This window comes from Burkholderia sp. BCC1640, from assembly GCF_902833125.1.
Lineage (GTDB): Bacteria > Pseudomonadota > Gammaproteobacteria > Burkholderiales > Burkholderiaceae > Burkholderia > Burkholderia diffusa.
Window position 1 is genome coordinate 1 of sequence record NZ_CADFEF010000014.1, and the last position, 57,523, is coordinate 57,523.

Consider the following 57,523-nt stretch of genomic DNA (forward strand, 5'->3'; position numbering starts at 1 on the left):
ATCACCAGCCACCCACCAGGCCCGGTGACAACACCCCCCGGATCATGACTGCGACTGGGGGCGAGAATCATGCCGGGCCTGGCTGGCCAAAGCCCCGATTATCGGGGCACGAAGATAGTAACGGGGGTGGCGCTGGCGGCGTGATATCGATCGACACGCAGGCGGTCGGCCGGACGTTCGGCCTATTGGAGGGACGGGGCGAATGTCGTGACAATGGAGGATCACTCAATGGAGGCCCTCATGCAAGTTGCCACTGTCCCCGAAGCCACGCTCGACCTTCAGCGGCTTCTCGATGCCGCGATCGCCGGCGAACGCGTCGTGATCATGCAGAACGGCAAGCAGTCGGTCCGACTTGTGCCGCTCAAGCCGATTCATCATTACGGGCTTCTCAAGGGGCAGATATGGATCGCGGACGACTTTGACGCACCGCTTCCCGACGATTTGCTGGATGCGTTCGAAGGAAAGTGATGCGGTTGCTGTTCGATACGCACATCTTTCTCTGGATGTGGGCCAACGATCCGAAACTGAGCGCTCGCGCGCGCAATCTGATCGCCGAAGCCGACGAAGTGTTCATCAGCAGCGCGAGCATCTGGGAAGTCGCGATCAAGGCCGGGACGGGGAAGCTGGATGTGGATGTGGATCGGATGGTCGAGGCGATTGCAATGAGCCGGTATCGGGAGCTGCCGGTTCGGGCCGCGCACGGCGCAGCCGTGCACTATCTGCCCCATTACCATCGCGACCCGTTCGATCGTTTGCTGGTCGCGCAGGCGTCGTCCGAACCGATGCTGCTCATAACGGCTGACAGCCGTCTTTCGCAGTACGGCTCGTCGAGAGTCTTGACGGTCTGAAACAGTTTCGGAGCGAAATCCTACGCTGCCGCGACAACCTGCGCTGACGTCTCGAGCGCCGCACACAGCTTGCCCAGCCTCTCCCGCAACCCCTCGCTCGCCGGCACGAACGGCAACCTCAGCCCGTCCTCGCACCACCCCTGCGCAGCCAGCACCGCCTTCACCGGCGCCGGATTCGGCTCCGCGAACAGGGCCGCAACGAGCGGCTGCAGCGCGACCGACAGCCGTCGCGCGTCGGCGAGCCGACCGTCGCGCAGCAGCGTATGAATGCGCACATGCCATTCGGGCAGCACGTGCGCGCTGCTGGCGATCGCGCCGTGCGCGCCGGCACATAGCGCGGCGAAGTTCTGGTTGTCGTCGCCGGAGAGGATCGCGAGCGGCGTGTCGTGCACGAGCCGGCTCATCCGGTCGAGCGTCCCGCCGCACTCCTTGATGCCGGCGACGCGCGGATCGCGCGCGAGTGCCTGCAGCGTTTCCAGTTCGACGTTCACGCCGGTGCGGTACGGGATGTTGTAGACGAGGACCGGCAGATCGGCCGCATCGACGATCGTTTCGACGTGGCGGCGGATTCCGTCCTGCGTCGGCCGAACGTAGACGGGCGGCGTGACGAGCAGCCCGTCGGGTCGCAGCGCGGCGAGTTCGCGTGCGCGGGCGGCCGCGAAGTGCGTCGCGCTCGCGGTGAGCCCGACGACGATCGGCAGGCCGGGCACGGCATCGCGCAGCGTCGCGAACACGGCGTCCTGTTCGCGCGCGTCGAGCAGCACGCCTTCACCGGTCGTCGCGCCCGCGACGAAACCCGCGATTCCCGCCGCCGCATAGTGACGCGCGAGCCGCGCGAGCGCACCGTGGTCGACCTCGCCGTCGTGGAACGGCGTGATGATCGGCAGCCAGATACCTTCGAAACGTGTGTGCATGAAAAGCCTCAAGGTGGAAACGGAGTGGGAAGGAACCGTTCCGCCGGCGGTGTGCCGGAGCGAGGCATTCGAGCAAGGAGAAAGAAACGACCTGCGTGCATCCCGTCCGGCATTCGCCTGACGGGACGCGACGTCCCCGTCAGTCGAGGAGTCGTTTTTTCAGTTTCAGCCCGGCCGCGCGCGCACCGGCCGCGATGGCGGCAAGGATCGAGGGCGAGCGCAGGGCAGCGGACATGGATGAACCGTGAAATGGGCTGAGCGGCGATCTTAACATCGGATCCGGCGCGTACGCGAGCGACGCGCCCGTTTAGCAGAATTCGAGATTTGCTTTGCACGACAGATTGGAAAGCGCGCGGCGCCCGGCCGCTAGAATGCCCGCTTACGTTTCGATGACAGCGCATACGCGTGCCGTCACGCACATTCACCACCACTGAAAACGGGGCATATCACGATGGCAAGCATCAACGGGATCGGCCGCTGGCTGCACACGGGCGCCGCGGCGGCGCTGGTCGTGGCGGCAACGGCCGCGCACGCGGACACGTCGATCCTGAACGTGTCGTACGACGTGACGCGCGAGCTGTACAAGGACATCAACACGAGCTTCGCCGCTGCGTACAAGCAGCAGACAGGCGAAACCGCGACGATCAAGCAGTCGCACGGCGCGTCGAGCGCGCAGGCGCTGTCGGTGCTGCAGGGGCTGCAGGCCGACGTCGTGACGATGAACCAGCCGAACGACATCGACCTGCTCGCCGAGCGCGGCCAGCTGCTGCCGAAGGACTGGCGCGCGCGCTTCCCCGACGCCAGCTCGCCGTACTCGACGACGATGGTGTTCCTCGTGCGCAAGGGTAATCCGAAGGCGATCAAGGACTGGAGCGATCTCGCGAAGCCGGGCGTGCAGGTGATCATCGCGAACCCGAAGACGTCGGGCAACGGCCGCTACGCGTATCTCGCCGCGTGGGGCTACCAGAAGCAGAAGGGCGCGACCGACCAGCAGGCGCTCGACTTCGAGAAGGCGGTGTTCCGCAACGTCCCGGTGCTGGACTCGGGCGGCCGCGGCGCGACGACGACCTTCACGCAGCGCGGCATCGGCGACGTGCTCGTCACGTTCGAGAACGAGGTCGCGCTGATGGACACGGGCGCGTCGGGGGCGGAATTCGACGCCGTGTACCCGTCGGCGAGCATTCTCGCGGAGCCGCCCGTCGCCGTCGTCGACAAGGTCGTCGACAAGAAGGGCACGCGCAAGGTCGCGCAAGCCTATCTCGACTACCTGTACACGCCGCAGGCGCAGGAGATCATCGCGCGGCACCATCTGCGTCCGCGCGACGCGAACGTGCTGAAGAAGCATGCGGCCGAGTTCAAGCCGCTGAAGACGTTCAGCGTCGAGCAGGTTTTCGGCAGCTGGGCGAACGCGCAGAAGACCCACTTCGCCGACGGTGGTACGTTCGACCGCGTGATCGTCGACCGCAAGTAAGCACGCCGCACGCCGCGCGCGTGCCGGCGGGACGACCACGAAACCGGCCGCTCATGCGGCCGTTTTTTTGCGCCTCGCGCGGAAAGCCCGCTCCGCATCCCCGGCCGCCGCCTTCGCGTGCTACGCTCATCGCCTCCCTGCTTCAGGCCTCGCGCGATGAACGTCGATCCGTCCTCCCCAGCTTCCCGCGGCCGTGGCCGCAAGATCTGGTCGGGCACCCGCCCCGTGATTGCATACGGGATGCCGCCGCTCGGCTGGCGCGACCTCTATCACCGTGCGCTGACGGTGAGCTGGCCCGTATTCTTCCTGTCGCTCGCGGTGCTGTTCCTGCTGCTCAACGGCGGCTTCGCGACGCTTTACCTGCTCGGCCACGCGCCGATCGCGAACCAGTCGCCGCCCGGGTTCGTCGGTGCGTTCTTCTTCAGCGTCGAGACGCTCGCGACGGTCGGCTACGGCGACATGCATCCGCAGACCGTCTACGCGCACCTCGTCTCGACCTTCGAGATCTTCATCGGGATGTCGGGCATCGCGCTGGCGACCGGCCTCGTGTTCGCGCGCTTCTCGCGGCCGCAGGCGAAGATCCTGTTCGCGCGTTACGCGATCGTGCGCCCGCTGAACGGGCAGATGACGCTGATGGTGCGGGCCGCGAATGCGCGCCAGAACGTGATCGCCGAAGCGCAGGCAAAACTGCGGCTGATGCGCCTGGAAGGCACGCACGAGGGTTATACGCTGCGCAAGATCCACGACCTGCCGCTCGTGCGCAGCGAGCATCCGATCTTCCTGCTCGGCTGGAACCTGATGCACGTGATCGACGAAACGAGCCCGCTTTTCGGTGAAACCGCCGAGTCGCTCGCTGCGCACGACGCGTCGCTGCTGATCACCATCGAAGGTTCCGACGAGACGACCGCGCAAGTCATGCAGGCGCGCTACTCATGGGCGCATGCGGAGATCCGCTGGCGTCACCGTTATGTCGACCTGATGCACGACGAAGGCGGTATCACGCACATCGACTACACGCATTTTCACGAAATCGTGCCGGTCGACGCCGATACGGACGAGCGCGGCTCGCCGGGCGTGGTGGTCGGGGCCGAGGCGGCGACGCAGGCGCCCGGGCCGGCTGCATGACACTGGCGAGCGGCGCGAACCGGCGCCGGCATTCGGTCGCGGCAGCCGCGATCGAGTGCCGTGCCGTTCATGCATCACGCATGCAGCAGACGCGCCGCTTCCCGCTGTTCGACCGCGACCGCGCGGCGATGGCCGTCGCGATCCTCGGCGCGCGCGACATAGTCGCCGAGCACGCCTTCGTGCGGCAGGAGGTGCGCGTCGAACGCGATCTTCAGCGTGCTGGCGAGCAGCAGGTCGGCCGCGGTGAAGTGATCGCCGACGAGCCAGCGGCTGTGGGCGAGCGTTTGCGCGAGCGCACGCTGCACGCGCGTGATGTTGCCCCAGCCGAAGGCGACGGGATTGCCCGACGCACCGGTGAATTTCTCGGCCATCGCGGGTTCGAGGCAGGTGGGCGTGAAGAACATCCATTGCAGGAAGCGGCCGCGCAGCGGATCGTCCGGCGCGATGCCGAGCCCGGCGCCCGGGCAGCGATCGGCGAGATAGAGCAGCACGGCGCCGGATTCGGCGAACGGTTCGCCGCCGTCGTCGAGCGCGGGCAGCTTGGCCATCGGATTGACCTGGACGAACGCGTCGCTGCCCTGTTCGTGCGAATGCAGGTCGATCGGCACGAGTTCGTAGACGGCGCCGATTTCCTCCAGCATCCACAGCGCCCGGAATGCCCGGGTCTTCGGCCAGTAGTAGAGCTTCATCGCGCCTCCGCGTCTCGGTATGCGTGTCGGTTCGGTGGATGCTCAAGCGTACCCGAGCGGGAGAGGTTCGGACAGGGGCGAAAGGCGGAAGCGGGTAACGAATTTCCCGCAAAGCCCGGCGCTGCCAAAGTTCATGAAATAACTAGTTATTGATTCACTAGTTATGAATTGATGCGTGGGCGCCCGGCCGATGCGGCAGCATCGGTGACGGGGCGCGCGAGCCCGGACGACGTTCGTCGACCGCGCGCGAAACACGAAAACCGGGTCACCCCGCGCGGGGCGACCGAGGGATTGAAGTCAGGCCAGGCGGTCGCATTCGGCGAGTCAGGTGCTGCGTGATGCGCAGCGTGCCGGTGCGATCGCGCACGGAGAACAGCAACGAATGGCGAACGACGATCGCACCACGATCATTCCGCGACGCACGCCGGAATCGGCCGCGATGCGCGCGGAGCTCAAGCGGACGATGGCGATCACCGCGCGGCTCAACCGTCTGACCTTCGACGATGCGGACGAAGTCCGGGCATTGTTCGGAGAACTGATCGGCAAGCCGTTGGACGACGGCTTCCTGCTGATCCCGCCGTTCTACGCGACGGGTGGCGCCGATACGCGGATCGGCCGCAACGTGTTCGTCAACCAGAACTGCACGTTCTACGACCTCGGTGGCCTCGATATCGGCGACGACGTGATGATCGGCCCGAACGTCAGTCTCATCACGTCGGGCCATCCGATCGAGCCGTCCCGCCGACGCGACGCCGTCGTCGCCCGGCCGATCGCGATCGGCCGCAACGTATGGATCGGCGCGGGCGCGACGATCATCGGCGGCGTGACGGTTGGCGAGAACGCGGTCGTCGGCGCGGGTTCCGTCGTGACGCGCGACGTTCCGCCGAATACGCTGGTCGGCGGAAACCCGGCGCGGATCATCCGTTCGATTGCCGAATGACGGCGCTTGCGGGTGCGGCCCGCTGCGCAGCGAATGTGGACAACCGGCCGCGCCGTTCACTCGAAATGCTGTGGATTCGACCGGTGAGCGTGCACCCGGAGGTCGAATTTGCGAGGCTTTCCGGCATGTGACGCCGATCGCTGGCAGGGGCAGGAGCCGACGTTGCCGATGCGCCGGCGGAAAATGTCCGCGCCGGGCCGCTTGTGGATATCCCGGCCTCGAAACCACTCGGCATGCTGTGCATTTCACCGGTGAGTGCGACGTCGTGCGACCGGATGCGCGGGGCAGGGTGTGGACAACCGGGCTCCCGACGACGAAAAAAGCTGTGCCATCGAACGGTGAGTACCGTCGACCGATTGCGCGTGAGGCTTGCCGGGTGCGGACTTCCGGGCGTCGCGCGAAATCCGGAACGCCGCGCATTCTAGCGGCGCGTGCGGATCGGCGATAGCTCCGCGCGCGTATCGCGGTGTGGATATCCTGCCGTGCCGTTCACTCGAAGCGCTGTGTATTTCAATGGTGAGCGTCGCGCCCGGTCGAACCGGGTGTTGGCTTGCGCGCCCGTTCGCGATCGTCGATCGCGGCTTCGAGGGTCGCGCATTCTACCCGCACTCGCGATCGCGCGTTTCATTCGAGTATGTGCCGCGATGTGGATATCCGGTCGCCGAAACCAGTCGACGTGCTGTGTATTTCAGCGGTGAGCGCGGGCGCGTGCGGCTCGGCCATGTCGGTGCGAGTCCCGACCGACGGGCCTCGGCGGGGTTGCGGCCACCGCTGTTCATGCCTGAATCGGCGACTGCATTCGACACCGTGCCGACGCTCACCGTTGAATTTCACAGCGTTTCGAGTGGTCGTAGGGTGGGCTATCCACACCCGGGTCGGTGTCCTCTTTCGATCGCCGTGCCGCCGCTCACCATCGGAATTCACAGCGTTTCGAGTCGTCGTGGATCGCGCTATCCACACCGGGATCGGCGCGCTCTTTCGATCGAGTGCCGTCGCTCACCGTCGAATTTCACAGCGTTTCGATTCGTCGCGGGTTGGGATTTCCGCACCTGAGTAGGCATTTTCGTTCGGTCGCGTGCCGGCGCTCACCATCGAAATTCACAGGGTTTTTAGTGTCTGGCGGCGACGATATCCACACGCGGATCTGCGTCGCGTTCAGTTGCGCGACGGCATGTTCAGATGAACGCCAAAGCCGCGCCAGTGCTCGCGCGGGGACGCCCATCCGCGCAGAAACTGGCACCCGACGCGAGCCCGCCGCACACATGCCTGCATTGCCGTGACGACCGGATCGCCGCTCCGGAGCGACGCAAGGGCGGACAGCGGTGTGGATATCGCACCGCCGAATCGACTCGCAAATCTGTGCATCCGACAGGTGAGAGCGAACGTCGCAGTGGCCGGGCGGGAATCCGGCGGTGTGGATATCTCCCGCCGGCATCGACTCGTCGCGCTGTGAATCTCAACGGTGAGCGTCGGCATCCGCTCGAACCGCGGAGCGATCGAGGTGTGGACATCCGGCCTTCGACGCGAGTCGAAACTCTGTGCGATCGACTGGTGAACACGCCCAACCGCTTCGCCCGCAGCCCGCGGCCCCCGGCATTGTGGACATCCCGCATCCGCGACCAATCCGAACGCTGTGCATCCGACGGGTGAGGACGCGCCCGTTCCGCCGCGCGAACCCTTGCCGCACGGCCCGCGAGCGCCCACCGCCGGGCCCGCGGGCCGTCTCCCGCATGTCCCCGCGTTTTCGAGGCAACCGCTTCGGCCACGCCGATATGCCTCCAGAAGCCGTCCGCCACCCCGCGCGAAAACTCACTCAATTCCCGGCCAAAACCTGCGCAGTTTTTCTCACTCCGGCGCCGCCCGAGCAAGATGAGAAAAAACTTTCTCGCCTTCCCGCGAAAAAATAGAGCCATCCAGTTGCTCCCCGGCCGGCGTCGCCCGACGCCCCGGTGCACGGCATAGAACACACAATCAGGAGACATCCCCATGACCGCCCGACTGCCTGTCGACGGCACGCCCGCTCTATCCGACTACCGCCTGACCGACAACCTGACCGCCACGCGCGGCCGGATCTTCCTGACCGGCACGCAGGCGCTGGTGCGCCTGTTGCTGATGCAGCGCGCGTCCGACACCGCGCAGGGCCTGAACACGGCCGGCTTCGTCAGCGGCTACCGCGGCTCGCCGCTCGGGATGGTCGACCAGCAACTGTGGAAGGCGAAGAAACTGCTCGACGGCGGCGGCGTGCGCTTCCTGCCCGCGATCAACGAGGAACTCGGCGGCACCGCGGTGCTCGGCACGCAGCGCGTCGAGGCCGACCCGGAGCGCACCGTCGATGGCGTGTATGCGATGTGGTACGGCAAGGGCCCCGGCGTCGACCGCGCCGGCGATGCGCTGAAGCACGGCAACGCATACGGCTCGTCGCCGCACGGCGGCGTGCTGGTGGTGGCGGGCGACGACCACGGCTGCGTGTCGTCGTCGATGCCGCACCAGAGCGACTTCGCGATGATCGCGTGGCATATGCCGGTCGTGAACCCGTCGAACATCGCCGACATGCTCGAGTTCGGCCTGTACGGCTGGGCGCTGTCGCGCTTCTCGGGGGCGTGGGTCGGCTTCAAGGCGATCTCGGAGACCGTCGAGTCGGGCTCGACCGTCGATCTCGACGCGCTGCAGACGCAATGGCCGGCGCCGGCGGGCTTCACGCCGCCGGCGGGCGGCCTGCACAACCGCTGGCCCGACCTGCCGAGCCTCACGATCGAGGCGCGTCTCGCGGCGAAGCTCGACGCGGTGCGCCATTTCGCGCGCACCAACAGCATCGACAAGTGGATCGCGCCGAGCGCGCACGCGAACGTCGGCATCGTCACGTGCGGCAAGGCGCATCTCGACCTGATGGAAGCGCTGCGCCGGCTCGACCTCACCGTCGCCGACCTGGAAGCGGCCGGCGTGCGGATCTACAAGGTCGGCCTGTCGTATCCGCTCGAGATGACGCGAATCGAAACCTTCGTCGACGGCCTGTCGGAAGTGCTCGTCATCGAAGAGAAGGGCCCGGTGATCGAGCAGCAGATCAAGGATTACCTGTACAACCGCGCGGACGGTGCGCGCCCGCGCGTGCTCGGCAAGCACGATGCCGAAGGCGCGTGCCTGCTGTCCGAGCTGGGCGAACTGCGCCCGTCGCGCATTCTGCCGGTGTTCGCCACGTGGCTCGCGCGCCACAAGCCGGCGCTCGATCGCCGCGAGCGCGTCGTCGATCTCGTCGCGCCGCAGATCCTGTCGAACGAGGCGGACGCGGTGAAGCGCACGCCGTACTTCTGCTCGGGCTGCCCGCACAACACGTCGACGAAGGTGCCGGAAGGCTCGATCGCGCAGGCCGGCATCGGCTGCCACTTCATGGCGTCATGGATGGAGCGCGACACGACGGGCCTGATCCAGATGGGCGGCGAGGGCGTCGACTGGGCCGCGCACGCGATGTTCACCAACACGAAGCACGTGTTCCAGAACCTCGGCGACGGCACCTATTTCCATTCGGGCATTCTCGCGATCCGCCAGGCGGTCGCCGCGAAAGCGAACATCACGTACAAGATCCTCTACAACGATGCGGTCGCGATGACGGGCGGCCAGCCGGTCGACGGCAGCATCTCGGTGCCGCAGATCGCGCGGCAGGTCGAGGCGGAAGGCGTGTCGCGCTTCGTCGTGGTGTCCGACGAACCGGAGAAGTACGACGGCCATCACGGCTTGTTCCCGAAGGGCACGACGTTCCATCACCGCAGCGAGCTCGACGCGGTGCAGCGCGAGCTGCGCGAGACGCCGGGCGTCACCGTGCTGATCTACGACCAGACCTGCGCGGCCGAGAAGCGCCGCCGCCGCAAGAAGGGCGAGTTCCCCGACCCGGACAAGCGCCTGTTCATCAACGACGCGGTGTGCGAAGGCTGCGGCGACTGCGGCGTGCAGTCGAACTGCCTGTCCGTCGAGCCGCTCGAGACGCCGCTCGGCCGCAAGCGCCGCATCGACCAGTCGTCATGCAACAAGGATTACTCGTGCGTGAACGGCTTTTGCCCGAGCTTCGTGACGGTCGAAGGCGCGGCGCTGAAGAAGGCCGCGGGCGCGGCGTTCGACGAGGCGGCGCTCGCCGTGCGCGTCGACGCGCTGCCCGTGCCCGCGACGCATCTCGACGCGGCGCCGTACGACATGCTCGTCACCGGCGTGGGCGGCACGGGCGTCGTGACGGTCGGCGCGCTGATCAGCATGGCCGCGCACCTCGAAGGCAAGAGCGCGTCGGTGCTCGACTTCATGGGTTTCGCGCAGAAGGGCGGCTCGGTGCTGTCGTTCGTTCGGATCGCGTCGAGCGACCGGTGGCTGAACCAGGTGCGCATCGACACGCAGCAGGCCGACGTGCTGCTCGCGTGCGACATGGTCGTCGGCGCGAGCGCCGAGGCGCTGCAGACGGTGCGCCATGAGCGCACGCGGATCGTCGTCAACACGCACCGGATTCCGAACGCGTCGTTCGTGCAGAACCCCGACGCAAACCTGCACGCGGATGCGCTGCTCGAAAAAATGCACCATGCGGCCGGTGAAGGCTACCTGTCGAGCTGCGACGCGCAGGCGCTCGCCGCGAAGTTCCTCGGCGATTCGATCGGCGCGAACATCCTGATGCTCGGCTACGCATGGCAGCTCGGCCTCGTGCCGGTGTCGCTCGCTGCGATGATGCGCGCGATCGAGCTGAACAACGTCGCGGTGCCGATGAACAAGCTCGCGTTCGCGATCGGCCGGATGGCGGCCGGCGACGCGGCGGGCCTCGATGCATTGTGGAACGCGCGTCACGCGGTGGCCGCGGCGGTTGCGCCCGAAACGCTCGCCGAACTGATCGCCGATCGCGAAGCGCGCCTCGACGCATACGGCGGCGCGCGATACGTTGAGCGCTACCGCGCGCTGGTGAGCGCGGCGCGCGCGAAGGGCGACGATGCGCTGACGCGTGCCGTCGCGACGACGTTCTACCGGCTGCTCGCGGTGAAGGACGAATACGAAGTCGCGCGGCTGTATGCGGACGGTGCGTTCCGCACGGCGCTCGAAGCGCAGTTCGAAGGCGTGCCGGGGCAGGACTATCGCGTGAAGTTCAACCTGGCGCCGCCGACGGTCGCGAAGGCCGGGCGCGACGGCAGCGCGCCGAAGAAGCGCGTGTTCGGCCAGTGGATGTGGCCGGTGCTCGGCACGCTCGCGCGCGTGCGCGGCCTGCGCGGCACGTGGCTCGATCCGTTCGGCCGCACCGCCGAGCGCAGGATGGAGCGCGCGCTCGCGGACGACTACGAGACGACGCTCACGCGCGCGCTCGCCGCGACGACCGCCGGCAACGCGGCACAGGTCGCGCAGCTTGCGGATCTTCACGCCCGCGTGCGCGGCTTCGGTCACGTGAAGGTGCGCAACCTCGCGGGCGTGAAGCGCGCGGAGCGCGAGCTCGCGCTGCAACTCGGCATCGACGCGGCGACGAGCGCGGCCGTGCAGCACGCGCTCGACGAGATGAAGGGTGCGGGAATGCTGAAGGGAATCCCGGTCGTGATCGCGAAGTAACGCGAACACATGCGGATGTGAAAACGGCGACGCCTGCGCGTCGCCGTTTTTTTATCGGCAAGCCGAGCAATCGCGCCGCGGCGCAGCCGCTCAGATGATCCCTTTCTTGCGCGTCGACAGCGCCGTTTCCGACAGATCGATCTCGCGGATCAGCTTCGTCAGCGTTTCGTCGGAAATCTTGCTTTCGCTGCGCAGCCGGTACAACACCGAACGTTCCGCGCGCACCGCCGCGATCCGCATCTGCAGCTCCATCGTTTCGGTCTGCTTGGCTTCCGCGCGCGGCGTCAGGCCGTCCTCGGCGAGCGCGGCCAGGCGGCGGCGATACTGGTCCATCACGCGCGCGGAGATGTCCGCGCAGCGCGCGGCGCCCGATTCGTCGAGATCGGCCGAGATCGCGTCGTGCGACGAGTCGATCGCGCGAATCGCGGCCTGCGCGGCGGCCGCGCGCGCGGTGCGCTCCTCGTCGGCGAGCGGATTGCGCGTCGAGCGCACGCCGCGCAGCAGCAACGGCAGGCCGATCACCGCGACGACCAGCGAACCGAGGATCACCGCCGACGCGACGAAGATCGCGGTGTCGCGCCCGGGCAGCGGCGCGCCGTCGGACAGCGCGACGGGGATCGACAGCACGCCCGCGAGCGTGACCGCGCCGCGCACGCCGCCGACCGTCATCACCGCGATCGTGCGGACGCCGGCCATCGTGCCCGCGAGGCCGTGGCGGGCGGCGCGGCGGCTCGCGATCCAGCGCAGCAGCCAGACCCACAGGAAGCGGATCGCGTACAGCGCGAGCATCATCGCGCATACATTGAAGATCATCCGGCCGACGAGCGCGTCGCTCGTGTGATGCGCGTCGACGAGCGCGCGGCCGATGATGTGCGGCAGCTGCAGCCCGAGCATGATGAACACCATGCCGTTGAACACGAACTCGATCATCGCCCACGTGCTCTCGGCGCGCACGCGCGACGCGACCGTGCTTTTGCGGGAGAAGCTCGTGTAGTTCATCATCATCCCGGCCGACACGGCCGCGAGCACGCCCGACAGCTCCAGGTGCTCGGCGAACAGATAGGCGGCGAACGGCACGAGCAGCGTCATCACGATGCCGGGGGCCGGGTCGCCTTCCTGCTCGGCGTTCAGGAACCGCGTCGACAGCGCGCTGAACACCCACGACACGATCGCGCCCGTCGCGAGCCCGCCGGCGGCGACGATCACGAACGTGATCGACGCATCGCGCAGCGAGAACACGCCGGTGAGCGCGGCCGCGACCGCGAACTTCAGCGCGACCAGGCCCGACGCGTCGTTCATCAGCGCCTCGCCTTCGAGGATGTGCATCAGTTGCGGCGGAATCCGCCCCTTGCCGGCGATGCCCGACAGCGCGACCGCGTCGGTGGGCGACAGCACGGCCGCGAGCGCGAACGCGATCGGCAGCGGCAACTCGGGTATCAGCCAGTGCGCGAAGTAGCCGACTGCGAGTACCGTCATGAACACGAGCCCGAACGCGAGCATCAGGATCGCGCGGCGCTGCAGGTACAGCTCGCGTTTCGGAATCCGCCAGCCGTCCGCGAACAGCAGCGGCGGAATGAACAGCAGCATGAAGATTTCGGGATCGAACGTGACGTGCAGGTTCAGCTTCGGCCATGCGAGCATCGCGCCGAACGCGATCTGCATCAGCGGCAGCGGCAATTGCAGTGGCAGGATGCGCGTGACCGCGCCGGACAGCGCGACGGTCAGCAGCAGGATCAGGACTGTGAAGACGATTTCCATCGATACGGCGATTGTGGAGAATGAAACGACCGTACGGAGTTTAGCGTGGCGACGTGACGGGTGCGTTCGAGTGCGCCGGTGCGCATGCACGCGAACGGTGCATCCGGCCTGCGCCACGCTGGTGCGGCGCCGCCGCACGCAGGCGCGGCGCGGGTGATCGGCCCTTGCACGGACCTTGCTTGATGCTTGCCTACCGTCCGGCACCGGCCGGACAACCGAGGATTCCACCATGACATTGCGCGCGCCGTTTCAAGCACTCGCCGCGTTCGGCTGCATCGCCAGGAGGGCGCCATGACGATCGTGCAACAGGAGCGTCCGGCCACCGCTTCGCCGTATCGTTTCGAGCGGGAGATGAGCTCCGGCCTCGAACGCCTCGCGACGCAGCATCGCGACCTGACGCTCACGACCGTGTTCCAGCCGATCTTCAGCCTGTCGCACCAGCGTGCGGTGGGCTACGAGGCGCTATTGCGCGCCCACGACGCGCTCGACCGGGCGGTGTCGCCGCTCGACGTGTTCGGCGAGGCCGCGCGCCAGGGCGAACTGCTGCAGCTCGACCGGCTCGCGCAGGCGCTGCATCTCGAGAACTTCGCGCTGCTCGGCGCCGAGCGCGAGTGGCTGTTTCTCAACGTGCATCCGGGCGTGCTCACCGACCCGTTCCAGGCCGCCGCGCTGCTCGCGAACCTGAAGCGGATCGGCATGCCGCCGCGCCGCGTCGTGCTCGAAGTGCTCGAGCAGCGCGCGGAGGACATCGAGCGGCTCGCCGAAGCCGTGCGCGAATTCCGCGCGCAGGGTTTCCTGATCGCGCTCGACGATTTCGGCGCCGGCCACTCGAACCTCGAGCGGATCTGGCAGCTGAACCCGGACATCGTGAAACTCGACCGGATCATGCTGTCGCACGCGGCGCACCGCACGGGGCTCACCGCGATCCTGCACGGGCTCGTCACGCTGCTGCACGAGGCCGGCAAGCTCGTGCTCGTCGAGGGGATCGAGACCGAGCACGACGCGCAGATCGCGCTGTCGTGCGAGGCCGATTTCGTGCAGGGCTATTACTTCGGCCGTCCGGCGCCCGGGCTGCCCGACAGCGCGACGGCGACCGGCTGCATCGGCGAGCTGACCGAGCGTTTTCGGCAACAATCCGAAGCGCGCGAGCGGCGCGACGCGCAGCGGCTCGCGCCGTACCTGCGCGCGTTCGAGCGTGCGGCCGAGCGGGTGGCGGCCGGCGAGCCGCTCGACGAGGTGTGCTGGAACTTCCTCGCGCTCGACGCCGCCGCGCGCTGCTTCCTGCTCGACGCGCGGGGCCGCCAGGCGGGCCGCAACGTCGTGCTGCGCGCGGACCGCGCGCTCGCCGAGGCGCGCTTCTCGCCGCTGTCCGACGCGCAGGGGGCGAACTGGTTGCGCCGGCCATATTTCCGCACGGCGATCGCCGAGCCCGGACGCGTGCAGGTGACGCGCCCGTACTTGTCGATCAACGAGGCGCAGCCCTGCGTGACGCTGTCGGTGGCCGTGCGCATCGGCGATGCGCAGCATGTGCTGTGCGGCGATATCGACTGGATCGACGAGGAAGCGGATGGCGCATAGCGACGGCGTCGCGCTGGCGCCGTTCACGCCGCTCGGCTAGGATGCGCGAATTGTCCTGACGATTCGCGAGCCGCCGATGAACCGAACCGCCGCTTCCTCCGTCCTCCTCGAAGTGATCGCCACCACCGTCGGCGACGCGAAGGCCGCCGCCCGCGCGGGCGCCGACCGCCTCGAACTCGTGACCGCGATCAGCGAAGGCGGGCTGACGCCGAGCGTCGGCCTGATCGAGGCCGTCGTGGCCGCCGTGGCGATTCCGGTGAACGTGATCGTGCGGCCGCACAGCCGCTCGTTCGTCTACGATGCCGACGACCTGCGCGTGATCGAGCGCGACGTGCGCGCGGCCGTCGCGGCCGGTGCGAACGGCGTCGTGTTCGGTGCGCTCGATGCGCGCGGCGACGTCGATCTCGATGCGCTCGCGCGCGTCGCGGCGGCCGCGGACGGGCGCGACCTGACGTTCCATCGCGCATTCGACGTGTCGCGCGACCTCAATGCCGCGTTCGATGCGCTGCTGCGCGTGCCGGCCGTCACGTCGGTGCTGACCTCGGGCGGCCATCCGTCGGTGCTCGACGCGGTCGCGACGATCACGCGGCTGGTCCGGCAGGCGGCGGGCTCGACCTGCACGGTGCTGGCCGGCTCGGGGCTCACGATCGACGCGGTCGGTGATTTCGTTCGCGCCACCGGCGTGCGCGCGGTGCATTTCGGCTCGGGCGTGCGGCCGCGCGGTGAAGTGCTGGCGCCGGTCGACGAACAGCGCGTCGAGCGCGTGCGCGCGGCGCTCGACGGTGCGGCGGCGCATGTGTGACGGGCGGCGCTGAAAGCCGCGCGCCGACGATCGGGCGAAAAAAAGCCGGGGCATGCCCCGGCTTTTTCGTCTGCAAGCCAAACGCGCTGCAGTCGCTTACGCGTTCTCCGCCAGTGCGTCGGCCTGGCTCGCGCGGATGCCGAGGCGCTCGAACAGCGCGCGGTCGCGCTGCGTCTGCGGGTTGCTCGTGGTCAGCAGCTGGTCGCCGTAGAACATCGAGTTCGCGCCCGCGAGGAAGCACATCGCCTGCATCGCGTCGTCGAGCTGCTCGCGGCCGGCCGACAGGCGCACGACGGCCTTGGGCATCGTGATGCGCGCCACCGCGATCGTGCGCACGAACTCGAACGGGTCGAGCGGTGCGGTGCCTTCGAGCGGCGTGCCTTCGATCGCGACGAGGTTGTTGATCGGCACCGACTCCGGATACGGATTCAGGTTCGCGAGCTGCGAAATCAGGCCCGCGCGTTCGCGGCGCGATTCGCCCATCCCGATGATGCCGCCGCAACACACGTTGATGCCCGCATCGCGCACGCGGTCGAGCGTGTCGAGACGATCCTGGTACGTGCGCGTCGAGATCACCTGGCCGTAGAACTCCGGCGACGTGTCGAGGTTGTGGTTGTAGTAGTCGAGGCCCGCGTCGGCGAGCTGCTGCGCCTGCTCGTTTTCCAGCATGCCGAGCGTCATGCAGGTCTCGAGGCCCAGTTCCTTCACGCCGCGCACCATCTCGGTCAGCGCCGGCATGTGGCGCTCCTTCGGGTTGCGCCAGGCCGCGCCCATGCAGAAGCGGCTCGCGCCGTTCGCCTTCGCCGCGCGCGCGGCGTCGAGCACCGTGTCGACGTCCATCAGCTTCTCGGCCTTCAGGCCCGTTTCGTGATGCGACGATTGCGAGCAGTAGCCGCAATCTTCCTCGCAGCCGCCCGTCTTGATCGACAGCAGCGTCGACAGCTGCACCGCGTTCGCGTCGAAATGCTCGCGATGCACCTGCTGCGCGCGGAACATCAGGTCGTTGAACGGCAGCTCGAACAGCGCGACGACGTCGGCGACGCGCCAGCGCTGCGGCGCCGGAGCGGCCACGGGGATCGCGTCGGGTTGCACGGCGGCGGTCTGGGCTTGGGTCATGGTGGTTTTCCTGTCGTGAATGCGGGGATCGTGAGGTCAATGCCGCGCGTGGCGCAGCGTGTCGACGAGCGTGGCGATGTCGAGCATCGCCGCCGCGGATTCGGGGGCGGCCGGCGCCAAGTGCGCGATGCGGCCGAGGAGCGGCGCGCGGTGCTCGCGCGCGAGCCAGTCGCGGATCGTCGCGACGTTCTCGTCGGCGTACGACATGGCCGGGTCGACGTGGTTCGCGACCCAGCCGGCGAGCGTGAGGCCGCGCTGGCGAATCGCGTCGGCCGTCAGCAGCGCGTGGCTGATGCAGCCGAGCCGCATGCCGACGACGAGCACGACGGGCAGGCCGAGCGCGACCGCGAGATCGGCCGTGTCCTGCGTGTCGTTCAGCGGCACGCGGAAGCCGCCGACGCCTTCGACGACGACGACGTCCGCGCGCGTCAGCGCTTCGCGGTGGCTCGCGACGATCGTGTCGAGGTCGAGCGTCACGCCTTCCTGCGCGGCGACGATGTGCGGTGCGGCGGGTGCCTTCAGCAGGAACGGCGTGCGCAGCTCGGGCGGCAGCGCGACGTTTGCGGCCGCGTCGAGCTGGTCGGCGTCCTCGTTGTGCCAGACGCCGTCGCGTTCGTACGCGCCGGCGGCGACGGGCTTCAGCGCGGCCGCGCGCAGCCCGTGCCGCGCGAAGCCGTGCAGCATCGCGGCCGACACGAAGGTCTTGCCGATCTCGGTGTCGGTGCCGGTGACGAAGAGGGAAAGCGGGGCCGTCATGCCGCAGCTTCCTCGGGGGGCAGCGAACGCGCGTGAGCGTCGGGGTGGTCCGCCCCCTCGCTGGCCTCGATCAGCGCGGTTTCGAGCCGCGCGAGATCGTCGAACGAATGCGCGGCCGACAGCGAGATGCGCAGCCGCGACGTGCCGGCGGGCACCGTCGGCGGCCGGATCGCGGGCACCCACAGGCCGTGCGCGTCGAGCGAGCGCATCGCCGCGAGCGTCGCGTCGTTGCTGCCGATCACGAGCGGCTGCACGGCCGTATGCGAGTCGACCGGCTGCCAGCGCGTCATGCGCAGCAGCGCGCGCGTGCGCTCGATCAGCGCGGCGAGGTGCGCGCGTCGCGCATCGCCTTCGTCGCCGCCGATCACCTTCAGGCTCGCCGAGACCGCATGCGCGACGGCCGGCGGCGCGGCCGTCGTGAAGATGTAGCTGCGCGCGCGCTGGATCATCCATTCGATCACGGTCTCGTGCGCGATGACGAACGCGCCCGCGACGCCGGCGGCCTTGCCGAGCGTGCCGACGTATACGAGGTTCGGCGAGCGCAGCGCGGCGGCCGCGAGCGCGCCACGGCCTTGCGGGCCGAGCACGCCGAAGCCGTGCGCGTCGTCGACGACGAGCCACGCGCCGTGGCGTTCGGCGAGCGCGACGAGTTCGGCGAGCGGCGCGATGTCGCCGTCCATGCTGAACACGGTGTCGCTGACGATCAGTTTCGTTTCGGCGTCCGATGCATCGAGCAGCGCGGCGAGCGCGGCCATGTCCGCATGCGGGTAGACCTGCACGGTCGCACGCGACAGCCGGATTCCGTCAATCAGCGACGCGTGGTTCAGCGCGTCCGAGAAGATCGTCGCGTGTTTGCCGGTGAGGGCTGTCATCGCGGCGAGGTTCGCCATGTAGCCGGTGCTGAAGTACAACGCGCGCGGTGCATCGGAGAAGCCGCCCGCGAAGGCGGCGAGTTCGTCCTCGAGCGTCGCGTGCGCGCGCGAATGGCCGCCGAGCAGATGCGAGCCGCCGCTGCCGGAGCCGTAGCGCTGCGCGCCTTCGCCGAACGCGGCGACGAGCGCGGGGTGCGCGGCGAGGCCGAGGTAATCGTTGCTCGCGAAGCCGACGATGTCGCGGCCGTCGACGCGCATGTGCGCGTCGCAGGCGGTGTCGGCGGTGCGGCGCACGCGTCGCAGGCCCTGCGCGTCGAGTTCGGCGAGGCCGCGCTGCAGCGTGTCGAGCAGGGGCATGGTCGTTTCCCGTGAGGATTGCTTCATCGCGCCACCTCCGCGAGCGTCGCGTCGAGCGTGTCGCGCGTGCGTTGCGCGAGCCACGCGATGTCGTCGTCGCTCATCACGTACGGCGGCATCAGGTACACGGTCGTGCCGATCGGGCGCAGCAGCAGCTCGCGTTCCAGCGCGCGTTCGAAGAAGCGCCGCGAGAAGCCGCGTGCCGCGTCGCCGTCGAGCGCGACGTCGAAGGCGAATAGCGTGCCGCGCTCGCGCAGGTGACGCACCTGCGGGTGCGCGTCGAGCGGCGCGAGCGCGGCGCGCATCGCGGCCGACTTGCGCGCGTTGCTCGCGAGCACGTCGTCGCGCGCGAACAGGTCGAGCGTCGCGACCGCCGCGCGGCACGCGAGCGGGTTGCCGGTGTACGAATGCGAATGCAGGAAGCCGCGCGTCGTGTCGTCGTCGTAGAAGGCCGCGAACACGTCGTCGCGCGTGAGCACGAGCGACAGCGGCAGGTAGCCGCCGCTGATGCCCTTCGACAGGCACAGGAAATCGGGCCACACGCCGGCCTGCTCGCAGGCGAAGAAGGTGCCGGTGCGGCCGCAGCCGACCGCGATCTCGTCGGCGATCAGGTGCACGCCGAATTCGTCGCACAGCGCGCGCAGCCCGCGCACGTACGACGGATCGTGCATCGCCATGCCGGCCGCGCATTGCACGAGCGGCTCGACGATCAGCGCGGCGATCCGGTCGGCGCGTTCGGCGAACAGACGCCGCACGTCGTCGAGCGCGCGGCCCGCGACGTCGGCGGCCGTCTCGCCCGGCAGCGCGCCGCGTGCGTCGGGTGACGCGACCACGTGTGCATGGCGGATCAGCGGGTCGTACGCATCCTTGAACAGCGCGACGTCGGTCACGCCGAGCGCGCCGATGGTCTCGCCGTGATAGCTGTTCGCGACGCACACGAATTCGCGCTTGTCCGCGCGGCCGCGGTTGCGCCACGCGTGGAAGCTCATCTTCAGCGCGATTTCGACCGCCGACGCGCCGTCCGACGCGAAGAACGCATGGCCGAGCGTGCGCGCGGTGAGTGCGTGCAGCCGCTCGGCGAGCTCGATCGCCGGCTCGTGCGTGCAGCCGGCGAGCATCGCGTGCTCGAGCGTGTCGAGCTGGTCCTTCAGCGCCGCGTTGATGTCCGGGTTCGCGTGGCCGAACAGATTCACCCACCACGAGCTGATCGCGTCGAAGTAGCGGCGCCCGTCGCGGTCGTACAGCCACAGGCCCGCGCCGCGCGCGACGGGAATGAGCGGCAGGCGCTCGTGGTGCTTCATCTGGGTGCAGGGATGCCAGACCGCGCGCAGGCTGCGCGCGACCCAGTCGTCGGTGGCTGGCGTACTCAAGGCAACTCCGGGGGTAAAACGGCGGCGGGCATCGAACGGGATGCCGCGCGGCGACGGACGGAAAACGCGCTGAGATTAGCGTGTTCCGCCGCACGTTGCACTACCGGTTACAAACACCGCAAAGCCTTGCTGGGCGGGAGTTCGGCGCAGATGCGAGGTGCTCGGGACGGTACGCGCCAGAAGCCCAGAAATGACCGCAGATGACGACGTTCGAGTGAGACCCCCCGACAGAAAAAAATCGTGGGCAGGCGGATGCCGACGGGCGAAAAATCGGGGCGGGAAGCGCGACGCGACGTGCACGGTCGCCGGCGAATGGCGCGCGGATTCCGGCGCGGCCGGGGTTCAGGAAACGCCCGAAAACGACCCCGGACGGCGTTGCGGGCCAGGCGCTCGTCGGCGGCTCATGCAGCCGCGTGAACGGGCGTGCGAACGCCGCCGCGGGCTGCGGCGCGCGTTCATGAAACGGAGAAGGGAGAAGGGGAGAGACGCGGGCAGCGCCCGCCCCCGGAGCGCCGCGGCTCGCGCGTCAGCGCGAAGCCAGTGCGCGCGAGTTGGCGCTGCCGTCGTCGGCCGTTTGCGTCGCGTTCGCGTTCCACACGACGCGGTCGTTGACCGCATACAGCCGACATGCGCCCGCACCCTGCTTCGAGCAGTTGTCGAGCGCGAGCGCCATCGGATCGTCGCCGCCTTCGGCCCACGACCAGGCGCCTTCAGCGGACACCGCGAATGCACGGCTCGGATGCTGGTTCAGGAAGCGGCGATAGCCTTCGCGGCCGGCTTCGTCGAGGAACGGCACGGCGTCGACCGCATCGATCGACGCATAGCCGGTCGCATTCGGTTCGTGCGGGTTGGCGACCGCGTAGCGCACCGAGGTCGGCAGATTCAGGTCCGCGAGGAACGCATTGACGGCCGGCCACCACACGGGCACGCCGTCGCGATCGACGATCAGCCGGTGCGCGTCGTCCTTGTAGCGGCCGAAATCGATGAATTGCGCCTGCGTGCCGTGCGACACGTACGCGTCGTGCATCTGCGCGACGAGCGCGGGAGTCCACACCGAATCGTTGTCGCCGTACAGCCACAGCGAACGTACAGCCGTATGCGCGCCGTAATGGTCGAACGCATCGACGAGATTGCGCTGCCAGCCGTCGCACAGATCCTGGCGCAGCCCGCCGGAGAAGTTGATGATGCCGCGCACGCCGGGCGCCGCTTCGGTGCCGTACGCGACCGACACGAGGCCGCCGTGCGACGTGCCCGCGACCACGATGCGCGACGCATCGACGTACGACTGGCGCGACATGTAGCGGACCGTCGCGTCGACGTCGGCGGCCTGCGTGAGCCCGTTCTTGCCGACGTTGCAGCCTTCCTGCTGGTACGAGCCGCCCGACCCCGCGAAACCCTGGCGGTTCGGCGCGATCACCGCATAGCCGCGGCGCACGAATTCGCGCGCGAACGCGAGCGGCCGGCTGCGCGGCTGCTGATGGAGGTCACCGGTGTTCTTGCCGTGGTTGAAGACGACGAGCGGGAAGGGGCCGGGGCCGTTCGGCTTGAACAGCGTGGCCTCGAGCATCACGGCGCCCGAGGCATCGGCCGGAATGCTGATGATTTGTTCGTTGAGGTTGGCGGCGACCTGCGGGAGGCCCGAATCGCCGTAATCGAAGCGCTCGGCGTGGGCGAGCGAGCCGCCGGCCGTGGCCGCGCCGGCGTTTGCGCCCGGCAGCGCACCGGCCTGAGCGGCCGACAGCGCACAGGCCGCCATCCATCCCACCAATACCTTGCTGAACGCCATTCGTAAGCCCTGCCATGCAACATGACCAATCTGAGGGCCATCCTAGCCCGACAAATTCAGGTTGTGCAATGCGGGAATTACCCGGCGTCTGACATGGCAACTATTTATCAGCGTTCACTTACTTCGCCGTCGACATAGCGCCAGAAACCGTGCTCGTCGCGGGTGAACCGGCTCGTCTCGTGGAGCCGGTACGCCCGCCCGCCGACCTTGTAGCGGGCCACGAATTCGACCTCCGCGTGCCGTTCGTCGAGCGGCGCATGGCGCTTGATCGCGAGGCCGAGCCAGCGCGGCGCGTCGGGCGCATCCGGGTCCGCATCGAGATCGGCCGGACAGGTGCGCGCGTCCCAGGTCGCGCGCAGGTAGTCGGTCGCGCCGAGCACGTACGCGCTGTACCGCGAGCGCATCAACTCGAGCGCGGTCGGCGCGGCTTCGCCGTCGTCGATGAAGCGGCCGCAGCAGGCCGCATAGCGCGGCGCCGGGGCTTTGCCGGCAGGCGCCGGGGACGCGCCGCCGCACGGGCACGCGTCAGGTCGGTTCAAAATCATGCGAATCGCGAATTAACGACGTCGGGTTGTGATGCCGGCTCACCAACTGAGCTCGACGCCGTCGTACTGGAAGAAACGGCCGTTGGACTGCGAAACGTCCGCGCCGGCCTCCGCGATCACGCGGCGCATGCCGGTCACGCTGGTTTCCGGATCGATCGCGGCCTGCGCGCCGCCCATGTCGGTGCGCACCCAGCCGGGATGGAGCGAGATGCATGCGGCGTGGCGCGTCTGCAGCGACGCGATGCGCAGCACGTCGTTCAGCGCGGCCTTGCTCGCGCGGTACAGCCAGCCGGTCGTGCCGGTCGCCTCGGCGATGCTGCCCATCCGGCTCGAGACGACGGCCAGCACGCCGCGCGCGTCCTCGACGAGCGGCAGCAGGATCGGCAGCAACTGCATCGGCCCGCGCACGTTCGTGTGCATCACCGCGTCGAAATCCTCGGCGCCGATGGTTTCGACGCCTTCGGTGCGCGGCCCGTACACGCCCGACACGAGCACCGCGGCGTCGAGCCGTTCGCCGTCGAGCTTCCAGCCGAGCGCCGCGATCTGTTCGGGCTGCGCGATGTCGAGTGCGTGCGCGTGCGCGCCGAGTTCGCGCAGCGCGGCGAGCGACGCGTCGTCGCGCGCGGTCGCGATCACGTTCCAGCCGTCGCGCCGGTATTGCCGGACGAATTCGCGTCCGAGGCCGCGCGATGCGCCGACGATCAATACGGTTTTCATGTTCGCCGCTCCTTCGCAGTGCACCGCCGTCGCGGCAGTGTCGGTGTCAGATCAGTTCGATGCCCGTCGCGGCCGGGCGCGCGATGCGTCTTCGGCCGCGACGGCGCGGGCGCACGTTACTTCGCGTCGTCGCACGGCTTCAGCGTGTCGGCGACCGCCTGCGCGACGTCGTCGAGCCGTGCGGCATCCGCCGCGACCATGTCGTTGTCGGGCGCGTGCTGGCCCCGCGCGGTCAGCGCCGCGACGCAGCGCTTGTAGGTCGCATCGAGCGCGTCGAAGTTCGACACCGACATCCCGAGGTTGCGCATCCGCCCGTCGTGCACGCCGTACACGAGCCCGTGCACCGTGAGCGACTGGCCGCGCGCCCACGCGTCGTTGACGATCGTCGTGCGGCACACGTTGACGACCTGCTCGATCGAGTTCAGCTCGATCAGGCGGCGATAGCGCGCCTCGCCGACCGGCCATTCGTCGAGCAGCGCCGCGTGGCGCTCGCGCACGTCCTGCACGTGATGCAGCCAGTTGTCCGCGAGGCCGACGCGGCGGTTGTGGAGCGCCGCGTTCACGCCCGAGCAGCCGTAGTGGCCGACGACCATGATGTGCTTCACGCGCAGGATGTCGACGGCGAACTGGATCACCGACAGGCAGTTCAGGTCGCTATGGACGACGACGTTCGCGATGTTGCGGTGCACGAACACTTCGCCCGGCGGCAGGCCGATGATCTGGTTCGCGGGCACGCGCGAATCCGAACAGCCGATCCACAGATATTCCGGCGCCTGCTGGTCGGCGAGACGCGCGAAGAAGTCGGGATCGTCGGCGAGCTGGCGCTTGACCCAGGCGTCGTTGTTGTCGAACAGATGTGAAAGCGGATTGTCTTGGGTATTCATCGGTGTGGATTCCGTTGGCGGAAAGCGGGTCGATAACGGGTTCGATTCGATTGGATCCGGTCGCGTATCAGGCGGCGCGTTGCGCGTCGCCTGCGTCGTCACCGGCGTCCGGCGTCGCGTCGAAGCGCGCGGGGTAGCGCACGCTGAAGCGCAGCGACGCGTCGTACGGGAAAAAGTCGGGCAACTCGCCCTGCAGCAGCTTGTCCTTGCTGGCCTGCCACAGCGCGGGCTCGAAAAAATCCGCGTGATGCTTCATGAAGACCGTCCGCACGCGCGGGTCGCCGAGCAGGAACGGTCCGTAGGTTTCCGGAAAGATGTCGTGCGGGCCGACGGTATACCACGGCTCGCCGGACAGTTCGTCTTCCTCGTTGCGCGGCGGCGGCACGCGCCGCACGTTGCAATCGGTCAGGTACTCGATCTCGTCGTAGTCGTAGAACACGACGCGGCCGTGACGCGTGACGCCGAAGTTCTTGTACAGCATGTCGCCCGGGAAGATGTTGGCCTTCATCAGCTCCTTCACCGCGTTGCCGTATTCCTTCACGCCGTGCTCGATGTCCGCGTCGGTGCCGTTCTGCAGGTACAGGTTGAGCGGCGTCATCCGGCGCTCGATGTACAGGTGCTTGATCACGAGATTGCCGTCCTCATATTCGAGCAGCGACGGCACTTCCTTCTCCAGCTCGCGCACGAGCGCATGGTCGAGCCGCGACAGCGGCAGCGCGACGCTCGAATACTCGAGCGTGTCGGCCATCCGCCCGAGACGGTCGTGGCGCTTCACGAGCTGGTACTTCTCCATGATCTGCGCGCGCGTCGTTTCCTTCGGCGGCGGGAAGTGATCCTTGATGATCTTGAACACGTACGGGAACGACGGCAGCGTGAACACGAGCATCACGAGGCCCTTGATCCCGGGCGCGATGATGAAGCGGTCGCTCGAATGCGACAGATGGTGCAGCAGGTCGCGGTAGAACAGGTTCTTGCCTTGCTTTTGCAGCCCGACCGACGTGTAGATCTCGGCCTTCGGCTTGCCCGGCATGATCGTGCAGAGGAAGTCCACATACGCGGACGGTACGCCCATGTCGACGAGGAAATACGAATGCGAGAAGCTGAAGATGATCTGCAGCAGGTCGCGGCGCAGCAGCACGGTGTCGAGCGCGAGCAGGCCCGGGCGCACGTGGCGGATCGGCACCGCGAACGGCAGCACGCGATCGGCGTTGATGATGCGGCCGACGATGTACGCGCTCTTGTTGCGGAAGAAGAGCGACGACAGCACGTGGATCTGGAAATTCGGCGCGGCGTCGAACTCGCCGAATTCGTCGGCGATCGCCTGCATCACGCAGCCGATGTCGCGCGTGAGATCCTCGAACGGCGGCTCGAGCTGGAAGTTCGTGACGATGCGCTCGAGCGTGGCCGCGAGGCCGTCGGTGCCCGGGTAATACGCGCGATAGGTCGGCTTCGCGGCCGGCTCGTCGTTCTCGAGGTATTCGGTCGAGATCGCGGGGCGCACGAAGATGAAATCGTTGCTGAAATACGAGCGGTGCAGGATCTTGCAGCACACCGAATTGAAGAACGTCTCCGCGCACTCGGGCTGGCGGTGCGACGTGAGCAGGCCGATGTAGTGCAGCTTGATCTGCTGCCACACTTCGTCGTCGATGTTCTCGGCGTCGTATTCGTCCTCCAGCACCTCGACGCATTCCTGCACGCGATCGTCGTACGACGTGATCCGCTCGCGCGCCAGCCGCTGCAGGCCGTGCCAGTCGCCGCGCTCGAATAGCGTCTTCGCCTCGACGGCGGCTTCCCGGAAGATCCGGTAGTGGCGGTCGAAGTATTCGAGCATCGTCTGTGCGACGTCGAAACCGATCTGCGACGACAGCAGTTTGGGGAAGTGATTCATCGCGTGCAGGCTCGTTCGAGAGGGACTGAAAGCACTCGCCATTTTAGCGCCCAAGTCGGCGTTTCAATGACTTTCGGGGGCCGGCGCCAAGCGCCGTCAATGCGCGGGTTGTGCGCCGTTACATGCCGTTCGGTGCATCTTCGCGTAAAGATACGGGTACGGAATCGATTCTGACACGAACTTTTTTTGACCGTCCGGCGCCCCGCCGGGCACGCGTTTCGCGCGACGGCGATAGAATCGACGCGATGCCCGCCGCGGCCTGCCGCCCGCGCGCGCGCCCCGCATTCGCACGGGCATTTGCCCTGACAACGACGAGACGCCCCACCGATGAACGCACTGGAACACCAACTCGACTATCCCTTCGCCGACACGCTGCCCGCCGCGGGCGACACGTTCGAAGTCGCGCCCGGCGTGCGCTGGCTGCGCATGCCGCTGCCGTTTTCGCTGGATCACATCAACCTCTGGCTGCTGCGCGACGAGATCGACGGGCAGGCCGGCTGGACGATCGTCGACTGCGGGATCTCGTCGGACGCGATCCGTACGCACTGGGAACAGATTTTCGACACGCATCTCGACGGGCTGCCGGTGCTGCGCGTGCTCGTCACGCATTGCCATCCCGATCACTTCGGCCTCGCGAACTGGCTCTGCGAAGGCGGCGACAAGGGCCGCTGGAACGTGCGGCTATGGATGACGCTCGGCGAATACATGTTCGGCTGCCTGATGGCGGCCGGCAACGGTTCGAACGCCGGCGGCGCGGCCGCGGCCGATCATTTCGCGCGCCACGGCCTGACCGATCCGGTCGCGCTCGAGAAGCTGCGCAGCCGCCGCAGCTACTACTCGGACCTCGTGCCGGCCGTGCCGCCGCGCTACCGGCGCCTGCGCGAAGGCGACGCGGTGAAGATCGGCGCGCGCACATGGCGCGTCGTCACCGGCTACGGTCATTCACCTGAACATTGCGCGCTTCACAGCGAAGCGGACGGCGTGCTGATCTCCGGCGACATGGTGCTGCCGCGCATCTCGACCAACGTGTCCGTGTTCGACCTCGAGCCGGAAGCCAACCCGCTCGCGCTGTACCTGGAATCGCTCGGCCGCTACGAGACGATGGCGCCCGATACGCTCGTGCTGCCGTCGCACGGCAAGCCGTTCCGCGGCGTGCGCACGCGCATCGCGCAGTTGCGCGCGCATCACGACGCGCGGCTCGACGAAGTGCGCGTCGCCTGCGCGGAAAAGCCGGCGAGCGCGGCCGACATCGTGCCGATCATGTTCCGCCGCCGCGAGCTCGACATCCACCAGATGACCTTCGCGCTCGGCGAGGCGCTCGCGCACCTGAACCTGCTGTGGCTCGCGGGCGAACTCGTGCGCGAGCAGGGCGACGACGGCGTGCTGCGTTTCCGTTCCGCGCGCTGAGCGCGCGTCGTCGCCGTCACGCGACGGGTTCGTAACGCCACCCGTCGCGCTGCCATTGCATCGTGTGCGTCGGTGCGAGCGCCGCGAGAAACGCGTCGTCGTGCGACGCGACCACGAGCGCACCGGGGAAGCCGGCCAGCGCGGCTTCGATTGCGCGCACCGATTCGAGATCGAGGTGATTGGTCGGCTCGTCGAGCAGCAGCAGCTGCGCGGGCGTGCCGCGCCACAGCGCACACGCGAGCGCGGCCTTCAGCCGTTCGCCGCCGCTCAGGCGGTGCACCGGCTGCGTCGCGCGCGCGGCATCGAGCTGCAGCAGCGCGAGCCGGCTGCGCAGGTCGCCTTCGGCGAGCGGCGTATCGAGGCGTCCCAACTGCTCGACGATCGAGCGTTCGGGGTCGAGCAACGCGAGCCGCTGATCGAGATACGCAGCGCTCACGTGCGTCGTGCACGTCCCGGCGCGCGGCGCGAGTTCGCCGGCGAGCATGCGCAGCAGCGTCGATTTTCCGCAGCCGTTCGGGCCCGTCAGCGCGATGCGCACGGGGCCGCTGGCCGACCACGTGATCGCGTCCATGCGGCCCGCGGTGCGCCACGGCAATTGCGCGCGCTCAAGCGCGAACAGCTGGCGGCGCGCGCTCACCTCGGTGCCCGGCAGCGACACGAGCACCGGCGCGTCGGCTTCGACGCGCGCGGCTGCTTCCTGCACGCGCGCATCGAGCGTCGCCTTGCATTCGCTCTGGTGACGGCGGACCATCCCCATGATGCTGCGAGCCGCCCCTTTGCGGCTCTGTCGCGCCATCGACGACAGGTTGGCCGTCTTCGCGTCGCGCAGCGAGCCGGCCGCGTGGCGCTGGATCGTGTCGTGTTCCTGTTCGAGCCGGCGCCGTGCGCGCCCGCGCTCGGTGCGCGCATGCTCGAGCGCGGCCTGCGCGGCATCGTGTTGCGCATCGCGTTGCGCGCGATACAGCGCGTAGTTGCCGCCGTATGCGCGCACGCCATGCGGCGTCAGCTCGACGATGCGTTGCACGTGCGCGAGCAACGCACGGTCGTGACTGACGACGACGACACCGCCGCGCCAGCCGTCCAGCGCGCCGCGCAGCCATGCACGGCCCGGCGCATCGAGGTGGTTGGTCGGTTCGTCGAGCACCAGCAGCCCGGCTTCCGACAGCAACGCGCCGATCAGCGCGACGCGCGCCATCTGGCCGCCGCTCAACGCATGCGCGGGCATGTCGGCGCGCACGTCGTGCAGGCCGGCCGCGTCGAGCGCCGCGCGCAGCCGCTCGGCCAGGTCCCAGCGATCGCCGATCAGGTCGAAGTCGTGCGCCGTTGCGCGCCCGTCCGCGAGGCGCGCGAGGGCCGCGAGCGGCGCGTCGAGCGCGGCGATTTCCGCGACGCTCCGCGTGCCGGCCCGCGCGTCGTCGTGTTGTTGCGCGACGTAGACGACCGGCGTCTGCCGGTCGATCGTGCCCGCGCTCGGCGTGCGCCGGCCCGCGATCAGTTGCGCGAGCAGGCTTTTGCCGACGCCGTTGCGGCCGACGATGCCCGTCGGCGTGCGATCGATGGAAAGGTCGAGCGAATCGAACAGCGTGACGCCGTCGTCGAAGCGGAAAGAAACGTGATGAAGCGCGACGAGCGCGCCGGTCGGCGTGGCAGCAGCCATAAGCACCTCCGAAAATGCGTGAAACCCTTCGCGCGGCGTGCGTGGCACGGCGGCGAAAACATTTTTTGGAAGGCTTAGTTGTTCACTTTGGCTGGCGTCCGGTATGAGGAATGAGCGCGCAGTGTAGCAAGCGCGGCGCGCGGGCCGCAAGCGACGGGCGAGCGTGCCGTCGCTTGCGCGCCACGTGCGGTTACTGCACGGCGACCGCCGCGAAGTTCTGGCGGCCGAACGGGCTGACGTGATAGCCGCTCACGTTCGCGCGCGTGAGCGCGGCCGCGGTCGGGTAGCCGAGCGGAATCCACAGCGCCTGGTCGTGGATGATCTTCTGCGCGGATTCGTACAGCTTCGCGCGCCTGGCCTGATCGGCGGTCGCCTTGCCGTCGGCGATCAGCTTGTCGAGCTGCGCGTCGCAGAAGCGCGCGAAGTTGATGCCCGACTTCACCGCGTTGCAGCTGAACAGCGGCGACAGGTAGTTGTCCGGATCGCCGTTGTCGCCGGCCCAGCCCATGAACAGCATGTCGTGCTGGCCGAGCTTTGCCTGCTTGATCAGCTCACCCCATTCGATCACCTTCACCTCGGCCTTCACGCCGATCTTCGCGAGATCGGCCTGCAGCAGTTCCGCGCCGGCCTTCGGGTTCGGATTCAGCACGCTGCCCGTCGGGCGCGTCCAGATCGTCGTCGAGAAGCCGTTCGGGAAACCGGCCTGCGCGAGCAACTGCTTCGCCTTCGCGGGATCGTACGCATACGGCGCGACGTCCTTCGCGTAGCTCCACGTGTTCGGCGGATACGGGTTGTTCGCGGCCGTCGCCGTGTTGTCGAACACCACCTTCAGGTAGGTCGCGCGATCGAACGCGAGGTTCAGCGCCTCGCGCACCTTGTCGTTGTCGAGCGGCTTCTTCTGCGTGTTCAGCGCGACGAACGCGGTCATGAACGCGGGCGTCTGCACGACCTTCAGCGCGCTTTCGCCCTTCGCGGCGAGCACGTCCTGCGGCTTCGGCGACAACGCGATCTGGCATTCGCCGGCCTTCACCTTCTGCATGCGCACCGACGCGTCGGGCGTGATCGCGTAGATCAGCCGGTCGACCTTCGGCTTCGTGCCCCAGTAGGCCGGGTTCACGTCGTAGCGGATCAGCGCGTCCTTCGTGTAGCTCTTCAGCACGAACGGGCCGGTGCCGATCGGCTTCGCGTTCAGGTCGGCCTGCTTGCCGGCCTTCAGCAGCTGGTCCGCGTATTCGGCGGAGTAGATCGACGCGAAGCCCATCGTCAGGATCGGCACGAACGTCGCGTTCGGCTCGTTCAGCACGAACTTCACCGTGCTGTCGTCGACCTTCGCGACCGACTTCACGAGCTTCACGAGGCCCATCGACTGCGCGTGCGGGAAGCCGCTCGCGCCGGCGACCTTGTGCCACGGGTTCGCATCGTCGAGCATCCGCGAGAACGTGAACACGACGTCGTCCGCATTCAGCGGGCGGCCCGGCTTGAAGTAGTCGGTGGTCTGGAACGCGACGTTCGGGCGCAGGTGGAACGTGTACGTGAGGCCGTCGGCGCTCGCTTCCCATTTGTCGGCGAGCGCGGGCACGACCTTCTTCGCGGCTTCGTCGTACGATACGAGCGTGTTGAAGATCACGTCGGCCGATGCGTTGGTCGTGACGAGCGAGTTGTACTGCACGACGTCGAAGCCGTCCGGGCTCGATTCTGTGCAGACGGTGAGCGGCTTGGCGGCGGCGAGGCCGGGAGCGGCGAGGGCGGCGGCGAGCGCGGCCGCGGCGAACAGCTTGACCTGCATAGGTTCTCCCATGTGACTTGTGATTTTTTGCCGGGTGTCGGAATGCGGGCGCGGCCCGACAGCGGGTAGGCCGGCGCGGCTGGCGAATAGCATACCGTCAAAGCGTGCCGCGCGTGAAAAAAGGCGCCGGAACGCGGCGAGTTGAGCGAAAAACGGCTGCGTTCGCGACGGAATGCGTGTTGGGGCGGCGCAGTGGCGGGGGAGGCGAGGCCGGTGCGGCAGTGAATGGCGGGCGGGCGAGGCTGTTGCGAGGAGACTGCAAATTGAGGCGGGCCGGCGCGAATTTGCTGGGGCGGCGGAAGGGAGAAGCGGAGAAGCGGAAGGATCGCGGCGTGCGGTCCGTGATACGGCCGACAGAAGGAAGCGCCGCACGCGGGCGTGCACGGCGCGACAGACGCGCCGGACACCCGATGCACCCGATGCGCTCAGTGCGCGCCGGCTTTCGGCTTGCGCGGCGCCTTTTCGAACAGACGGTCGTAGAGCCAGCGCGGCAGCACGTGCAGCACCTTCGCAACGACGCCCATTTGCCACGGAATCACGCGGAACGCGTGCTGCCGGGCGATCGCGCGTGCGGCGCGGGCCGCGAAGCGGTCGGCGTCCATCAGGAACGGCATCCGGTACGGGTTGTGCGCGGTCATCGGCGTGCGGATGTAGCCGGGCGCGATCGTCACGACGCCGACGCCGGCCGGGCGCAGCTCGACGCGCAGTGCCTCGAGATACTTGATCGCGGCCGACTTGGACGCGCTGTACGCGCCGGAACCGGGCAGGCCGCGCACGCCCGCGACGCTCGCGACGCCGACCAGCGTGCCGTGGCGCGCGGCCGTCATCGGGCCGACGAACGGCTCGAACGTCGCGACCATCCCGTAATAGTTGATGTCCATCACGTTGCGGAACGTGGCGAGATCGCCTTGTCCCGTGACGGCGCCCTGGCTGATGCCGGCGTTCGCGATCACGACGTCGGGGCAGCCGTGCGCGGCGATGAACGACGCGGCGGCCGTGGCGAGCGCATCGGCGTCGCGCACGTCGGCGGAGTAGACGGAGACGGACAGCTTGGGAAAGCGTCGCGCGAACGCATCGAGGGCCTCGGTGCGGCGCGCGACGAGTGCGAGCGTGGCGCCCTGGCGGGCGTATTCCTCGGCCATCGCGAGGCCGAGGCCGCTCGACGCGCCGGTGATGAAGACCTTCAGCGGAGTTGTCATGCCGGCGCGCGGGCGGGGATCAGAGCTTCTTGTCCTGAACCTGCTTCACGAGGTAATCGAGCACCTGCGCGGTACCCGGAATGCTGTTCGTGTAAGCCGGACCCGTCTTGTACTTGCCCTGGACGACGACCGTCGGCACGCCGTCGATCGCGTAGTTCTTCAGCAACTCGGCCGATTGCTTCACCTGGCCCTGCACGCTGAACGAGTTGTACGCGTCCATGAACTGCTTCTTGTCGACGCCTTGCGTCGCCAGGAAGTCGGCTTGCGCCTGCGGCGTCAGCAGGTAGTTCTTCTGCTTGTGGATCGCGTTGAAGATCGCCGGCGTGACCTTTTCCGAGATGCCGAGCGCCGACACCGCGTAGAACAGCTTCGAGTGCGGGACGAAATCGTCGCGGAAGGCGACCGGCACGCGCTTGAAGTCGATGTTGTTGCCCTGCTTCTTCACCCAGGCCTCGATCGTCGGCTCGAATTCGTAGCAGTGCGGGCAGCCGTACCAGAAGAACTCGATGACCTCGACCTTGCCGGCCGGCGCCGACACCGGCTGCGGCGACTTCATCACCTCGAAGTCCTTGCCGGACACCGGTGCGGCCGGCGTTGCCTGGGCGAAGCCGGCGGTGGCCAGGCCCAGGGACAGAAGGAGCGTGCTAAGCAGTTTTTTCATGTTGTAGACGTCGAATCAGTTGCTCGGGTTACGAAACGTAACGGGTTCTGCGTGGGCGCGGCCGGTTGCTTACTGCTTCGTGAAACGGATCACCGCCGTGTCGACACCTGCATCGGACAGGCGCTGACGGGCCGAGTTCATATCCTCGAATTTCGAGAACGGGCCGACGCGCACGCGGAAATAGGTCACGCCGCTGACATCGCGCTTCGACACCTTCGACTCGAAGCCCTGGAAGCCCAAGCGCGCGCGCTGCTGCTCGGCGTCGCCTTCCGTCTTGTACGCGCCGACCTGCAGGAAGTAGCCGGTGTTCGCGTCGTTCGCGGTCGGCGGCTTCGCTGCCGCGGAGGACGTCGCGGACGGCGCCGGCTTCGGCGTGTTCGCGGCCTGTTGCTGTTGCTGCTGTTTCTGCGCGGCAGCCTGCTGCGCCTGCTTCTGCGCGGCGAAGCGCGCGAGGTCGTCCTCGCCGCCTTGCTGCTGTTGTTGCTGTTGCTGCGCCTGCTGCGTCTTCTTCGGCGGCGGCGTGTTGTCGGCCGGCTTCGGCGCGACGGCGACGCCGTTGCCCGACGACGCATTGTTCGACGCGGTGGTGTTGCTCGAGCCGGTCGTGCCGTTCGTGTTGCCCGACGGCGGCACTTCGACGATCTGCGGCTCGGGCAGCAGGCCGCCCTGGGTCTGGTTCGCGGCCTGGCCGGGCGCGGTATTGGGCGGCGCGGGCTGCGCGGCCTGCGGCACCGGCTGGCCGGGCGTCTTGCCTTGCAGCGCGCGGTTCGGGTCGAACTGCTGCGGCTGGCTCGCGCCGTTGTCGGCGGGCGGCGGCGCGACCTTCGACACGAACGGCGACGGCGAACGCGTGATGTAGAGCGCCACCACCACCGCGATCGCGAGGCCGACGATCAGGCCCAGCACGATTCCAAGAAATGTCCCTCCGGCTTGTTTCGATTGCTTCGAAGTTCGGCGTGGTTGTGCCATTGCTTGAGTCACCTGCAAAAAGAATCGTGAAAAGGCCGCGGCGGGCATCCGACGGCGGCGCCCGCTGCGGCCATTCGCAGCCCGGTTCGGGCCGCTTACATCTTGGCGGGCGCGGACACGCCGAGCACCGCCAGACCATTCTCGAGCACCTGCCGGGTCGCGGCGAGGAGCGCGGCGCGCGCGTTGCGCGGCGCTTCGTCGTCGACCAGCACGCGCTCCGCATTGTAGAACGAGTGGAATTCACCAGCGAGATCGCGCAGGTAGAACGCGACCGCGTGCGGCGCCAGTTCGTTCGCCGCGTGCGTGAGCATGTCCGGATACTCGGCGAGCTTCTGCATCAGCGACACGGCCTGCGGGCTCGTGAGCTGCGACAGGTCGGCGCCGGGCAGCTGCGCCGCCTCGAAGTTGTAGCGCGACTTCAGTTCGTTGAGCACCGAGCAGATCCGCGCATGCGCGTACTGGACGTAATAGACCGGGTTCTCGTCGTTCTGTTTCAGCGCGAGGTCGATGTCGAACACGAATTCGGTGTCGGCCTTGCGGGAGATCAGGAAGAAACGGACCGCGTCGCGGCCGCGCGTGATGGTCGCCTCGTCGATCAGGTCGGGTGCCGCTTCCTGGCCCGGCGCCGCGCCGCCCGACCATTCGATCAGGTCACGGACCGTCACGTAGCTGCCCGCGCGCTTCGACAGCTTCACTTCCTGGCCGTCGCGCATCACGGTGACCATCTTGTGCAGCACGTAGTCGGGATAACCCTTCGGAATGCCGACGTGCAGGCCCTGCAGGCCCGCGCGCACGCGCGCGATCGTGCCGTGGTGGTCCGAGCCCTGAATGTTGATCACCTTCGTGAAGCCGCGCTCCCATTTCGTCACGTGGTAGGCGACGTCCGGCACGAAGTACGTATACGTGCCGTCCGACTTGCGCATCACGCGATCCTTGTCGTCGCCTTCGTCGGTCGTGCGCAGCCACAGCGCGCCGTCCTGCTCGTAGGTCATGCCGGCCTTGATCAGCGCGTCGACCGTCTTCTCGACCCGGCCTTCGCTGTACAGCGACGACTCGAGGTAGTACTGGTCGAATTTCACACCGAACGCCTGCAGGTCCATGTCCTGCTCGTGACGCAGGTACGCGACCGCGAACTTGCGGATTGCGTCGAGATCGTCGATGTCGCCCGCGCCGGTGACCGGCTCGCCGTCCTTCGCGGCCACCGTCTCGCGGTTCAGGTAATCGCGTGCGATGTCGGCGATGTATTCGCCGTTGTACGCGGCTTCCGGCCAGCCCGCGTCGCCCGGCTTCAGGCCGCGCGCGCGCGCCTGCGTCGAGATCGCGAGGTTGCCGATCTGCACGCCGGCGTCGTTGTAGTAGAACTCGCGGTGCACCGCGTAGCCCTGGCTCGCGATCACGTTCGCGAGCACGTCGCCGAGCGCCGCCTGGCGGCCGTGGCCGACGTGCAGCGGGCCGGTCGGGTTGGCCGACACGAACTCGAGCAGCACCTGCTTGCCCTTTTCGCGCTCCGACGTCCCGAACGCGCGGCCCTGGTCGAACACGGCGGCGATCACCGCCTGTTTCGCGGCGGCCGTCAGGCGCAGGTTGATGAAGCCGGGGCCGGCGATTTCGGCCGCGTCGACGAGCCCTTGCGCGGCCGGCTGGGCCGTGAGGGCGGCGACGATCTTCTCGGCGAGCTGGCGCGGGTTCGTGCCGAGCGGCTTGGCGAGCTGCATCGCGACGTTGCACGCGACGTCGCCGTGCGCGGCGACCTTCGGGCGCTCCAGCGTGATGGCCGGGGTGACGAATGCCGCGTCGGCGCCTTTCAGCGCGTGTGCGACCTGCGTGACGCTATCCGCGAGCAGGGCTTCGAGGGTCTGTTTGTGTGCTGGCAGCATGCTGGTAGAAGGCTTCGTTGGTGGCGGCCGGAAACGCCGGCCGGCCGGCGCGCTTTTTAAGCGCGCGTTTCAGGGATCGCAGAATTTTAACAGGTGCTAATATGCCGCTCAGGCGCCCCGCGTCCGCGAGGCCGGACGCCGGTCTGCCGGCGTCCCCCAACTGCGCCGCGCGGGCACAACAAGATGAAAAGGGAATTGTCATGATTACGTTCAAGAGCAAGGCGGCACAGGATCTCGACGTGCTGAAGGATTTCGCCGTATACGTGCTGGGCCTCGTCGGCAAGCAGCTGGGCGAACGCGGCGTCATTACGCACGACGAACTGGACCACGCGATCGCCAAGCTGGAAGGCGCTGTCGCGCAGGCGAAGCAGGAGCGCGCCGAGCACGCGGGCCATTTCCACGAGGACGAAGACGACCACGCGCACCACGAAGTGCCGCCGAGCCTGGCGCAGCGCGTCGCGCCGTTCCTGTCGATGCTGCGTGAAGCGAAGGCCGGCGAGGCCGACGTGCACTGGGGCTTCTGAGCTTCGTTGCCCGGCCGACGCGGCCGCAGGATTGATCAGGCAAGAAAAAGCCCGCGCGACGCGGGCTTTTTATTTGTCTGATCAAAAGGCGGCGAGGCCGCCCCGGTCGGACATCGATCAGAGCTGCGGCGCGAGCGCGCGGCGCGCGTCGTCGAGCGACAGGGCCATGCGTTGCGCGTAGTCCTCGAGCTGATCCTGACCGATTTTCCCGACCGAGAAATACGTGCTGTCGGGGTGCGCGAGGTAGAAACCCGACACGCTGGCCGCCGGCAGCATCGCCAGCGAATCGGTCACGCTCATGCCGATCTCGTTCGCCTGCAGCACGTCGAACATGTCGCGCTTCACCAGGTGGTCGGGGCACGCCGGGTAGCCGGGCGCCGGGCGGATGCCCGCGTACTTTTCGGCGATCAGCGCATCGTTGTCGAGCGTCTCGCCGCTCGCATAGCCCCACAGCTCGCGGCGCACACGCGCGTGCATCGCCTCGGCGAACGCTTCCGCGAAGCGGTCGGCCAGCGCCTTCAGCATGATCGCGCTGTAGTCGTCGTGGTCGGCTTCGAACTGCTTTTCCTTCACGTCGACGCCGAGCCCGGCCGTGACCGCGAACATCCCGATGTAGTCGGCGACGCCCGATTCCTTCGGCGCGATGAAGTCGGCGAGCGAGCGGTTCGGGCGCATCACGCCGTCGACCACCGGACGCACGCTCTGCTGGCGCAGGTTGCGCCACGTCATCAGCACTTCCGAGCGCGATTCGTCGGTGTAGATCTCGATGTCGTCGTCGTTGACCGTGTTCGCCGGCAGCAGCGAGATCACGCCGTTCGCGGTCAGCCAGCGGCCCTGGATCAGGCGCGCGAGCATCGATTTCGCATCCGAGAACACGCGCCGCGCCGATTCGCCGACGATCTCGTCGTTCAGGATCGCCGGGTACGGGCCCGCGAGGTCCCAGGTTTGGAAGAACGGGCCCCAGTCGATGTAGTTCGCGAGCTCGTTCAGGTCGTAGTTCCGGAACACGCGGCGGCCGATGAACTTCGGCTTCACGGGCTGATAGCCGGCCCAGTCGATCTTCGTCTTGTTCGCGCGCGCTTCGGCGAGCGTGACCATCGGCTGCGCCTTGCGGTTCGCGTGCTGGTCGCGGATCCGTTCGTAGTCGGACTTCAGTTCGTCGAGGTACTTTGCCGCGCCTTCGTCCGACAGCAGGTTCGACGCGACCGACACCGAGCGCGAGGCGTCCGGCACGTAGACGACGGGGCCTTCGTAGTGCGGCGCGATCTTCACGGCCGTATGCACGCGCGAGGTCGTCGCGCCGCCGATCAACAGCGGAATCTTCTTCACGCGGAAGTAGTCGTCGCGCTGCATCTCGGACGCGACGTACGCCATTTCCTCGAGGCTCGGCGTGATGAGGCCCGACAGCCCGATGATGTCCGCGCCCTCGACCTTCGCCTTCGCGAGGATCTCGTTACACGGGACCATCACGCCCATGTTGACCACTTCGAAGTTGTTGCACTGGAGCACGACCGACACGATGTTCTTGCCGATGTCGTGCACGTCGCCCTTCACGGTCGCGATGACGATCTTGCCCTTCGCACGCACGTCGCCGCCCGCTTCCGCGAGCAGGCGCTTCTCTTCCTCGATGAACGGAATCAGGTGCGCGACCGCCTGCTTCATCACGCGCGCCGATTTCACGACCTGCGGCAGGAACATCTTGCCCTGGCCGAACAGGTCGCCGACGATGTTCATCCCGTCCATCAGCGGGCCTTCGATCACGTTGATCGGGCGGCCGCCGGCCGCGGCGATGGCCGCGCGCGCTTCTTCCGTATCTTCGACGATGAAGTTCGTGATGCCGTGCACGAGCGCGTGCGCGAGGCGCTTCTCGACCGGCTGATTGCGCCACTCGAGGTTCTCCTCCTTCTTCGCGGCGCCGGTCTTGAACTTGTCGGCGATCTCGAGCAGACGGTCGGTGGAGTCCGCGCGGCGGTTCAGGATCACGTCCTCGACGCGCTCGCGCAGCTCCGGGTCGAGATCGGCATACACGCCGAGCTGCCCCGCGTTCACGATGCCCATGTCCATGCCCGCCTGGATCGCGTGATACAGGAACACGGTGTGGATCGCCTCGCGCACCGGGTCGTTGCCGCGGAACGAGAACGACACGTTCGACACGCCGCCGCTCACCTTCGCGTACGGCAGGTTCTGCTTGATCCAGCGGGTCGCCTCGATAAAGTCGACCGCGTAGTTGTTGTGCTCCTCGATGCCGGTCGCGACCGCGAAGATGTTCGGGTCGAAGATGATGTCTTCCGGCGGGAAGCCGACTTCGTTCACGAGGAAGTCGTACGAGCGCTTGCAGATTTCGGTCTTGCGCTCGTAGGTATCGGCCTGGCCCGTCTCGTCGAACGCCATCACGACCGCGGCCGCGCCGTAGCGGCGGATCAGGTTCGCGTGGTGGCGGAACGCTTCCTCGCCTTCCTTGAGCGAGATCGAGTTCACGATCGCCTTGCCCTGCACGCACTTGAGGCCCGCCTCGATGACTTCCCACTTCGACGAGTCGATCATGATCGGCACGCGCGCGATGTCCGGCTCGGATGCGATCAGGTTCAGGAAGCGCACCATCGCCGCCTTCGAATCGAGCATCGCCTCGTCCATGTTGATGTCGATCACCTGCGCGCCGTTCTCGACCTGCTGGCGCGCGACGGCGAGCGCCTCGTCGAACTGGCCGTTGAGGATCATCCGCGCGAATGCCTTCGAGCCGGTGACGTTGGTGCGTTCACCGACGTTGATGAAGAGCGTCCCGGACGTGACGTTGAACGGCTCGAGGCCGGCAAGGCGCATCATGTGATCGGTCATGGCGGTGCGAATTCGTATGAGGTAGGGCGGGCGTTGGGGCGGTCGGTCAGGCGGCGTCGCTGTACTGGCTCGGCCAGCGGCGCGGTTTCACGTCGGCGAGCGCCTTCGCGATCTCGGCGATGTGCTCGGGCGTCGTGCCGCAGCAGCCGCCCGCGAGGTTCACGAGCCCGGCCTGCGCGAATTCCTTCAGCAGGCCCGACGTGACGTCCGGCGTCTCGTCGAAGCCGGTGTCGCTCATCGGGTTCGGCAGGCCCGCGTTCGGGTAGCACGACACGTAGGTGTCGCACAGCTTCGCGAGCTCGGCGATGTACGGGCGCATCAGCGCCGCGCCGAGCGCGCAGTTCAGGCCGAACGTGAGCGGCTTCGCGTGGCGCAGCGAATTCCAGAACGCCTCGACCGTCTGGCCCGACAGGATGCGGCCCGACGCGTCGGTCACGGTGCCCGAGATCATGATCGGCAGGCGCTCGCCGGTGTCCTCGAACAGCTCGTCGAGCGCGAAGAGCGCGGCCTTCGCGTTCAGCGTGTCGAAGATCGTCTCGACGAGGAACAGGTCGACGCCGCCGTCGAGCAGCGCCTTCGCCTGCTGGTAATACGCGTTGCGCAGCTCGTCGAACGTGACGTTGCGCGCGCCCGGGTCGTTGACGTCCGGCGAGATGCTCGCCGTCTTCGGCGTCGGCCCGATCGCGCCCGCGACGAAGCGCGGCTTGGCCGGCGTGCTGTAGCGGGCGGCGGATTCGCGCGCGAGCCGTGCCGATTCGACGTTCATCTCGACGACGAGGTCTTCCATCCCGTAGTCGGCCTGCGCGACCGTCGTCGCGCCGAACGTGTTGGTTTCGACGATGTCCGCGCCGGCCGCGAAGTACTGGTCGTGGATCTCGCTGATGATCTGCGGCTGCGTGAGCGACAGCAGTTCGTTGTTGCCCTTGATGTCGCGCGGGAAATCCTTGAAACGCTCGCCGCGATACGCGGCCTCGTCGAGCTTGTAGCGCTGGATCATCGTGCCCATCGCGCCGTCGAGGATCAGGATGCGCGATTTCAGCAGCGCGGGCAGGTCGGCGCCGCGCGTGTAGGGCGCGTCGAGCGGGGCGGAAGCGGCGAGAGGGGTCGCGGACATGGCGGAAGAGCGGCGAAGACGGGAAAACCGTCATTGTAGCCGGTGCGCCGGGGCGCCGCCCGGCCCGCGCCAACAAACGAAAACCCCCGCCCGGCGAACCGGACGGGGGCTTGGATCGGAGTGCTCGCGGCGCCGCTCGAACGCGGCGAATGGCCCGGCGATGCGCCGGGCCGCGGGTCGTCAGTGCAGGACGACGGGCATCATCATCAGACTGTCGAACTGTCCGAGGAATTCGTCCACTTCGTCGAGCGACGGTTCATCCTCGATCAGCTGCTTCACGTGTGCGCGGAATCGCTCGGCGAGCTCGCCGTCGATGAAGATCTCGCGCTGCGCGTTCTTGTCGACGATTTCGTATCCGCCGGCATTCATCAGATGGTGGCCGGCCTGCGGCGCAAATTCGACGACGCAGTAGTTGGGGCTGTTGTAGATCATTTGCATGGCGGCACTCCTCTTCGCAGTGGCATCTGGCCTTGTTGTCCCGTAGGTGGGGCAGGCCTTGCCGGTTTCAAGGGGCTTGCGCTGCACACCCCGTTCTCCCGTTTGCGTGGGGTGTATCGGGTTAGAAGCCGATATCTATCAAACGTTTCTTATTGTGATCCGGTGCACCGAAATAGTTGTTAAAGAGTGTCATCGGCCATTTTGGCGAGAGCTTTAATCGGTCGAAATTGCCGATTGGTCGATCGTCACTGCACGGGCTGCGACGCTGCCGGCGGCTCAGCCGCTGGCGCCTGCTCGGCGGGCGCCGGTGCGGGTTGTGCCGGCTCCGCGGCCGGTGCGCTGGCAGGCGCGTTCGTTGCGCCTGGGTTCGTTGCACCTTGCGTCGCGCCGTCGGCAGGTGCATCGGGCGGGGCGAGCCGGCCGTGCCACAGCAGTTCGATCTGCGAGCCGTTCGGTTCCGATTGTACGAGCCGCGCGGGCAGCCAGCCGAGCGACGGCGCGAGCCACATGTCGATGCGGCGCGTGTCGCCGTCGCGGCGCGGCAGCCGCATGAAGTGGCGTGCACGGACGATGCCGGCCTGCGTCTGCACGTCCTCGTCGCCGATCACCGTGATCGGCCAGGTCTCGCCGTTGTTGTTGTCGATTACGAAGAACTGCTGCGTGACGCCCGGCTGATACGCGGACGGATTGCCGCGCACGAGCCCCGACAGCTGCATCAGCATGCTGAAGCGGTCCTGCACGCCGTCGGGCAGCGGCGCGTTGTTCGGCGTGCGCGTGAAGACGACCTGGCGGATCTCGCGGTTGAAGATCGCGATGTCCTCGGGCCGTTTGCCGCGCTTCTCGACATAGCGGTCGGGCGCGACGCCGAATGCGTCGATGCGGCCTTCGCTGCGATAGCTGAACGGGCCGACGAACGGCACGGGCATCGACACCGACAGGTCGTAGGTGCGGCCGTCGGTGCGCCAGTGGATCGTGCCGATCATGTTCTGCATTCCGTTGTAGAACGTGTCGTACTGCAGGTCGCCGGGCGGCGGCGCGGCGAATTTCACGCCGCTCGTCGCGGGGCCCGGCGTCGCGGCACCGCCGGCTTCGCCGGCCGATGCCGCCTGCGTGCCGGATGCGCCTGCCGCGCCGCTCGCGGCAGAAGCCGCGGAGGCGGCGGCCGGCGGCGGCTCGCCTTGCTCGGCCGTCTGCGTCGACGTGAGGACCGGCTCGGGCGACGGCGCGGGTTTCGCAGCAGGCTTCGGCGCGGCGGGGGCCGGCTTCGCCGGCGCTGGCTCGGCGGGATGTTCGGTGGGCTTCGGCGCGGGCTGGCGTTCGATCGGCCGCGGCTTCAGCAGCTCGATCTGCACCGGTATCTCGGCGGGCGCGGGCGGCGTGAACGCATCGCGGCTGCGCGTCAGCCACAACGCCGCGAGCGCGTGCAGCACCAGCACGACGACGAGCGCGACGCCCACGCGCAGCCAGTGGCGGGGCAGGGCGTGACGAGGACGGGTGTCGGCAGGCGGCATCGGCGAATCGGAACAGGGTTGGGGCGGTCGCGGCGCGCGGCGCGCGTCACAGCCATCGGACCGCCGGGTGCGCCACGCGTTCGCGGTACATCGCGCGGGTGTCGCACGCCCCGCGTGTCAGGCGTCGCGCGCGTCCGGACTATAGCCGAGTTCGTAAGACAGTTTCTGCGCGCATGCACGCAGCGCGGTGTCCATCTCGCCGCCCCACGCGATGTCGAACATGCCTTCCTGGCCGAGCGCGACGATCGCGAGCGCGAGTTCGCCGACCGCATCGAACACCGGCATGCAGAACGCATGGATCGTCGGCAGCAGCATCCCTTCCACGCGCGCGGCCTGATGCGCGCGCACGTCGGCGAGCACCGCCTCGACCTCGTCGAGCGTGCGTGGGCCGCCGTGATGCGGCGAGCGGCGCGTGTCGGCGAGCTCGCGCTCCAGCATCGTCGCGGTCTTGCTGCGCGGCAGGTACGCGGCGAACAGCAGGCCCGTCGCGGAGCCGAGCAGCGGCATCACGTCGCCGAGCTTCAGCGACGCCTTCGCGGGGTGGCTCGATTCCATCCAGTGCACGATCGTCGGCCCCTGGTTACCCCACACCGCGATGCCGACCGTCTGGTCGACGCGGTCGCGCAACTCGGTCAGCGCGATCCGCGCGAGCTTCACGCCGTCAACGCGCGCGAGCCGCGCGAGCCCCATCTGCAGCGCGAAGCCGCCGAGTTCGTAGCGGCCCGACACGGGATCCTGCGACACGACGCCGAGCCGCGAGAAGCTGACCAGATAGCGGTGCGCCTTCGCCGGGCTCATGCCCGCGCGCTGCGCGAGATCGCGCAGCATCATCGCGCGCGGCTCGCTCGTCAGCACGTCGAGCAGGCGGAAGCCGACCTCGATCGACTGGATGCCGGAGCGGACCTTCTCGCCGCCTTCGCCGTGCTCGCCGGAGCCGGTGTCGTCGGTGTCGGAATCGGCGAGATCGTCGTCGGGAAGCGGGCTGGCGGGCATGGGCAACGGGGCGCGACAAGGCGGCAAGGGTCGGGACGAAAACGGCGCGCACGATCGTGGCGCGCCGCACGGATTCACCATCGTAAAATAGATTCCCTCCATCGTCACTACAACGGCAGATACCCCATGAAACTTGCATCGCTGAAGGACGGCACGCGCGACGGCCAGCTGATCGTCGTGTCGCGCGACCTGCACACCGCGGCGATCGCCGATGCGATCGCACCGACGCTGCAGCGCGTCCTCGACGACTGGGCGTTCTACGCGCCGCAACTGCGCGATCTGTACGACGCGCTGAACCACGGCCGCGCGCGCAACGCGTTCGCGTTCGACCCGGCGAACTGCATGGCGCCGCTGCCGCGCGCGTTCCAGTGGGCCGACGGCTCCGCGTACGTGAACCACGTCGAGCTCGTGCGCCGCGCGCGCGGCGCCGAGATGCCGCCGGAGTTCTGGACCGATCCGCTTATGTACCAGGGCGGCAGCGACGATTTCCTCGGCGCGCGCGACGACATTGTGTGCCCGTCCGAGGAATGGGGCATCGACTTCGAGGCCGAGGTCGCGGTGATCACCGGCGACGTGCCGATGAGCGCATCGCCCGACGACGCGCTGAAGGCCGTGCGGCTCGTCACGCTCGTGAACGACGTGTCGCTGCGCAACCTGATTCCGGCCGAACTCGCGAAGGGCTTCGGTTTCTTCCAGAGCAAGCCGGCCACCGCGTTCGCACCGGTCGCGGTGACGCTCGACGAGCTCGGCGACGAATGGCGCGAAGGCCGCGTGCACCGGCCGATGATCGTCCACTGGAACGGCAGGAAGGTCGGCCAGCCCGACGCGGGCACCGACATGGTGTTCCACTTCGGCCAGCTGATCGCGCATGCGGCGAAGACGCGCAACCTGCGTGCCGGCTCGATCGTCGGCTCGGGCACGGTGTCGAACAAGGACGCGAAGCGCGGCTACTGCTGCATCGCCGAGAAGCGCTGCCTCGAGACGATCGAGCACGGCGCGCCGCAGACCGAATTCATGCGCTACGGCGATACCGTGCGCATCGAGATGTTCGACGCGGCCGGCAAGTCGATCTTCGGTGCGATCGAGCAGTCGGTCGCACCGCCCGACGGCGCGGCCTGACGTCTGCGCGAAACCCGGCGCGAAGCCCGGCGCCGGCCCGCGCGCCGGGTTTCGCCTGATGTTTGCCCGCGCGGGCTTGGCTACACTCGATTCAGGCGTTTCAGCATTTTCAAGAACCCGGGAGCTGCGCATGACCGATCTCGCCGCGTACGGCGGTTACGAAGCATTGAAGGTGACGCGCCGCGATCATGGCGTGCTGGACATCGTGATGAGCGGCGAAGGCGCGAACCGCAGCGGCCTCGCGACCGCGAACGAGCGCATGCATCGCGAACTCGCCGACATCTGGCGCGACGTCGACCGCGATCCCGACACGCGCGTCGCGGTGATCCGCGGCGAGGGCAAGGGCTTTTCGGCGGGCGGCGATCTCGCGCTCGTCGAGGCGATGGCGAACGACTTCGACGTGCGCGCCCGCGTGTGGCGCGAGGCGCGCGACCTCGTCTACAACGTGATCAATTGCAGCAAGCCGATCGTGTCCGCGATGCACGGCCCGGCCGTCGGCGCGGGGCTCGTCGCCGGGCTGCTCGCCGACATCTCGATCGCCGCGAAGGATGCGCGCATCATCGACGGCCATACGCGGCTCGGTGTCGCGGCCGGCGATCACGCGGCGATCGTGTGGCCGCTGTTGTGCGGGATGGCGAAGGCGAAGTATTACCTGTTGCTGTGCGAACCGGTGAGCGGCGAGGAGGCCGAGCGGATCGGCCTCGTGTCGCTCGCGGTCGAGCCGGCCGACCTGCTGCCGAAGGCGTACGAGGTCGCTGAGCGGCTCGCGCACGGGTCGCAGTCGGCGATCCGCTGGACCAAGTACGCGCTGAACAACTGGCTGCGCAGCGCCGGGCCGACCTTCGATACGTCGCTCGCGCTCGAATTCATGGGCTTCTCGGGGCCCGACGTGCAGGAAGGCATCCGCTCGCTGCGCGAGCGGCGCCCGCCCGATTTCCCCGGCGACGCACCGTTCTGACGCGCGTTATGATCGGATCAAGGGCGGCCGCGCGACTCGTGCCGGCCGCATCGCCCACCCAGTCAACCAGGATGCCCGTATGACGACCGATGCCTCCGGCTCCAATCCTTTCGCCGGCTTTGCCGGTTTCAAGCCTGCCGACATGCTCGACCGGATGTGGGACATGATGCGGATGTCGCCGTTCGGCGGCATGGCGTCGTTTCCCGGCGCCGCGTCGGGGCTGCCGCCGTCGCTGTCGAGCATGTCCGACATGATGGCGCCGCTCACGAGCGTCGAGGAGCTCGACAAGCGGATCACCGATCTGCGCGCGGTCGAGCAGTGGCTCAAGCTCAATCTCGGCATGCTGCAGTCCGCGATCCAGGCGCTCGAGGTGCAGCGCGCGACGCTCGCGACGCTGCGCGCGTTCGGCGCGTTCGCGCAAAGCTCGATGTCGGCGGCCGAGGAGGCGGCGGCCGCGGCCGCGCAAGCGGCGTCCGCGCCGCGAGCACCGGATACCGCTGCCGCGGCTGACGAACCGCCCGCAGGCGACGCCGCGCAGCAGGCGTTCGATCCGGCCGGCTGGTGGAACCTGCTGCAGGCGCAGTTCAACCAGCTCGCGAGCCTCGCGATGACGCAGCCGGGCGCGCAGCCCGCGGAGGCGGGCGCCGCGCCGTCTGGGCAGGCCGCATCGACGGCGCGGGCGGAGCAGCCCGCACCGGCCGCGGCCGCCGCGCCGCGCAAGCCGGCCGCGAAGCGTGCGAAGCCGGCCGGCTCGGCCGCGGCGCGCGCGGCGGCCGCCTCGTCGCCCGAAACGCGTCCGCCGAAGCGCTCGACGTGACGCCAACCGGATAGCAGGTCGATCATGCGGCTCGCGCTCGTGCTGATGGGAGGCGGCGCACGTGCCGCCTATCAGGTCGGCGTGCTGAAGGCGCTGGCCGAGATCGCGCGCGAGGCCGATCCGAACCGGCACACCGTGCCGTTCACGGTTGTCTGCGGCTCGTCGGCCGGCGCGATCAACGCGACGTCGATCGCGAGCCACGCGGACGACTTTTCGCATGGCGTGCGTCGTCTGCTCGAATTCTGGGAACCGCTGCGCGCGGACTACGTGTATCGCACCGACTGGCTCGGCATCGCGGCGGCGGGCGCACGCTGGCTCGCGACGATGACCTTCGGCTGGGCGGCGCGCCGCTCGCCGCGCGGGCTACTCGACAACGCGCCGCTCGCACATCTGCTGCAGCGCGAGCTGAGCTTTCACCGGATCGAGCAGATGCTCGAGAGCAGGCTGCTGCACGCGCTCTCGATAACGGCGCTCAGCTATTCGAGCGGCCGGCACCTGACGTTCTACCAGGCCGCCGAGCCGATCCAGGCATGGCGGCGCGCGCAGCGCACCGCGCGGCTCGTCGATCTGTCGGCGTCGCACCTGCTCGCGTCGTCGGCCATTCCGTTCGTGTTTCCGGCCGTGCCGCTCGTGCTCGACGGCCAGATCGAATATTTCGGCGACGGCTCGATCCGGCAGGTCGCGCCGCTGTCGCCGGCGATCCACTTCGGCGCGAACCGGATCGTCGTCGTCGGCGCGGCCGACCCGCGGCCGGAGATTCCGGCCGCGAACGGCTCCGGACGGGTGCGCGGTTACCCGACGCTCGCGCAGATCGGCCAGCAGGTGCTCGCGAGCGTGTTTCTCGACTCGATCGGCTCGGACATCGAGCGGATCGAGCACATCAATCAGATGATCGAGCACTTGCCGCACCAGGTCGAAGTGGACAGCGGCTGGCGGCACGTCGACGTGCTCGCGATCGCACCGTCCGAGCGCATCGAGCTGATCGCCGCGAAGCACCTGAAGCAGATGCCGGCGACGATGCGCGGGCTGCTCGGCGCGATCGGCGGCAGCCAGCCGGCCGGCGCATCGTTCGCGAGCTACCTGCTGTTCGAGGAGGCCTTCACGCGCGAGCTGATCGAACTCGGCTATCGCGACGGGCGCGCGCAGCGCGACACGCTGGCGAACTGGATCGCGGGGGCCGACGGCGGCAGCGGGCCGGCATCCGGCCTGCCGCCGGAGAGCGGCCGCGCGACCGGCGAAATACGGGTCTGATACGCGCGGAGCGGGGCCGAAACGGACGAAACTTACATATCGGTTGCGTTTTCGCGACGGCCGCCCGCGACCGATCGCCGCACCGACGTTGGCGGCGCGCGACCGGTTCCACGTCTCGGAACCGTCATGCGCGCGTGCTATCATGGCCGCCGCCGTATACACCATATCGAGCAGCCCGCCGGTCCGGCGGTCGCACGGGAACCCGTCCGGGAACCGCGTGGCGCCGGGCGGGCTCGCCACCGAGCCGGCCTGCGCCGGCCCCCACATCAGGCACGCGCGGCCGGTTCCGTTCGAGCAGAGCGGGGCCGCGGCGTGCTGCAAGGCGGCGGCGCGGCCGCCCGGTTGCCGGACGCGGAAACTGCGTCGGGGGGCTGGATACACGCGTAAAATTAGAGTCTTGGCTGCAAAAGGCGCGCTCGCGCGCCCACGCGGCAACAGTCACGTTTAGAGAAGTCGCATTGCGCAGAACAGGGGTGGGACCATCATGAACACCATGCTTTATCCGGAACTTTACAGGTCGCTCGAAGCTGTCCGCTGGGACATGGAGAAGGACATTCCGTGGGACAAGTTCGACGCTTCGCTGCTCACCGACGAGCAGGCGAAGACGATCAAGATGAACGCGATCACCGAATGGTCGGCGCTGCCCGCGACGGAGATGTTCCTGCGCGACAACCAGCACGACAGCGACTTTTCCGCGTTCATGAGCGTGTGGTTCTTCGAGGAGCAGAAGCATTCGCTCGTGCTGATGGAATACCTGCGCCGCTTCCGGCCGGAAATGGTGCCGACCGAAGAGGAACTGCACGCGGTGCGATTCGAGTTCGATCCGGCGCCGCCGCTCGAGACGCTGATGCTGCATTTCTGCGGCGAGATCCGCCTGAACCACTGGTATCGCTGCGCGGCCGACTGGCACACCGAGCCCGTCATCAAGCACATCTACGAAACGATTTCGCGCGATGAAGCGCGCCATGGCGGCGCATACCTGCGCTACATGAAGAAGGCGCTGAACAATTGCGGCGACGTCGCGCGCGCGGCGTTCGCGAAAATCGGCGTGCTGATGGCGTCGGCGCGCCGCACCGAGAAGCCGCTGCACCCGACCAACCTGCACGTGAACCAGGCGCTGTTTCCGCGCGACACCGTGCAGTCGCGCCTGCCCGATCCGGAATGGCTCGAGCGCTGGCTCGACGAGCAGATCCGCTTCGACGGCGAGTGGGAAAAGAAGGTCGTCGAACGGATCCTGCACAACCTGTCGATCCTGTTCGAGCGCACGTTCGCGACCGCCCAGGAGCTGAATCGCTACCGCAAGGAAGTCACCGGCCGCCTGCAGTCCGAAAGCGGCCCGTCGTCGGCCGCGCAACCGGCCTGAGGCCGCGCGGCATCTCGCAGCCGGCGTGAAGCGCCCGGTCGCGATCGCCGCAGTGTATTCCCGCATGAAGCCCGCCCGGCCATCCGGCGGGCTTTTTATCTGGCGCCGCCGTGTTCCGTCGCGACGTGCACCGCGCGCCGCTCACGCCATCCGAAATTCATCATGTCCGCTACCTTCGAACGCAAGCTGATCACCCGCGACGCCCTCGTTGCCCTGCGCGCTTCGCTGCCTTCGCCCGTCGTGTTCACGAACGGCGTGTTCGACATCCTGCACCGTGGCCACGTCACGTATCTCGCCGATGCGAAGGCGCTCGGCGCGTGCCTGATCGTCGGCGTGAACAGCGATGCGTCGGTGCGCATGCTCGGCAAGGGCGACGACCGTCCGATCAACCGCGAGGAAGACCGGATGGCGCTGCTCGCGGCGCTGGAAAGCGTCGACTGGGTCGTGAAGTTCGAGGAAAAGACGCCGGTGTCGCTGATCGAGGCCGTCCGTCCGGACATTCTGGTGAAGGGCGGCGACTACGACATGGACGCGCTGCCGGAATCGGCCATCGTGCGCGGCTGGGGCGGGCGTGCGCTCGCGATTCCGTTCGAGCACGACCGCTCGACCACCGCGCTGCTGAAGAAGGTGCGCGCGCAGCAGTCCTGATCCGGTGCCGCGCCGTCAGGGCGCGGATGCCGCGAGCGGCTCCGCCGTCACGGCCGGCGCGCCGATCGGACCGCCGATCACGGGCTGATCGCTCGCTTGCGCGAGGGGCATCGCATGCAGCGCATCGGGCCGGACCTGCCGGGACAGCACGCCCGGCTCGCGCGGGCCGGCCGCCGGCAGCGGCCCGAACACGCCGCGCACGGCGACGAACGCAAGCAGGTTCGCGAGAATGAGAACAGCGATCAGCCAGCGCAGCATCGTCGACACTCCTCGTCGTTGTCCAGTCGTTCAACCGTTTGCTCGGGCCGCATGCCCGTGCGGCCGGCTGTCTGCACGGGCGCACGCGCCGGCGCCCGTTCTCCATCCCCACCGTGACGAAGCCCGCACTCGGGCCTGCGTCGACACGGCCGGCGCGATGCCGACCGGTTTCCGTCAATTCCGCGCCGCCGCGTCCGCGGCGATCAACGCAAGCCCCGACAGGATCAGCGCGTCGTGCCGCGTATGCGGCAGCGTCAGCGCGCGCGCGACATCGTCCGCCGCGCCGCCTGCCAGCACGAGCCGCACGGGTGCCTGCCACGCGTCGGCGAGATCGCGCCATGCGCGCTCGATCAGCCCCGCCTGCGCGTACAGGCAGCCCGCCGACAGCGAGCGCGGCGTATCGACCTGGAACGGCTCGGCTTGCGCGCCCGCGAGCAGCCCGCTCGCGATGTCGGTGGTCAGCGTCGGCAACTGCGCGGTGTGCGTGCCGAGCGCGCGCATCATCAGTGCCCAGCCCGGCGCGATCAGCCCGCCGGTGAAACGACCGTCCGCGCGCAGCGCTTCGAGCGTCGTCGCCGTGCCGAACGTCGCGATCAGCAGATGCTCGCCCGGAAACGCCGCCCGTGCGCCGATCAGGCCGGCCCAGCGATCGCTGCCGAGCTGCTCGGGCGTCGTATAGCCGTTCGTCACGCCGCATTGCGCGGGTCGCGAGCGGATCGTCGTGCGCGCCAGGCCCGGCCAACGGGCGTCGAGCAGTGCGTCGAGCCGCGCGGCCACGTCGGCGCCCGCGACGTTCGAGATCCATGCGCCATGCGGACGCGGCAGGGCCGACCAGTCGGGATCGGCACCGCCGTCGCGCGTATGGCCGAACGCGCCGGTGTCGACGAGCGTGCGCTGCGCGTCGGCGAGCGCCCACTTGATCCGGCTGTTGCCGGCGTCGATCAGCAGATGCGGTTCGTTCATTGCGCTTCGCGCAGCGATATGTCGCCGGCCGCGATCGCCTGGATGCCGTCGGGCGTGTCGAGCAGCAGCTGGCCGGTCGCGTCGATGCCCGTCGCGATGCCGCGTACGCGTTCGACGCCCTGTTCGAGCAGCACGACTTCGCGCCCCGCGTATGCGTGCAGCGCGTGCCAGCGCGGCAGGAACGGCGCGAGCCCGTCGGTGCCGAACTGCGCGAGTGCGGGCGTGAGCGCGTTCAGCGCCGCGGCGAGCGTATCGGTGAGGTTCGCCGACGCGCACGCGGCCGACAGCGCCGCCGGCGGCAGCCCGCTCGCGAGCGTCGCTTCGCGCGCACGCAGCGCATCGACCTGCGCGGCGACGGCTTCCGCGCCGCGCACGTTGATGCCGAAGCCGATCACGACGGCGGTCGCGTCGGCGGTGGTCCAGACGGTTTCGATCAGGATCCCGGCAAGCTTGCCGACGATGCGCGACGTGCCGTCGGCGGCGGTCGTCAGCAGCAGGTCGTTCGGCCATTTGAGCGCGACGCGCGTGCGGGCGTCGAGCGGCAGCGTGGCGAGCCCTTCCGCGAGCGCGACGCCGATCGCGATGCTGAGGCCGCCGAGCGCGTCGACGGGGCGCGGCACGATGCAGCCGACCGAGCACAGCAGCGCGTTGCCGGGCTGCGCGAACCAGGGACGGCCTTGCCGACCGCGGCCCGCCGTCTGCTCGAACGCGACGCGCACGAGCGGCGCGGGCAGCGCGTTCGCGGTGCGCGGCAGCGCCTTGAGGCGCGTCGCGACGTCGGCGTTGGTCGAGCCGGTGGCGGCGACGATGTCGAGCGGCCACGCGCGCGGCGCGGCGTCCAGGTGCGCCTCGAGTCGGTTGCGCGCGATGTGCGCGTCGCCGGAATCGGGCGTGTCGGAGGAGGTGGGGGCGTTCATGGCGCCTATTGTAGCGACAGGGGGCCGTGCGTGACGGGCGGCGCGCACGACAGGCGGGGCCGGGGCGGCGGCCCGCACGCGACCTGCGCAAAGCCGCCGCCCGCGCGGCGTGGTGCTTCTCGATCTGCACCAGCGCCTTGACGCCCTCTTCGGACGTTTTCGCGGGCAAGCAGCGTCTTGCCGTTCAGGGCCGGCGTCCTGGCAGGCTGATTCCCGTTGCGGGCGGTCGATGCGCGGGGCGTTAGCTCGCTCCGCCGCCGCGTTCGTGCCCGCGCGGCGGACGCACCGTCACGGCGCGACGACCGGATGCTTCAACGCATGCGCGGTCTCGATCCACTGCGCATGGAATTCGTCCGCGTCGGGCTTGAGCCCCAGCTCGCCGTTGCGATAGGCCATCGCGAGCGTTTGCACGGCTTCCGGCAGCTCGTGTTCCGCCGCACGGCGATACAGCGCGAGCGCGCGCGCTTCGTCGCGCGGCACGCCGCTGCCTTCGCGGTACGCGTTTGCGAGCATGAAATCCGCGGCCGGGATGTCCGCGCGCGACGCGATCTCGAACCAGTGCGCGGCCTGCACCGGGTCGGCTGCGATGCCGTAGCCGCTGCGATAGATCAGCCCGAGGTAATACGCGGCGGCCGGATCGCCGTGGCCGGCCGCTTCGCCGAGCAGCGTGCGCGCGCGTGCGTAGTCTTTCGGGAGGTCGCCGTTGCCGAGCAGCAGCGCCTTGCCGAGCGCCAGCTGCGCACGCCGCGCGGCCGGCGTGTCGGCTTTCGTGTCTGCTTGCGCGGCGGTTTCGAGCCAGCCGCGCCCTTCGTCGCGCAGCCCCGGCTCGCGCGCATCGACGAGCGCGATGCCGAGCGCCGCCTGCGCGTCGCCCGAGCCGCGCCGCGCGAGGGTGCGCAATTGCGCGAGCGCGTGCGGCTCGACGGCCTGCGCGACCATCGCCTGCCATTCGTCGAGCTGCGCGGCGCTCGGCGCGGGGCCGGCGGCGCGCCAGCCCGTCGCCGCGACGACGGCCGCAACGGTCACGGCCGCCGCCGCGAGCAGCGCGGCCGGCGGGAGTTTCGCGCGCAGCAGGCGCCGCGCGGCGGCGGTGAAGCCGGCCTCTGCAGGCCGCATCGTCCGGATCGGTTGCATCGCGGGTCTCGTGGTCATTGCGTGAGGTCGATCTCGTAGATGGCGAGGTTCTTGCCCGAGCCGTCGTCGGCCGCGACCTGCGTGAGGCCGGTCAGGCCGGCTGCCGCCGCGTCGCCGAGCCGGTTCGGCGCGGACGTGAACTGCACGTGCGCGACCGAGCTCGCCAGCTTCGTGAAGCGCCAGCTGCGCTGCGCGCCGTCCGCCGCGCGCGTGATCGCGCCGCGCTTCTTGATGAACGCGATCAGCACGTCGCGGTTCGCGTCGGGCGACGCGAAGATCGTCTTGCTGCCGTCGAGGCCCGGGAAGTTGCCGCCGCCGCTCGCGCGGTAGTTGTTGGTCGCGACGATGAACTGCGCGTTCGGGTCGATCGGCGCGCCCTTGTACGTCAGGTTCCTGATCCGGCTGCCGACCGGCTGCGTGACGTCGATCTCGTACGCCAGATCCGCGGACGTGAACATGTCGAAGTTGTAGCCGGGGAAGCTGCTGACGAGCGGCTGCACGGTCGCCTTGGTCGGATCGATCGTGTTGAAGCGCTTCGCGGCCGTCTCGAGCCAGTTCTTCACGTCGCTGCCGCTCACCTTCACCGCGTACACGGTGTTCGGATACAGGTACAGGTCGGCCGCGTTGTTGATCGCGAGCGCGCCGGGCGCGACGTCGGTGTAGTCGCTGCCGCCGCCGAAGCCGCTCTTGAACGGCGCGCTGACCGACAGCACCGGCAGCGACGCGTATTGCGGCAGGTTCGCCTGCACGTAGGTCTTCACGTAATCGGCCTGCGCCTCGTTGACGATCTGGATCGCGCCCGGATCGCCGACGTCCGCGAAGTACGAGTTCATCCGGTAGTCGGTCGAGCCGATCGGCGTCTTCACGTAGTCGATCGTCGCCTGGTGCTCGGCCGCGATCGCGGCGGACACCGACGGATCGGCGTCGACGTAGCTCTTGTCCGCGTTCTGGATCGGCCGCGCCTCGACGGTCGTCAGCGACTTGTCGACGCTCCACGTCTTGCCGTCGAACTTCAGGCCGAGCTTGATCACGCCGAGATGCTTGCCCCAGTAGTTGGCCATCACGGTCGGCACGCCGTTGACGGTGCCCTTCGCCTTGTCGACGCCCGGCAGGTTGAACTGCGCCACGGTGCTGTTCGCGTCCGGGAACACCTGGTGCGAGTGGCCGATCAGCATCGCGTCGATGCCGGGCACCGTCGACAGCCACCAGCTGCCGTTTTCCATGGTCGGCGAATACGCGGCATTGTCGAGGCCGCCGTGCGAGATGGCGACGACGAGGTCGGCGCCCTTCGCGCGCATCTCCGGAATGTACTTCTCGGCCGCTTCCTTCAGGCCGGTCGTGTAGACCTTGCCGTCGAGCCAGCGCTTGTCCCAGCTCATGATTGCGGGCGGCGTGAAGCCGATGATGCCGATCTTCACCGGCGCGCTGACGGTCTTGCCGTCGGGCGCGACCGCCGTCACGGTGCGAGTCAGGATCGTGTACGGCGTGAACAGCGGCGCGTTGGTCCGCGCGCTGACCACGTTCGCGAGCACCTGCGGGAAGTTCGGGCCCGCGCACTTCTTCTGCTGCGCGGGGGCCGGCAGCCCGTCGACGTCGAACGTATTGCCCGTCACCTGCGACAGGTACGGCAGCCCGTAGTTGAACTCATGGTTGCCGATCCCGCCGCCGTCGAACTTCGCCGCGTTCATCACCTTGTAGATCGCGAGCGTCTGGTCGCAGCCGATCGGGTTCACGAGCGCCTGGTAATCCGACAGCGCGGTGCCCTGGATCGTGTCGCCGTTGTCGAGCAGCAACGTGTTCGGATACTGCGCGCGCGCCTGCGCGATCAGCGTCGACACGCGCTCGAAGCCGAGCGATTTGTCGGCGGCGAGCTTGAAATAGTCGTACGACAGCACGTTGGTGTGCAGGTCGGTCGTTTCGAGCAGCGCGAGCGTGGCCGTCGTGCCGGCGGGCGCCTGCGTCTGCGACGACGGCGGAGCGGTGACGTCGTCGCCGCCGCAACCGGCGAGGGCGAAGGCGAGGCTGGCGAGCGCGGCGGCGGCGGTCACGCGGCGGCGGGAAAGCGGGGGGAGACGCATCGATTGTCCTGTTTGGTGTTCTGTTCTATGAATCGCGAGGAGCGCAGCGAAATGGCGGCGCGGGCGCCGACGGCCTGACGTGCGGCGCGTGAGAGTATCGAAAGGAAACGTGACGGAAGAATGAAAGGTCGCGTGCCCGGCACGCCGTTGCGGCGGCGAACGCCACGCCGTGGCGGGCGGGGCGCCCTCGACGAGGCGCCTCTGGCCCGGCGTCGGCGCCGGGCGCGCCGGGCTGCGCGCCCCGGCGGCAATCCTCACGTCGCGGCGCCGGACGGTTCGATACAATGGCCGCTGTCATCCTTTTGCAAACAACCCGCCCTTGGACTTCGACACACCTCCCGACCTGTCGGTCGACGCCGGCGGCCAGGGCCAGACGGTGCGCCTGACCGGCCAGTGGACCGCGCTCGCGCTCGCGCGCAATCGCGGCGAGGTCGCGCGCCGCGTCGCGGGCATCGCGTCCGGGCGCGTGAACGAATGGGATCTGTCCGGCATCGAGCGGCTCGATCACGTCGGCGGCCAGGCGCTGTGGCGCGTCTGGGGCCGCAAGCTGCCGGCCGGCGTCGAGCTGACCGCCACGCAGCGCACGATCTTCGAGCGGATCGAGCGTCTCGACAGCCAGCGCGAGGCGCCCGAGCGCGTCGTGCGGTTCGATCCCGTCACGCGCCTCGGCCAGGCGATCTTCACGTTCGGCGAACACCTGCAGGGCGGCATCGCGATGTTCGGCCTCGTGATCCTCGACGCGCTGTCGGTGCTGCGCCGCCCGCAGACGATGCCGTGGAAGGAAACCTCGGCGAACATCTACAGCGCCGGCGCGCAGGCGCTGCCGATCACCGCGCTCGTCGCATTCCTGATCGGCATCGTGCTCAGCTATCTGTCCGCGCAGCAGCTGCAGATGTTCGGCGCGAATCGCTACATCGTGAACATCCTCGGGCTGTCGGTGATTCGCGAACTCGGGCCCGTGCTGTCGGCGATCCTCGTCGCGGGCCGCTCGGGCTCGGCGATCACCGCGCAGATCGGCGTGATGCGCGTGACCGAGGAGCTCGACGCGATGCGCGTGATGGGCATTCCGCACGGGCTGCGGCTGATCCTGCCGCGCGTGCTCGCGCTCGGCGTCGCGATGCCGCTGCTGGTGATGTGGACCAACATCGTCGCGCTGACGGGCGGCGCGCTCGCCGCGAAGTTCGTGCTCGGGATCGACGTCAACTATTTCGTGCGCTCGCTGCCGGGCGTCGTGCCGATCGCGAACCTGTACATCGGCCTCGGCAAGGGCGTCGTGTTCGGCATGCTGATCGCGCTGGTCGCATGTCATTTCGGCTTCAGGATCAAGGCGAACTCGCAAAGCCTCGGCGAAGGCACGACGACGTCGGTCGTGTCGTCGATCACGGTCGTGATCCTCGCCGATGCGGTGTTCGCGATCCTGTTCCAGAACGTGGGGCTCGGATGAACGCGTCGAAACAACCGGCGGCCGGTGCCGTGCCGGCCGATGCCGCCAGCGCACATGCCGCGGCAGTCGGCGCGGGCACGGTCGGCACGCCGCCGGCGGCCGCGCACGGCGACGACCTCGTGATCGAGGTGCGCAACCTGACGAAGCGCTACGGGCGCAACATCATTCACCAGAAGCTCGATTTCGACGTGCGGCGCGGCGAGATCGTCGCGATCGTCGGTGGCTCGGGCTCGGGCAAGACGACGCTCGTGCGGCAGATCCTCGGCCTCGAGCGGCCGACGTCGGGCACGATCAAGGTGTTCGGCGAAGACACGTCGAAGATCGACGACGCGAGCGCGCGGATGATGCGCACGCGTTCGGGGATGCTGTTCCAGCAGGGCGCCCTGTTCTCGTCGATGACGGTGTTCGACAACGTCGCGCAGCCGCTGCGCGAGCTTGGCCGCGTACCGCCGGACCTGCTGCACGACATCGTGATGCTGAAGCTCGAGATGGTCGGGCTGCCGTGCAAGCACGCGTCGAAGATGCCGGCCGCGCTGTCGGGCGGGATGGTGAAGCGGGTCGGTATCGCGCGTGCGATCGCGCTCGAGCCCGAGCTGCTGTTCCTCGACGAGCCGACCGCCGGGCTCGACCCGCAGGCGTCCGACGAATTCGTCGAGCTGATCGCGACGCTGCACCGCACGCTCGGGCTGACCGTCGTGATGGTGACGCACGATCTCGACACGATGGTCGCGTTGTCGACACGCGTCGCGGTGCTGGCCGATCGCAAGGTGCTTGTGGCGGCGCCGGTCGAGGAGGCCGCGAACGTCGACCATCCGTTCATCCACGAATATTTCCTGGGGCTGCGCGGGCGCCGCGCACTGCAGGCGCTGCCGCCCGAGCGGCGCGCGAAGCTGCCGAAGGCGGCCCTCGAACCGGCGCTGTCGAGCGTCGAACTGTAGGAAAGGCAAGAAGCAAGGAACCCGCGAATGGAAAACAAATCACATGCGTTCTGGGCCGGCCTGTTCACGATCGCGCTGACGCTGGCGATCGCGGGCACCGTGTTCTGGTTCAACGTCGATCGCACCGTGCGCGTGCCGTACGACCTGCTCGCGCGCACCAACGTGACGGGCCTGTTCCCCGATGCGGCCGTGCGTTTTCGCGGCCTCGACGTCGGCAAGGTGCAGTCGATCGGCTTCGACCGCTCGCATCCGGGCCAGATCCGGATCCGGATCCTCGTCGACCACGACGCGCCGATCACGCAGTCGACCTACGGCAGCCTCGGCTTCCAGGGCGTGACGGGCATCGCGTTCGTGCAGCTCGAAGATACGGGCCGCGATCTGGCGCCGCTGCCGTCGTCGCCGAAGGCGATCGCGCAGATCCCGATGCGGCCGAGCCTGTTCGACCAGATCCAGGAGCGCGGCGACGTGTTGCTGCGGCAGCTCGAACTGGCGGCGAAAAGCGCGAACGCGCTGATGTCGCCGGAGATGCGCGAGCAGCTGCGCGCGACGGCCGAAAGCCTGCAGCACGCGGCGGACGGTGCGACGACGCTGTCGAAGCAGCTCGCGCCGGCGGTGGCCGCGCTGCCGGAAACGATGCACCAGGTCGATCGCGCGATGGCGTCGGCGAACACGCTGCTGCAGCCGAACGG

At 68.5% G+C, this 57,523-nt stretch carries 47 protein-coding genes (1 of these 47 cut by a window edge); 19 read left to right on the forward strand and 28 right to left on the reverse strand.

Features of this window, described 5'->3' with window-relative positions:
• Nucleotides 1–228: 228 nt before the first annotated feature.
• Nucleotides 229–468 (forward strand): prevent-host-death protein, encoded by a 240-nt coding sequence (locus tag HWX25_RS16605; protein ID WP_175909205.1) that lies wholly within the window; start codon nt 229–231, stop codon nt 466–468.
• Nucleotides 468–848, forward strand: coding sequence for a type II toxin-antitoxin system VapC family toxin (locus HWX25_RS16610; RefSeq protein ID WP_175909207.1), 381 nt, complete (start codon nt 468–470; stop codon nt 846–848). Before HWX25_RS16605 ends, HWX25_RS16610 begins: the two co-directional genes overlap by 1 nt.
• A gap of 20 nt (nt 849–868) precedes the next feature.
• On the opposite strand, the gene dapA is transcribed toward HWX25_RS16610, so the two are convergent.
• Nucleotides 869–1,762: a 4-hydroxy-tetrahydrodipicolinate synthase gene (dapA, locus tag HWX25_RS16615; protein ID WP_175909209.1), complete on the reverse strand. Its 894-nt coding sequence runs from the start codon at nt 1,760–1,762 to the stop codon at nt 869–871.
• A gap of 451 nt (nt 1,763–2,213) precedes the next feature.
• On the opposite strand from dapA, the gene HWX25_RS16625 reads away from it, so the two are divergent.
• Complete coding sequence (locus HWX25_RS16625; protein ID WP_175909211.1) at nt 2,214–3,233, forward strand: sulfate ABC transporter substrate-binding protein; 1,020 nt, start codon at nt 2,214–2,216, stop codon at nt 3,231–3,233.
• Nucleotides 3,234–3,389: 156 nt separating this feature from the next.
• Complete coding sequence (locus HWX25_RS16630; RefSeq protein ID WP_175909213.1) at nt 3,390–4,358, forward strand: ion channel; 969 nt, start codon at nt 3,390–3,392, stop codon at nt 4,356–4,358.
• Nucleotides 4,359–4,432: 74 nt separating this feature from the next.
• On the opposite strand, the gene HWX25_RS16635 is transcribed toward HWX25_RS16630, so the two are convergent.
• Nucleotides 4,433–5,047, reverse strand: a complete 615-nt coding sequence (locus HWX25_RS16635; protein ID WP_059819867.1) for a glutathione S-transferase — start codon at nt 5,045–5,047, stop codon at nt 4,433–4,435.
• A gap of 382 nt (nt 5,048–5,429) precedes the next feature.
• Here HWX25_RS16635 and HWX25_RS16640 point away from each other — a divergent pair, with 382 nt between their 5' ends.
• Nucleotides 5,430–5,987 carry a sugar O-acetyltransferase gene (locus tag HWX25_RS16640; protein WP_175909216.1) on the forward strand — a complete coding sequence of 186 codons (558 nt, stop codon included), beginning with the start codon at nt 5,430–5,432 and terminating at the stop codon, nt 5,985–5,987.
• A 1,986-nt stretch (nt 5,988–7,973) separates the two neighbouring features.
• Nucleotides 7,974–11,546, forward strand: a complete 3,573-nt coding sequence (locus HWX25_RS16645) for an indolepyruvate ferredoxin oxidoreductase family protein (protein WP_175909218.1) — start codon at nt 7,974–7,976, stop codon at nt 11,544–11,546.
• 90 nt (nt 11,547–11,636) lie between these two features.
• Here HWX25_RS16645 and HWX25_RS16650 read toward each other — a convergent pair whose 3' ends face one another.
• Entirely contained in the window at nt 11,637–13,304 is a 1,668-nt protein-coding gene (locus HWX25_RS16650) for a Na+/H+ antiporter (protein WP_175909220.1), read from the reverse strand.
• A gap of 291 nt (nt 13,305–13,595) precedes the next feature.
• Between HWX25_RS16650 and HWX25_RS16655 the strand changes: the two genes are divergently transcribed.
• Both HWX25_RS16655 and HWX25_RS16660 read left to right on the forward strand, forming a co-directional pair.
• Complete coding sequence (locus HWX25_RS16655) at nt 13,596–14,882, forward strand: EAL domain-containing protein (protein ID WP_175909222.1); 1,287 nt, start codon at nt 13,596–13,598, stop codon at nt 14,880–14,882.
• A gap of 76 nt (nt 14,883–14,958) precedes the next feature.
• A complete protein-coding gene (locus tag HWX25_RS16660; protein WP_059523942.1) occupies nt 14,959–15,684 on the forward strand; it encodes a copper homeostasis protein CutC in 726 nt (241 codons plus the stop codon).
• A 96-nt stretch (nt 15,685–15,780) separates the two neighbouring features.
• Here HWX25_RS16660 and bioB read toward each other — a convergent pair whose 3' ends face one another.
• From bioB to aceK, 9 genes are all read right to left on the reverse strand, one after another.
• Nucleotides 15,781–16,800, reverse strand: coding sequence for a biotin synthase BioB (bioB, locus tag HWX25_RS16665; RefSeq protein ID WP_059523944.1), 1,020 nt, complete (start codon nt 16,798–16,800; stop codon nt 15,781–15,783).
• A gap of 36 nt (nt 16,801–16,836) precedes the next feature.
• On the reverse strand, nt 16,837–17,556 hold the full coding sequence (gene bioD / locus HWX25_RS16670) for a dethiobiotin synthase (protein ID WP_059703257.1): 720 nt from the start codon (nt 17,554–17,556) through the stop codon (nt 16,837–16,839).
• Nucleotides 17,553–18,785 (reverse strand): 8-amino-7-oxononanoate synthase, encoded by a 1,233-nt coding sequence (bioF, locus tag HWX25_RS16675; protein WP_175909224.1) that lies wholly within the window; start codon nt 18,783–18,785, stop codon nt 17,553–17,555. The genes bioD and bioF overlap by 4 nt, the downstream gene beginning before the upstream one ends.
• A 23-nt stretch (nt 18,786–18,808) precedes the next feature.
• Entirely contained in the window at nt 18,809–20,155 is a 1,347-nt protein-coding gene (bioA, locus tag HWX25_RS16680) for an adenosylmethionine--8-amino-7-oxononanoate transaminase (RefSeq protein WP_059523950.1), read from the reverse strand.
• Nucleotides 20,156–20,681: 526 nt separating this feature from the next.
• Complete coding sequence (locus tag HWX25_RS16685) at nt 20,682–21,941, reverse strand: CocE/NonD family hydrolase (RefSeq protein WP_175909226.1); 1,260 nt, start codon at nt 21,939–21,941, stop codon at nt 20,682–20,684.
• Between the two features lie 107 nt (nt 21,942–22,048).
• Nucleotides 22,049–22,486: a YchJ family protein gene (locus HWX25_RS16690; RefSeq protein WP_175909228.1), complete on the reverse strand. Its 438-nt coding sequence runs from the start codon at nt 22,484–22,486 to the stop codon at nt 22,049–22,051.
• A 39-nt stretch (nt 22,487–22,525) separates the two neighbouring features.
• The gene (locus tag HWX25_RS16695) at nt 22,526–23,203 is read right to left on the reverse strand and encodes an SDR family oxidoreductase (RefSeq protein WP_175909230.1); all 678 of its coding nucleotides are present in this window, start codon (nt 23,201–23,203) and stop codon (nt 22,526–22,528) included.
• Nucleotides 23,204–23,319: 116 nt separating this feature from the next.
• Nucleotides 23,320–24,087 carry a carbonate dehydratase gene (gene can / locus HWX25_RS16700; RefSeq protein WP_059691403.1) on the reverse strand — a complete coding sequence of 256 codons (768 nt, stop codon included), beginning with the start codon at nt 24,085–24,087 and terminating at the stop codon, nt 23,320–23,322.
• A 67-nt stretch (nt 24,088–24,154) separates the two neighbouring features.
• Nucleotides 24,155–25,975 (reverse strand): bifunctional isocitrate dehydrogenase kinase/phosphatase, encoded by a 1,821-nt coding sequence (aceK, locus tag HWX25_RS16705; protein WP_175909231.1) that lies wholly within the window; start codon nt 25,973–25,975, stop codon nt 24,155–24,157.
• A 327-nt stretch (nt 25,976–26,302) separates the two neighbouring features.
• Between aceK and HWX25_RS16710 the strand changes: the two genes are divergently transcribed.
• Nucleotides 26,303–27,382 (forward strand): MBL fold metallo-hydrolase, encoded by a 1,080-nt coding sequence (locus HWX25_RS16710; RefSeq protein WP_175909234.1) that lies wholly within the window; start codon nt 26,303–26,305, stop codon nt 27,380–27,382.
• A gap of 16 nt (nt 27,383–27,398) precedes the next feature.
• Here HWX25_RS16710 and HWX25_RS16715 read toward each other — a convergent pair whose 3' ends face one another.
• From HWX25_RS16715 to argS, 6 genes are all read right to left on the reverse strand, one after another.
• The gene (locus tag HWX25_RS16715; protein WP_175909236.1) at nt 27,399–29,039 is read right to left on the reverse strand and encodes an ABC-F family ATP-binding cassette domain-containing protein; all 1,641 of its coding nucleotides are present in this window, start codon (nt 29,037–29,039) and stop codon (nt 27,399–27,401) included.
• 190 nt (nt 29,040–29,229) lie between these two features.
• The gene (locus HWX25_RS16720) at nt 29,230–30,825 is read right to left on the reverse strand and encodes an ABC transporter substrate-binding protein (RefSeq protein WP_059691407.1); all 1,596 of its coding nucleotides are present in this window, start codon (nt 30,823–30,825) and stop codon (nt 29,230–29,232) included.
• A gap of 425 nt (nt 30,826–31,250) precedes the next feature.
• The gene (locus tag HWX25_RS16725; protein ID WP_059465877.1) at nt 31,251–32,024 is read right to left on the reverse strand and encodes an SDR family oxidoreductase; all 774 of its coding nucleotides are present in this window, start codon (nt 32,022–32,024) and stop codon (nt 31,251–31,253) included.
• A gap of 19 nt (nt 32,025–32,043) precedes the next feature.
• The gene (locus HWX25_RS16730; RefSeq protein ID WP_175909238.1) at nt 32,044–32,685 is read right to left on the reverse strand and encodes a thiol:disulfide interchange protein DsbA/DsbL; all 642 of its coding nucleotides are present in this window, start codon (nt 32,683–32,685) and stop codon (nt 32,044–32,046) included.
• 69 nt (nt 32,686–32,754) lie between these two features.
• Entirely contained in the window at nt 32,755–33,654 is a 900-nt protein-coding gene (locus tag HWX25_RS16735; protein WP_059691408.1) for an SPOR domain-containing protein, read from the reverse strand.
• A gap of 95 nt (nt 33,655–33,749) precedes the next feature.
• Complete coding sequence (gene argS / locus HWX25_RS16740; RefSeq protein WP_175909240.1) at nt 33,750–35,531, reverse strand: arginine--tRNA ligase; 1,782 nt, start codon at nt 35,529–35,531, stop codon at nt 33,750–33,752.
• Between the two features lie 200 nt (nt 35,532–35,731).
• Between argS and HWX25_RS16745 the strand changes: the two genes are divergently transcribed.
• The gene (locus HWX25_RS16745; protein WP_059819854.1) at nt 35,732–36,055 is read left to right on the forward strand and encodes a DUF1840 domain-containing protein; all 324 of its coding nucleotides are present in this window, start codon (nt 35,732–35,734) and stop codon (nt 36,053–36,055) included.
• Nucleotides 36,056–36,172: 117 nt separating this feature from the next.
• Here HWX25_RS16745 and metH read toward each other — a convergent pair whose 3' ends face one another.
• From metH to HWX25_RS16770, 5 genes are all read right to left on the reverse strand, one after another.
• Nucleotides 36,173–38,890 (reverse strand): methionine synthase, encoded by a 2,718-nt coding sequence (gene metH, locus HWX25_RS16750; protein WP_059523972.1) that lies wholly within the window; start codon nt 38,888–38,890, stop codon nt 36,173–36,175.
• Between the two features lie 46 nt (nt 38,891–38,936).
• Nucleotides 38,937–40,004 carry a homocysteine S-methyltransferase family protein gene (locus HWX25_RS16755; RefSeq protein WP_059523975.1) on the reverse strand — a complete coding sequence of 356 codons (1,068 nt, stop codon included), beginning with the start codon at nt 40,002–40,004 and terminating at the stop codon, nt 38,937–38,939.
• A 180-nt stretch (nt 40,005–40,184) separates the two neighbouring features.
• On the reverse strand, nt 40,185–40,442 hold the full coding sequence (locus HWX25_RS16760) for a DUF3567 domain-containing protein (RefSeq protein WP_006477667.1): 258 nt from the start codon (nt 40,440–40,442) through the stop codon (nt 40,185–40,187).
• A gap of 245 nt (nt 40,443–40,687) precedes the next feature.
• Complete coding sequence (locus HWX25_RS16765) at nt 40,688–41,953, reverse strand: DUF3108 domain-containing protein (RefSeq protein WP_175909242.1); 1,266 nt, start codon at nt 41,951–41,953, stop codon at nt 40,688–40,690.
• Nucleotides 41,954–42,070: 117 nt separating this feature from the next.
• Nucleotides 42,071–42,946, reverse strand: coding sequence for an IclR family transcriptional regulator (locus tag HWX25_RS16770; RefSeq protein ID WP_175909244.1), 876 nt, complete (start codon nt 42,944–42,946; stop codon nt 42,071–42,073).
• A 126-nt stretch (nt 42,947–43,072) separates the two neighbouring features.
• Here HWX25_RS16770 and HWX25_RS16775 point away from each other — a divergent pair, with 126 nt between their 5' ends.
• From HWX25_RS16775 to rfaE2, 6 genes are all read left to right on the forward strand, one after another.
• Nucleotides 43,073–44,065: a fumarylacetoacetate hydrolase family protein gene (locus HWX25_RS16775; RefSeq protein WP_059523981.1), complete on the forward strand. Its 993-nt coding sequence runs from the start codon at nt 43,073–43,075 to the stop codon at nt 44,063–44,065.
• Nucleotides 44,066–44,195: 130 nt separating this feature from the next.
• The gene (locus tag HWX25_RS16780) at nt 44,196–45,023 is read left to right on the forward strand and encodes an enoyl-CoA hydratase/isomerase family protein (protein ID WP_175909246.1); all 828 of its coding nucleotides are present in this window, start codon (nt 44,196–44,198) and stop codon (nt 45,021–45,023) included.
• A gap of 79 nt (nt 45,024–45,102) precedes the next feature.
• Nucleotides 45,103–45,840, forward strand: a complete 738-nt coding sequence (locus tag HWX25_RS16785; RefSeq protein ID WP_175909248.1) for a PhaM family polyhydroxyalkanoate granule multifunctional regulatory protein — start codon at nt 45,103–45,105, stop codon at nt 45,838–45,840.
• Nucleotides 45,841–45,864: 24 nt separating this feature from the next.
• Nucleotides 45,865–47,091, forward strand: a complete 1,227-nt coding sequence (locus tag HWX25_RS16790) for a patatin-like phospholipase family protein (protein WP_059819850.1) — start codon at nt 45,865–45,867, stop codon at nt 47,089–47,091.
• A gap of 484 nt (nt 47,092–47,575) precedes the next feature.
• The gene (locus HWX25_RS16795) at nt 47,576–48,454 is read left to right on the forward strand and encodes a ferritin (protein WP_059451551.1); all 879 of its coding nucleotides are present in this window, start codon (nt 47,576–47,578) and stop codon (nt 48,452–48,454) included.
• A 162-nt stretch (nt 48,455–48,616) separates the two neighbouring features.
• Nucleotides 48,617–49,102: a D-glycero-beta-D-manno-heptose 1-phosphate adenylyltransferase gene (rfaE2, locus tag HWX25_RS16800; protein WP_059451616.1), complete on the forward strand. Its 486-nt coding sequence runs from the start codon at nt 48,617–48,619 to the stop codon at nt 49,100–49,102.
• Nucleotides 49,103–49,117: 15 nt separating this feature from the next.
• Here rfaE2 and HWX25_RS16805 read toward each other — a convergent pair whose 3' ends face one another.
• The 5 genes from HWX25_RS16805 to HWX25_RS16825 all read right to left on the reverse strand — a co-directional run bounded on the left by HWX25_RS16805 (nt 49,118) and on the right by HWX25_RS16825 (nt 54,452).
• Nucleotides 49,118–49,360: a hypothetical protein gene (locus HWX25_RS16805; protein WP_059511893.1), complete on the reverse strand. Its 243-nt coding sequence runs from the start codon at nt 49,358–49,360 to the stop codon at nt 49,118–49,120.
• A 174-nt stretch (nt 49,361–49,534) separates the two neighbouring features.
• Nucleotides 49,535–50,323 carry a type III pantothenate kinase gene (locus tag HWX25_RS16810; protein WP_059523989.1) on the reverse strand — a complete coding sequence of 263 codons (789 nt, stop codon included), beginning with the start codon at nt 50,321–50,323 and terminating at the stop codon, nt 49,535–49,537.
• Nucleotides 50,320–51,240: a biotin--[acetyl-CoA-carboxylase] ligase gene (locus HWX25_RS16815; protein WP_059703279.1), complete on the reverse strand. Its 921-nt coding sequence runs from the start codon at nt 51,238–51,240 to the stop codon at nt 50,320–50,322. Before HWX25_RS16815 ends, HWX25_RS16810 begins: the two co-directional genes overlap by 4 nt.
• Before the next feature lie 288 nt (nt 51,241–51,528).
• Nucleotides 51,529–52,374 (reverse strand): tetratricopeptide repeat protein, encoded by an 846-nt coding sequence (locus HWX25_RS16820; RefSeq protein WP_175909250.1) that lies wholly within the window; start codon nt 52,372–52,374, stop codon nt 51,529–51,531.
• A 14-nt stretch (nt 52,375–52,388) separates the two neighbouring features.
• Complete coding sequence (locus HWX25_RS16825) at nt 52,389–54,452, reverse strand: bifunctional 2',3'-cyclic-nucleotide 2'-phosphodiesterase/3'-nucleotidase (RefSeq protein WP_175909253.1); 2,064 nt, start codon at nt 54,450–54,452, stop codon at nt 52,389–52,391.
• Between the two features lie 319 nt (nt 54,453–54,771).
• On the opposite strand from HWX25_RS16825, the gene HWX25_RS16830 reads away from it, so the two are divergent.
• The 3 genes in view from HWX25_RS16830 to HWX25_RS16840 are tightly spaced (at most 27 nt apart) and all read left to right on the forward strand, a layout consistent with a single transcriptional unit that may run on beyond the window.
• Nucleotides 54,772–55,896, forward strand: a complete 1,125-nt coding sequence (locus HWX25_RS16830; RefSeq protein WP_175909255.1) for an ABC transporter permease — start codon at nt 54,772–54,774, stop codon at nt 55,894–55,896.
• On the forward strand, nt 55,893–56,834 hold the full coding sequence (locus tag HWX25_RS16835) for an ABC transporter ATP-binding protein (RefSeq protein ID WP_059523998.1): 942 nt from the start codon (nt 55,893–55,895) through the stop codon (nt 56,832–56,834). The genes HWX25_RS16830 and HWX25_RS16835 overlap by 4 nt, the downstream gene beginning before the upstream one ends.
• Before the next feature lie 27 nt (nt 56,835–56,861).
• On the forward strand, nt 56,862–57,523 hold the 5' portion of the coding sequence (locus tag HWX25_RS16840; RefSeq protein ID WP_175909257.1) for an MlaD family protein. Its footprint extends 271 nt past the window's final position; the window shows 662 of its 933 coding nt (coding positions 1–662); it begins with the start codon at nt 56,862–56,864; its stop codon lies beyond the right edge, outside the window.

Bases quoted from the DNA above. Each gene is read 5' to 3' on its own strand.
- HWX25_RS16650 (WP_175909220.1), bottom strand. From the start codon at position 13,304: ATGGAAATCGTCTTCACAGTCCTGATCCTGCTGCTGACCGTCGCGCTG.
- HWX25_RS16760 (WP_006477667.1), bottom strand. From the start codon at position 40,442: ATGCAAATGATCTACAACAGCCCCAACTACTGCGTCGTCGAATTTGCG.
- HWX25_RS16690 (WP_175909228.1), bottom strand. From the start codon at position 22,486: ATGATTTTGAACCGACCTGACGCGTGCCCGTGCGGCGGCGCGTCCCCG.
- HWX25_RS16835 (WP_059523998.1), top strand. From the start codon at position 55,893: ATGAACGCGTCGAAACAACCGGCGGCCGGTGCCGTGCCGGCCGATGCC.
- HWX25_RS16635 (WP_059819867.1), bottom strand. From the start codon at position 5,047: ATGAAGCTCTACTACTGGCCGAAGACCCGGGCATTCCGGGCGCTGTGG.
- HWX25_RS16795 (WP_059451551.1), top strand. From the start codon at position 47,576: ATGAACACCATGCTTTATCCGGAACTTTACAGGTCGCTCGAAGCTGTC.
- HWX25_RS16745 (WP_059819854.1), top strand. From the start codon at position 35,732: ATGATTACGTTCAAGAGCAAGGCGGCACAGGATCTCGACGTGCTGAAG.
- HWX25_RS16660 (WP_059523942.1), top strand. From the start codon at position 14,959: ATGAACCGAACCGCCGCTTCCTCCGTCCTCCTCGAAGTGATCGCCACC.
- HWX25_RS16720 (WP_059691407.1), bottom strand. From the start codon at position 30,825: ATGCAGGTCAAGCTGTTCGCCGCGGCCGCGCTCGCCGCCGCCCTCGCC.
- HWX25_RS16780 (WP_175909246.1), top strand. From the start codon at position 44,196: ATGACCGATCTCGCCGCGTACGGCGGTTACGAAGCATTGAAGGTGACG.
- HWX25_RS16805 (WP_059511893.1), bottom strand. From the start codon at position 49,360: ATGCTGCGCTGGCTGATCGCTGTTCTCATTCTCGCGAACCTGCTTGCG.
- HWX25_RS16695 (WP_175909230.1), bottom strand. From the start codon at position 23,203: ATGAAAACCGTATTGATCGTCGGCGCATCGCGCGGCCTCGGACGCGAA.
- HWX25_RS16685 (WP_175909226.1), bottom strand. From the start codon at position 21,941: ATGGCGTTCAGCAAGGTATTGGTGGGATGGATGGCGGCCTGTGCGCTG.
- bioB (WP_059523944.1), bottom strand. From the start codon at position 16,800: ATGACCCAAGCCCAGACCGCCGCCGTGCAACCCGACGCGATCCCCGTG.
- HWX25_RS16630 (WP_175909213.1), top strand. From the start codon at position 3,390: ATGAACGTCGATCCGTCCTCCCCAGCTTCCCGCGGCCGTGGCCGCAAG.
- HWX25_RS16715 (WP_175909236.1), bottom strand. From the start codon at position 29,039: ATGGCTGCTGCCACGCCGACCGGCGCGCTCGTCGCGCTTCATCACGTT.
- HWX25_RS16645 (WP_175909218.1), top strand. From the start codon at position 7,974: ATGACCGCCCGACTGCCTGTCGACGGCACGCCCGCTCTATCCGACTAC.
- HWX25_RS16790 (WP_059819850.1), top strand. From the start codon at position 45,865: ATGCGGCTCGCGCTCGTGCTGATGGGAGGCGGCGCACGTGCCGCCTAT.
- dapA (WP_175909209.1), bottom strand. From the start codon at position 1,762: ATGCACACACGTTTCGAAGGTATCTGGCTGCCGATCATCACGCCGTTC.
- HWX25_RS16625 (WP_175909211.1), top strand. From the start codon at position 2,214: ATGGCAAGCATCAACGGGATCGGCCGCTGGCTGCACACGGGCGCCGCG.
- aceK (WP_175909231.1), bottom strand. From the start codon at position 25,975: ATGAATCACTTCCCCAAACTGCTGTCGTCGCAGATCGGTTTCGACGTC.
- HWX25_RS16640 (WP_175909216.1), top strand. From the start codon at position 5,430: ATGGCGAACGACGATCGCACCACGATCATTCCGCGACGCACGCCGGAA.
- HWX25_RS16825 (WP_175909253.1), bottom strand. From the start codon at position 54,452: ATGCGTCTCCCCCCGCTTTCCCGCCGCCGCGTGACCGCCGCCGCCGCG.
- HWX25_RS16735 (WP_059691408.1), bottom strand. From the start codon at position 33,654: ATGGCACAACCACGCCGAACTTCGAAGCAATCGAAACAAGCCGGAGGG.
- bioF (WP_175909224.1), bottom strand. From the start codon at position 18,785: ATGCCCCTGCTCGACACGCTGCAGCGCGGCCTCGCCGAACTCGACGCG.
- HWX25_RS16820 (WP_175909250.1), bottom strand. From the start codon at position 52,374: ATGCAACCGATCCGGACGATGCGGCCTGCAGAGGCCGGCTTCACCGCC.
- HWX25_RS16770 (WP_175909244.1), bottom strand. From the start codon at position 42,946: ATGCCCGCCAGCCCGCTTCCCGACGACGATCTCGCCGATTCCGACACC.
- argS (WP_175909240.1), bottom strand. From the start codon at position 35,531: ATGCTGCCAGCACACAAACAGACCCTCGAAGCCCTGCTCGCGGATAGC.
- HWX25_RS16710 (WP_175909234.1), top strand. From the start codon at position 26,303: ATGAACGCACTGGAACACCAACTCGACTATCCCTTCGCCGACACGCTG.
- HWX25_RS16785 (WP_175909248.1), top strand. From the start codon at position 45,103: ATGACGACCGATGCCTCCGGCTCCAATCCTTTCGCCGGCTTTGCCGGT.
- HWX25_RS16810 (WP_059523989.1), bottom strand. From the start codon at position 50,323: ATGAACGAACCGCATCTGCTGATCGACGCCGGCAACAGCCGGATCAAG.
- HWX25_RS16605 (WP_175909205.1), top strand. From the start codon at position 229: ATGGAGGCCCTCATGCAAGTTGCCACTGTCCCCGAAGCCACGCTCGAC.
- can (WP_059691403.1), bottom strand. From the start codon at position 24,087: ATGAATACCCAAGACAATCCGCTTTCACATCTGTTCGACAACAACGAC.
- HWX25_RS16775 (WP_059523981.1), top strand. From the start codon at position 43,073: ATGAAACTTGCATCGCTGAAGGACGGCACGCGCGACGGCCAGCTGATC.
- HWX25_RS16765 (WP_175909242.1), bottom strand. From the start codon at position 41,953: ATGCCGCCTGCCGACACCCGTCCTCGTCACGCCCTGCCCCGCCACTGG.
- bioD (WP_059703257.1), bottom strand. From the start codon at position 17,556: ATGACGGCCCCGCTTTCCCTCTTCGTCACCGGCACCGACACCGAGATC.
- HWX25_RS16725 (WP_059465877.1), bottom strand. From the start codon at position 32,024: ATGACAACTCCGCTGAAGGTCTTCATCACCGGCGCGTCGAGCGGCCTC.
- HWX25_RS16610 (WP_175909207.1), top strand. From the start codon at position 468: ATGCGGTTGCTGTTCGATACGCACATCTTTCTCTGGATGTGGGCCAAC.
- HWX25_RS16815 (WP_059703279.1), bottom strand. From the start codon at position 51,240: ATGAACGCCCCCACCTCCTCCGACACGCCCGATTCCGGCGACGCGCAC.
- HWX25_RS16755 (WP_059523975.1), bottom strand. From the start codon at position 40,004: ATGTCCGCGACCCCTCTCGCCGCTTCCGCCCCGCTCGACGCGCCCTAC.
- rfaE2 (WP_059451616.1), top strand. From the start codon at position 48,617: ATGTCCGCTACCTTCGAACGCAAGCTGATCACCCGCGACGCCCTCGTT.
- HWX25_RS16730 (WP_175909238.1), bottom strand. From the start codon at position 32,685: ATGAAAAAACTGCTTAGCACGCTCCTTCTGTCCCTGGGCCTGGCCACC.
- metH (WP_059523972.1), bottom strand. From the start codon at position 38,890: ATGACCGATCACATGATGCGCCTTGCCGGCCTCGAGCCGTTCAACGTC.
- HWX25_RS16655 (WP_175909222.1), top strand. From the start codon at position 13,596: ATGACGATCGTGCAACAGGAGCGTCCGGCCACCGCTTCGCCGTATCGT.